51 protein-coding genes (1 of these 51 running past the window's edge) are annotated in these 57,671 nt (G+C 35.5%); 27 read left to right on the forward strand and 24 right to left on the reverse strand.

The window, feature by feature from the left end; all coding sequences use genetic code 11:
- Positions 1-104: 104 nt before the first annotated feature.
- The 5 genes from QNJ66_RS01115 to QNJ66_RS01135 all read right to left on the reverse strand — a co-directional run bounded on the left by QNJ66_RS01115 (position 105) and on the right by QNJ66_RS01135 (position 4,525).
- The gene (locus tag QNJ66_RS01115) at positions 105-2,429 is read right to left on the reverse strand and encodes a trypsin-like peptidase domain-containing protein (protein WP_300502214.1); all 2,325 of its coding nucleotides are present in this window, start codon (positions 2,427-2,429) and stop codon (positions 105-107) included.
- Positions 2,430-2,442: 13 nt separating this feature from the next.
- Positions 2,443-2,772 (reverse strand): CU044_2847 family protein, encoded by a 330-nt coding sequence (locus tag QNJ66_RS01120; RefSeq protein WP_300502216.1) that lies wholly within the window; start codon positions 2,770-2,772, stop codon positions 2,443-2,445.
- Positions 2,773-2,999: 227 nt separating this feature from the next.
- A complete protein-coding gene (locus QNJ66_RS01125) occupies positions 3,000-3,152 on the reverse strand; it encodes a hypothetical protein (RefSeq protein WP_300502217.1) in 153 nt (50 codons plus the stop codon).
- 78 nt (positions 3,153-3,230) lie between these two features.
- Positions 3,231-3,794 carry a TIGR04376 family protein gene (locus tag QNJ66_RS01130; protein ID WP_300502219.1) on the reverse strand — a complete coding sequence of 188 codons (564 nt, stop codon included), beginning with the start codon at positions 3,792-3,794 and terminating at the stop codon, positions 3,231-3,233.
- Positions 3,795-3,823: 29 nt separating this feature from the next.
- Positions 3,824-4,525, reverse strand: coding sequence for a hypothetical protein (locus tag QNJ66_RS01135; protein ID WP_300502221.1), 702 nt, complete (start codon positions 4,523-4,525; stop codon positions 3,824-3,826).
- Between the two features lie 171 nt (positions 4,526-4,696).
- Between QNJ66_RS01135 and QNJ66_RS01140 the strand changes: the two genes are divergently transcribed.
- From QNJ66_RS01140 to QNJ66_RS01150, 3 genes are read left to right on the forward strand one after another with little or no spacing between them, the layout of a single operon-like run.
- Complete coding sequence (locus QNJ66_RS01140; RefSeq protein ID WP_300502222.1) at positions 4,697-7,282, forward strand: EAL domain-containing protein; 2,586 nt, start codon at positions 4,697-4,699, stop codon at positions 7,280-7,282.
- Between the two features lie 49 nt (positions 7,283-7,331).
- The gene (locus QNJ66_RS01145; RefSeq protein WP_300502224.1) at positions 7,332-9,437 is read left to right on the forward strand and encodes an EAL domain-containing protein; all 2,106 of its coding nucleotides are present in this window, start codon (positions 7,332-7,334) and stop codon (positions 9,435-9,437) included.
- Between the two features lie 8 nt (positions 9,438-9,445).
- Entirely contained in the window at positions 9,446-11,287 is a 1,842-nt protein-coding gene (locus QNJ66_RS01150; protein WP_300502226.1) for an EAL domain-containing protein, read from the forward strand.
- Here the strand turns inward: QNJ66_RS01150 and QNJ66_RS01155 are convergent.
- The 3 genes from QNJ66_RS01155 to QNJ66_RS01165 form a co-directional block, all read right to left on the reverse strand.
- Positions 11,279-11,866, reverse strand: coding sequence for a ParA family protein (locus QNJ66_RS01155; protein WP_300502228.1), 588 nt, complete (start codon positions 11,864-11,866; stop codon positions 11,279-11,281). The two genes, QNJ66_RS01150 and QNJ66_RS01155, sit on opposite strands and share 9 nt — an antisense overlap.
- 222 nt (positions 11,867-12,088) lie before the next feature.
- Positions 12,089-12,235, reverse strand: a complete 147-nt coding sequence (locus tag QNJ66_RS01160) for a hypothetical protein (RefSeq protein ID WP_366146267.1) — start codon at positions 12,233-12,235, stop codon at positions 12,089-12,091.
- Between the two features lie 206 nt (positions 12,236-12,441).
- Positions 12,442-13,458 carry an ABC transporter permease gene (locus QNJ66_RS01165; protein WP_300502230.1) on the reverse strand — a complete coding sequence of 339 codons (1,017 nt, stop codon included), beginning with the start codon at positions 13,456-13,458 and terminating at the stop codon, positions 12,442-12,444.
- 211 nt (positions 13,459-13,669) lie between these two features.
- On the opposite strand from QNJ66_RS01165, the gene thrC reads away from it, so the two are divergent.
- Both thrC and QNJ66_RS01175 read left to right on the forward strand, forming a co-directional pair.
- On the forward strand, positions 13,670-14,977 hold the full coding sequence (gene thrC, locus QNJ66_RS01170; RefSeq protein WP_300502232.1) for a threonine synthase: 1,308 nt from the start codon (positions 13,670-13,672) through the stop codon (positions 14,975-14,977).
- 105 nt (positions 14,978-15,082) lie between these two features.
- Positions 15,083-15,358, forward strand: a complete 276-nt coding sequence (locus QNJ66_RS01175; RefSeq protein WP_300502234.1) for a MoaD/ThiS family protein — start codon at positions 15,083-15,085, stop codon at positions 15,356-15,358.
- Positions 15,359-15,469: 111 nt separating this feature from the next.
- On the opposite strand, the gene QNJ66_RS01180 is transcribed toward QNJ66_RS01175, so the two are convergent.
- Both QNJ66_RS01180 and QNJ66_RS01185 read right to left on the reverse strand, forming a co-directional pair.
- Positions 15,470-17,149: a calcium-binding protein gene (locus QNJ66_RS01180; protein ID WP_300502236.1), complete on the reverse strand. Its 1,680-nt coding sequence runs from the start codon at positions 17,147-17,149 to the stop codon at positions 15,470-15,472.
- A gap of 606 nt (positions 17,150-17,755) precedes the next feature.
- Positions 17,756-18,997, reverse strand: a complete 1,242-nt coding sequence (locus QNJ66_RS01185) for a bifunctional oligoribonuclease/PAP phosphatase NrnA (RefSeq protein WP_300502238.1) — start codon at positions 18,995-18,997, stop codon at positions 17,756-17,758.
- A 383-nt stretch (positions 18,998-19,380) separates the two neighbouring features.
- Here QNJ66_RS01185 and QNJ66_RS01190 point away from each other — a divergent pair, with 383 nt between their 5' ends.
- From QNJ66_RS01190 to nblB, 6 genes are all read left to right on the forward strand, one after another.
- Positions 19,381-20,169, forward strand: coding sequence for an ABC-2 family transporter protein (locus QNJ66_RS01190; protein WP_300502240.1), 789 nt, complete (start codon positions 19,381-19,383; stop codon positions 20,167-20,169).
- Between the two features lie 55 nt (positions 20,170-20,224).
- Complete coding sequence (locus QNJ66_RS01195; protein WP_300502242.1) at positions 20,225-22,306, forward strand: acylase; 2,082 nt, start codon at positions 20,225-20,227, stop codon at positions 22,304-22,306.
- A gap of 106 nt (positions 22,307-22,412) precedes the next feature.
- Positions 22,413-22,979 carry a peptide deformylase gene (gene def, locus QNJ66_RS01200; RefSeq protein ID WP_300502244.1) on the forward strand — a complete coding sequence of 189 codons (567 nt, stop codon included), beginning with the start codon at positions 22,413-22,415 and terminating at the stop codon, positions 22,977-22,979.
- A gap of 44 nt (positions 22,980-23,023) precedes the next feature.
- The gene (locus tag QNJ66_RS01205; RefSeq protein ID WP_300502246.1) at positions 23,024-23,221 is read left to right on the forward strand and encodes a hypothetical protein; all 198 of its coding nucleotides are present in this window, start codon (positions 23,024-23,026) and stop codon (positions 23,219-23,221) included.
- Between the two features lie 51 nt (positions 23,222-23,272).
- A complete protein-coding gene (locus QNJ66_RS01210) occupies positions 23,273-23,488 on the forward strand; it encodes a hypothetical protein (protein WP_300502248.1) in 216 nt (71 codons plus the stop codon).
- A gap of 23 nt (positions 23,489-23,511) precedes the next feature.
- A complete protein-coding gene (gene nblB / locus QNJ66_RS01215) occupies positions 23,512-24,171 on the forward strand; it encodes a phycobilisome degradation protein NblB (RefSeq protein WP_300502250.1) in 660 nt (219 codons plus the stop codon).
- A gap of 126 nt (positions 24,172-24,297) precedes the next feature.
- Here the strand turns inward: nblB and QNJ66_RS01220 are convergent, their stop codons facing one another.
- On the reverse strand, positions 24,298-25,239 hold the full coding sequence (locus tag QNJ66_RS01220) for a serine hydrolase (protein WP_300502252.1): 942 nt from the start codon (positions 25,237-25,239) through the stop codon (positions 24,298-24,300).
- Positions 25,240-25,583: 344 nt separating this feature from the next.
- On the opposite strand from QNJ66_RS01220, the gene QNJ66_RS01225 reads away from it, so the two are divergent.
- Positions 25,584-26,732: a glycosyltransferase family 4 protein gene (locus tag QNJ66_RS01225; protein WP_300502254.1), complete on the forward strand. Its 1,149-nt coding sequence runs from the start codon at positions 25,584-25,586 to the stop codon at positions 26,730-26,732.
- 25 nt (positions 26,733-26,757) lie between these two features.
- On the opposite strand, the gene QNJ66_RS01230 is transcribed toward QNJ66_RS01225, so the two are convergent.
- The 3 genes from QNJ66_RS01230 to QNJ66_RS01240 form a co-directional block, all read right to left on the reverse strand.
- Positions 26,758-27,324 carry a Uma2 family endonuclease gene (locus QNJ66_RS01230; RefSeq protein ID WP_300502256.1) on the reverse strand — a complete coding sequence of 189 codons (567 nt, stop codon included), beginning with the start codon at positions 27,322-27,324 and terminating at the stop codon, positions 26,758-26,760.
- A 178-nt stretch (positions 27,325-27,502) separates the two neighbouring features.
- On the reverse strand, positions 27,503-27,799 hold the full coding sequence (locus tag QNJ66_RS01235) for a helix-turn-helix domain-containing protein (protein WP_300502258.1): 297 nt from the start codon (positions 27,797-27,799) through the stop codon (positions 27,503-27,505).
- 361 nt (positions 27,800-28,160) lie between these two features.
- The gene (locus QNJ66_RS01240; RefSeq protein WP_300502260.1) at positions 28,161-29,651 is read right to left on the reverse strand and encodes a serine/threonine-protein kinase; all 1,491 of its coding nucleotides are present in this window, start codon (positions 29,649-29,651) and stop codon (positions 28,161-28,163) included.
- A 460-nt stretch (positions 29,652-30,111) separates the two neighbouring features.
- Between QNJ66_RS01240 and QNJ66_RS01245 the strand changes: the two genes are divergently transcribed.
- The 8 genes from QNJ66_RS01245 (at position 30,112) to QNJ66_RS01280 (ending at position 39,177) form a co-directional block, all read left to right on the forward strand.
- Positions 30,112-31,095 (forward strand): alpha-ketoacid dehydrogenase subunit beta, encoded by a 984-nt coding sequence (locus tag QNJ66_RS01245; RefSeq protein ID WP_300502262.1) that lies wholly within the window; start codon positions 30,112-30,114, stop codon positions 31,093-31,095.
- Between the two features lie 126 nt (positions 31,096-31,221).
- Positions 31,222-32,640, forward strand: a complete 1,419-nt coding sequence (gene secD / locus QNJ66_RS01250; protein WP_300502264.1) for a protein translocase subunit SecD — start codon at positions 31,222-31,224, stop codon at positions 32,638-32,640.
- A gap of 54 nt (positions 32,641-32,694) precedes the next feature.
- Complete coding sequence (secF, locus tag QNJ66_RS01255; protein WP_300502266.1) at positions 32,695-33,621, forward strand: protein translocase subunit SecF; 927 nt, start codon at positions 32,695-32,697, stop codon at positions 33,619-33,621.
- A 260-nt stretch (positions 33,622-33,881) separates the two neighbouring features.
- Positions 33,882-35,174, forward strand: a complete 1,293-nt coding sequence (locus QNJ66_RS01260; protein ID WP_300502268.1) for a glutamyl-tRNA reductase — start codon at positions 33,882-33,884, stop codon at positions 35,172-35,174.
- 65 nt (positions 35,175-35,239) lie between these two features.
- The gene (gene dpdA / locus QNJ66_RS01265) at positions 35,240-37,396 is read left to right on the forward strand and encodes a tRNA-guanine transglycosylase DpdA (RefSeq protein ID WP_300502270.1); all 2,157 of its coding nucleotides are present in this window, start codon (positions 35,240-35,242) and stop codon (positions 37,394-37,396) included.
- Between the two features lie 62 nt (positions 37,397-37,458).
- On the forward strand, positions 37,459-38,328 hold the full coding sequence (locus QNJ66_RS01270; RefSeq protein ID WP_300502272.1) for a hypothetical protein: 870 nt from the start codon (positions 37,459-37,461) through the stop codon (positions 38,326-38,328).
- A gap of 147 nt (positions 38,329-38,475) precedes the next feature.
- The gene (locus tag QNJ66_RS01275) at positions 38,476-38,736 is read left to right on the forward strand and encodes a hypothetical protein (protein ID WP_300502274.1); all 261 of its coding nucleotides are present in this window, start codon (positions 38,476-38,478) and stop codon (positions 38,734-38,736) included.
- Positions 38,737-39,177 (forward strand): PIN domain-containing protein, encoded by a 441-nt coding sequence (locus QNJ66_RS01280; RefSeq protein WP_300502276.1) that lies wholly within the window; start codon positions 38,737-38,739, stop codon positions 39,175-39,177.
- On the opposite strand, the gene QNJ66_RS01285 is transcribed toward QNJ66_RS01280, so the two are convergent.
- Positions 39,174-40,265 carry a DNA sulfur modification protein DndB gene (locus QNJ66_RS01285; protein WP_300502278.1) on the reverse strand — a complete coding sequence of 364 codons (1,092 nt, stop codon included), beginning with the start codon at positions 40,263-40,265 and terminating at the stop codon, positions 39,174-39,176. The two genes, QNJ66_RS01280 and QNJ66_RS01285, sit on opposite strands and share 4 nt — an antisense overlap.
- A gap of 89 nt (positions 40,266-40,354) precedes the next feature.
- Here QNJ66_RS01285 and QNJ66_RS01290 point away from each other — a divergent pair, with 89 nt between their 5' ends.
- From QNJ66_RS01290 to QNJ66_RS01300, 3 genes are read left to right on the forward strand one after another with little or no spacing between them, the layout of a single operon-like run.
- Positions 40,355-40,609, forward strand: coding sequence for a hypothetical protein (locus QNJ66_RS01290; RefSeq protein WP_300502280.1), 255 nt, complete (start codon positions 40,355-40,357; stop codon positions 40,607-40,609).
- Entirely contained in the window at positions 40,609-42,849 is a 2,241-nt protein-coding gene (locus QNJ66_RS01295; protein WP_300502282.1) for an ATP-dependent helicase, read from the forward strand. The genes QNJ66_RS01290 and QNJ66_RS01295 overlap by 1 nt, the downstream gene beginning before the upstream one ends.
- Before the next feature lie 15 nt (positions 42,850-42,864).
- The gene (locus QNJ66_RS01300) at positions 42,865-43,884 is read left to right on the forward strand and encodes a PD-(D/E)XK nuclease family protein (protein WP_300502284.1); all 1,020 of its coding nucleotides are present in this window, start codon (positions 42,865-42,867) and stop codon (positions 43,882-43,884) included.
- Positions 43,885-44,156: 272 nt separating this feature from the next.
- Here the strand turns inward: QNJ66_RS01300 and QNJ66_RS01305 are convergent, their stop codons facing one another.
- From QNJ66_RS01305 to QNJ66_RS01320, 4 genes are all read right to left on the reverse strand, one after another.
- Positions 44,157-44,573: a phosphomannose isomerase type II C-terminal cupin domain gene (locus QNJ66_RS01305; RefSeq protein ID WP_300502286.1), complete on the reverse strand. Its 417-nt coding sequence runs from the start codon at positions 44,571-44,573 to the stop codon at positions 44,157-44,159.
- Between the two features lie 128 nt (positions 44,574-44,701).
- Positions 44,702-45,910 (reverse strand): NupC/NupG family nucleoside CNT transporter, encoded by a 1,209-nt coding sequence (locus QNJ66_RS01310; RefSeq protein WP_300502288.1) that lies wholly within the window; start codon positions 45,908-45,910, stop codon positions 44,702-44,704.
- Between the two features lie 14 nt (positions 45,911-45,924).
- Positions 45,925-46,281, reverse strand: coding sequence for a DUF952 domain-containing protein (locus QNJ66_RS01315; protein ID WP_300502290.1), 357 nt, complete (start codon positions 46,279-46,281; stop codon positions 45,925-45,927).
- A gap of 15 nt (positions 46,282-46,296) precedes the next feature.
- Positions 46,297-48,342 carry a mechanosensitive ion channel family protein gene (locus QNJ66_RS01320; RefSeq protein ID WP_300502292.1) on the reverse strand — a complete coding sequence of 682 codons (2,046 nt, stop codon included), beginning with the start codon at positions 48,340-48,342 and terminating at the stop codon, positions 46,297-46,299.
- A gap of 252 nt (positions 48,343-48,594) precedes the next feature.
- Here QNJ66_RS01320 and QNJ66_RS01325 point away from each other — a divergent pair, with 252 nt between their 5' ends.
- Together QNJ66_RS01325 and QNJ66_RS01330 are read left to right on the forward strand one after the other, a co-directional pair.
- On the forward strand, positions 48,595-50,883 hold the full coding sequence (locus QNJ66_RS01325) for a putative PEP-binding protein (RefSeq protein WP_300502294.1): 2,289 nt from the start codon (positions 48,595-48,597) through the stop codon (positions 50,881-50,883).
- 79 nt (positions 50,884-50,962) lie between these two features.
- Entirely contained in the window at positions 50,963-51,586 is a 624-nt protein-coding gene (locus QNJ66_RS01330) for a class I SAM-dependent methyltransferase (protein WP_300502296.1), read from the forward strand.
- A 163-nt stretch (positions 51,587-51,749) separates the two neighbouring features.
- Here the strand turns inward: QNJ66_RS01330 and QNJ66_RS01335 are convergent, their stop codons facing one another.
- Entirely contained in the window at positions 51,750-53,429 is a 1,680-nt protein-coding gene (locus tag QNJ66_RS01335; protein WP_300502298.1) for an iron ABC transporter permease, read from the reverse strand.
- 263 nt (positions 53,430-53,692) lie between these two features.
- Here QNJ66_RS01335 and QNJ66_RS01340 point away from each other — a divergent pair, with 263 nt between their 5' ends.
- Positions 53,693-54,058, forward strand: coding sequence for a DUF1823 family protein (locus QNJ66_RS01340; RefSeq protein ID WP_300502300.1), 366 nt, complete (start codon positions 53,693-53,695; stop codon positions 54,056-54,058).
- A 166-nt stretch (positions 54,059-54,224) separates the two neighbouring features.
- Here QNJ66_RS01340 and QNJ66_RS01345 read toward each other — a convergent pair whose 3' ends face one another.
- The 4 genes from QNJ66_RS01345 to QNJ66_RS01360 form a co-directional block, all read right to left on the reverse strand.
- A complete protein-coding gene (locus QNJ66_RS01345; protein ID WP_300502302.1) occupies positions 54,225-54,986 on the reverse strand; it encodes a TIGR00297 family protein in 762 nt (253 codons plus the stop codon).
- 28 nt (positions 54,987-55,014) lie between these two features.
- A complete protein-coding gene (locus tag QNJ66_RS01350) occupies positions 55,015-56,268 on the reverse strand; it encodes an FGGY-family carbohydrate kinase (protein ID WP_300502304.1) in 1,254 nt (417 codons plus the stop codon).
- A 2-nt stretch (positions 56,269-56,270) separates the two neighbouring features.
- A complete protein-coding gene (locus QNJ66_RS01355; protein WP_300502306.1) occupies positions 56,271-56,702 on the reverse strand; it encodes an NUDIX hydrolase in 432 nt (143 codons plus the stop codon).
- Positions 56,703-56,785: 83 nt separating this feature from the next.
- Positions 56,786-57,079 carry a transposase gene (locus QNJ66_RS01360; protein ID WP_366146268.1) on the reverse strand — a complete coding sequence of 98 codons (294 nt, stop codon included), beginning with the start codon at positions 57,077-57,079 and terminating at the stop codon, positions 56,786-56,788.
- 395 nt (positions 57,080-57,474) lie between these two features.
- Here QNJ66_RS01360 and QNJ66_RS01365 point away from each other — a divergent pair, with 395 nt between their 5' ends.
- Positions 57,475-57,671, forward strand: partial view of a nucleoside recognition domain-containing protein gene (locus tag QNJ66_RS01365; RefSeq protein ID WP_300502308.1) — the 5' end (the start) only. The gene runs 1,177 nt beyond the window's last position; only the first 197 of its 1,374 coding nucleotides appear in the window; its start codon is at positions 57,475-57,477; its stop codon lies off the right edge, out of view.

A 57,671-nucleotide genomic window follows, 5' to 3' on the forward strand; every position in this document is an offset into this window, starting at 1 on the left:
ATATATCTGACGGATAAGAACGTCTCTTCATAAAACTGTCATAAAAACTTATTCCATAGTTTTATAACCACAAATCTGTGCCGCCTAATTTCTTTATCTTTTCTTTACAAACAGTCTCTAACTCTTTCTGATTTTAGAGATAAAAGATTTCTGATTTCGATGGCTTTTTGCCTCAAGGTTACAATAGTCGTTTTTCTCTCCGCTTCTTGTCGCTGAAAATTAGCAAAAATACCAAATGCACCCACCACCAACGTTGACATCAATGCCACTATAGTGCGAGTTTGAGCTGCCTTGCGAGCCTTTTTTTCTTGTTCTAATTCACGATTACGGCGCGCTTTTTCTTCTTGTTGTTTCCTATCACGCAATTCTAAACTTAACTCAATATAATTTCGCTGAGATTTGCTCAAATTGTCCGAAGATTCTTGCAACCAAACTTCTGCTTCTCCTAAAGGGACATTCTGTAATAATGCTCCATCATTTCTTTCACTCGTCTCCCATTCCTGTATTCTTACCTTAAGTCTTTCCTGCCAAGTACGAAACTCCCGATTTTTCTCTATCCAATCTCGTAGCGTTCCCCATTCTCGAATCAATGCTTCATGAATAATCTCAACGATTTCTTGTTCAGTTTCCTCTTTTTCATCAGTTTTCTCGATTTTATTCGTTACCACCAAACGAGCGGAAGCCAACTTTGTCACTAAATCCCAATTATCTTCTCTCACCTCATCACGAGTTGCTGATCTTCGAGTATCTTCTGTTCCTTCTCCTGGACGTACCAACTGAATAAACACCTGTTGCGCTTTTTCTTTATCCTCCTCACTCAAATCTTCATATTGTTCTTGTGCATATTTAGCCAGTGCCTTTTCCACACCCCCAATGTCTTCATAAGCTTGATGGGTTAACTGACCATTTTGCTGTTTTGCCCACATTTTTTCCAACGCAAACTCTAGCAATGGCAAGTTTCCTGGTTCCTTCTCCACTGCTTTTAAAATACGCTCTGTTAACCCAGATTCCAGTCTTACTCCCAGTAGTTGGGCTGGTTTTTCAATGGCCTCTTGGAGTTCTTCATGATTCATCGGACCCAGTTTTCGGTCAGCATCCTGTAAAGCATCAGCAAAGGGACGATAAGAAAGAGCATAGCCAAAAAAGTCAGCCCTTAAGGTAAGAACAAGCTTGAAATTCTCTGTCTGATTGACTGTTTCCAATAATTGATCTAGAAATAACTGGCGTTCTGAATTATCTTGACAAAGGGTGTAGAGTTCCTCAAATTGGTCTGCTATGAGCAATATCTGGGTACATTTGTTCCTTTCGAGAACATCCTCGATGACATCTCGTAACTTTCTTTTTCCCTGCTCAATCTTTTCTAGGGTTTCTTCCATTTGAGTTAGAGGATCTATTTCCTTGATTTTCCGCAAAGAAACTAACTTCTTGATCAAATTATATAAAGGGCGATTACCTGGACGAAATGACTCAATTAACCAACCTTCTTGGGAACGTAACTGAGGAATTAACCCTGCAAACACCACCGAAGACTTTCCACTCCCAGATGCTCCAATTACCGGCACTAGAGACTGTTTCTGCACCGCTTTATAGCAGTCGCCAAAGCTATTAGGACATTTTTCTGTTCCCTGTTCCCTGTTCCCTGTTCCCTTAAAATATAATTTATGTGTCCTAACTAGCCTGTCTATTGCTATAACTAATTCTTCAGTAAAAGTTTTTCGTCCAAAGAAATATTGAGCATCCTGCTCTCTAAAAGCAAACAAACCCCGATAGGGACAAGGGGGAATCGCTTGCTCTGCTAATTCTGGACAAGCATTAATAAGCTGAGTGGTGGGAATAATAAAAGCTGCCCTATTTTCTGGTCGCCCACTATCAATGGCCACAGTCATTCCTGCTACCCCATCTAGCTGCTCATCCCAGACGGGAGAACCGCTAAACCCAGGCTCAATACGATAAGCAGAAGAGGGTAAGACATCTATTTGCACTCGACCATTTCCCTGTTTCTCCCTGATGATGCCATCGGTATAGACTCCTGATGATTGCCCTTTGGGAAAGCCAAAAACTCGAAAGGGATGTTTCCAGAGGTTTTCTGCTGTAATCAATCGTATGGGTTGGATTCCTTCTGGCAGAGGGCTTTCCAGTTCTAATAAAGCCATATCTGCTCCCGTTTCTGGCAGAATAGAAGAACTTGGTTGAACAGGTATCCAGCGAACAACTTTCCCCTTAAGAATTTTTCCCGATGCTACTAAGGGAAAATCTAAACAGATTTCTTTATCGGGTTCATCGATCGCATTTAAAGGTTTTCCCAATGCTGCATTAACCACATGAGCGCAGGTGAGAATGTGCTTATCAGATACCAGGAAACCAGCACCAACCACCTTGTCATTGGCTCGACGAATTCTGGCGATCGCTTCTAGTCGTTGAAAGGTCATGATTCACTACATCTCACTTCTTCCACTTTAAGGTAATTTCATAGTTGCCTTCCACATTAGCAGAAGCAATAATCGCACCCATCTCAGCCGTCATCTTTACCCCGAATTTTACCTCTATTTCATCAGGAGAGTCTTTCAATTCACGGACTTTACCGATAATATTAGCAGCTACAGGCTTAATTTTATCCATCGCATCGGCAAAGGAAGTTTGAGCTTGAACAACCACTTGTTGCCCAGGGTAATTTGCTACCAGTCCTTCATCGACCTCGGATGTCGGCAACTCCTCTACTTCTACTAGAATCGAGTCATCGCCATCGAGAGAATATTTTATCAAGGGTTTCACTGTTTTTATCTGCTCGCTTATTGCAGTTTCTATCTTTTGTTATAGAAAGTATATACGAAAAATTGTTGACTGGATAAACTAAATAAAAAAGAGTCAGAAACTTGATAATTTTCATGACTCTTTCTTAATTCTATATAATTTAATCTTGTGGTTAATATCGGTTCTGGTATTTTTTCAATGCGGTGAATAATGTCTTGTTTTGTAATCATAATCAATATCCCAACTCTTTAATTACCACAATTATTGCTATCAGAATTTTTGAGATCCTGTTTTAATTGTTTATTGCGTTTTTTAAGCTGTCTTAATCTAGCAGATGCTAGACGACCCTTATCATTACGCCGATTCATTTTACGGGGAGATTCCCATGATTTGATGCGCATAATTTTTCTGTTCTTCTTTCATATACTACATTCTACTATAACATACTACATATAATTGTCCATTGTCCATTATTCAACTTACATATTACGTTTTAATTGATCTAACTCATCATCTAATTCCCACTTTTGAAACTCTACTTCTAGGGGGTCATTAGCCTTATTGTAGGTATTATAATTAATTTTCTCATTCCATCCCTTTGTATCATAATCAGTTTTAGCTTGATTGGCTTGAGCTTGCCTTGCTTTAGCTTGTAATTCCTCCTTTCTCTTTCTAATTTGAGTTAATAAGGTTTTTCCATTAGCAAGTTGTTGTTTAGCTGCTTCCATTTGGCCCCATAATTGATTACCTTGACGCAAGAGAGTTGCCTCTCTTTCTTGGGCCCTTTGAGCTAAATCTAAACGTCCGGCAGCTTTAGCTTTAGCTACTCGTTTATGCCAAGCTTGAATATCTTCAGCTAAAGATAAAATATCAGCTTCTAGACGTTTTTTTTGACCTTCCTTTTCAACAATTAATTTTAGGGCTTCTTCTTCCTGTTCTCTTAATTGTTCCAAAAGAGCTTGTAATTCCAAATGGGGATTATTTTTCAGGAATTCTTCTAAGCGTGTTTCTAGAAAGCGACTGAAATCATCAAAAATACTCATAACAGCAATAATAAATTCTAATATTTCAATTAAAAACCCTGTCCAACTTCCACATATTTAGTCTGACCATTGTGATAAATAATGGCTTGTTGATTTTGCACTCCCATCAGAATACCACCACTACTACCCACAGCTTCCCCAATCTCAAAGCGTCGACTGATTCCATTGAAGGTAAAAATAGCAGTTGATTGTTCTCCCGATTCCAAAACCCCTACCAACTGGTGGCCAGTATTTTGGGGTAGTTGGTTATTAATAGCAATTTCTGGGGGGATAGAAACGGTATTTTGCTCAGGGTTTAAGACAGCAGTAGGGGGACGTAAAGGAGGGGCAGGAGAAATGTTATTACTAGGTGGAGAAGGAGGTTGTAGAGAAGGAGGAGTGAAGTTTGACTGATTGGGGGGATACATTGGCACATAAATCCGTTCTATTACCTTTTCTGGGGTAGGAGGTGAAGGGGGTTGGATAGGCAGGGTTGAGGATTTTTTATCTTCAGGGTTGACTAAAGTTTTTGCGGTTGACGTTTGGTTAATAACGTTCAAAGACTGTTGTAAATAAGCGATGAACTCAGCATTATCAGGATTAGGGTTAGATTGTTCCGTTTTTTGTTCTTTTTGCTCAGATAAATAATACAATGCCCACATTAAAGCCAATAAAAAGTAAACACAGGCAGCCCCGAAAAAGACTTTATCAAGATGTTTGGGTATTTTCCGATCGCTTTGAGTTGGATGCACAGGATTTTCTCCTCACCGATATAGCTTAATTATCATTATTATCTTAACTTTAGCAGCCTTAAAGATTGCCAAAGTAAGGGAACCAAAAAAAAGACGCTTAAGGATGATGTTAGTTTCAGTCAGGTTTTCGGGAATGTTATAAGTATATGTCCTTGCTCTCGATAAACCGTGATGAGTAATGTTTCAGAAGTCCGACATTTGTTAGTAATCGCCGATCAACAATCTCGACGTATTGTCCCTTTAACAGATAATACTTATTCCATTGGTCGCGATCCCAATAGTAATATTTTGTTATACGATCGCCAAGTTTCTCGTCATCATGCGACTTTATTAAAGATTGATGATAACACTACCAAGAATGATCAACCCTGTTATCGGATTATTGACGGTAATTTAGAGGGAAAAAAAAGTACCAATGGCATAGCTGTCAATGGGAAAAATTGTCTATCTCATGATTTAGCCCCAGGAGATTTAATTCGTTTTGGCAGTCAATGTCAAGCCAACTATCATATAATTGCTGATTCTTCTGAACTAGCTTTATTACAAGATTCAGATCCTAGTAAAGAGCTTAATAGTTCTTTACCTTTAGAAGATTTACTCTGTGAAAATCCAGTTGCTTCTCTTGATGAAATTTTCTTAGAAGATGAGGAAGATCAGGAAGATCAGGAAGAACAACCTGAAACAATGGCATTGAAGAATAAGGAGAAAAAAAACGCTTCAGAACATTTTCAAAATCAAGTATCTTTAGCTGATTCTAATCCCAATCCCATTATAGAAGTTGATTTTAAAGGGCAGATTGTCTATGTCAATGCAGCTGCAAAGATAAAGTTTCCTGACTTGAATAAATTACAAGCATTACATCCGATTTTACAAAATCTTATTGGTAATAGAACTCCAACAGAAGGAACTTCTTTTGTTAGAGAAATACAAGTTGAGCAAAGTTTTTTTGAACAGCATATTCATTATTTAAAAGAAAGTGAATGTTTAAGAAGTTATTTATTTGAGATTACAAAGTATCGTAAAAGAGAAATTCAGTTAGTCACCGGAAAAGACCGCTATCGTTTCTTTTTTGAGCAAAGTACAGAAGGAATTTTAGTGATTAATCCAGATACAAAGCATATTGTTGAAGCAAATCAAGCTTATTGTAAATTATTAGGCTATAGTAGTGCTGAAATTATTGGTTGTAATCTTTATCAATTATTAGAAACAAAAAAAGATACTTTTAACAAAATATTAAAACAAATCACTCCAGAAAATCCTTACATAATTAGAGAAGCTTTTCACCGTCATCAAAATGGTTCATTGTTAGCAGTTGCTGGCAAAATTAACCTAACTAACTATCAAGGACAAGAGATTTTGTGTTTAATTGTGCGCGATATTCGTGACCGAAAACAAGCAGAAGAAGAATTACAATATCAACTCCTCCATGACCCTCTAACCAATTTACCCAATCGACAACTATTTAAGCAGCAATTAGAAACAGCTTTAGCCCATGCCCAACGCCATGAACATTTACTGGCAGTTATGTTTATTGATCTTGATTCTTTTATCCACATTAATAATACTTTAGGTCATTCTTTGGGGGATCAAGTATTAAAAAGTTTTGCGGAAAGATTAAGTTCTTGTATTCGTGCAGGAGATATGGTGAGTCGTTGGGGAAGTGATGAATTTGTTTTATTATTACCTCAAATTAAAAACACAGAAGACACCGTTAAATTAGCCCAACGTATTTTTGATAACCTACAACTTCCCTTTATTTTGGATGAACATCGTCTGCAAATTAAATGTAGTATTGGTATTGCTATTTATCCCCAAGATGGAGACAATGTAGAGAAATTATTAAAAAATGCAGATACGGCTTTATATCAGACAAAAGAACAAGGAAAAAATCACTATCAATTTTACAGTCCCCATCTCACCGCAGAAGCAGAAATGTTATTGCGTTTAGAGAGTCTTCTACATCAAGCTTTAGAGAAGAAACAATTCTTCCTTGAGTATCAACCTCAACTGCAATATAAAACTGGAAAAATTGTTGGGATGGAAGCATTGTTGCGCTGGGAAAACCCTGCTTTTGGGGTCATTATGCCTCAAAAATTCTTACCATTAGCGGCTAAAACTAACCTAATTTTACATTTGAGTAAATGGGTTTTAAAAACAGCTTGTGAACAAAATTTGTCTTGGCAAAAAGATAATTTACCCCCAGTTCCTGTAACAGTCAATTTATCGGCAAAGGAATTTCAACAACCCCATTTAGCCACAGTGGTAGCCAGTATTCTCGATAAAACCGGTCTAGATCCTCAATGGTTAGAATTAGAAATCACCGAGTCAACCTTACGGCAAAATTTACAATTGGCTCGTAAAACAATACAGGATCTACAAAATTTAGGAGTTCGTATTGCCTTGGATGATTTTGGACGGGGTTTTTCTTCTTTAGGATACCTCAAACAATTTTCATTCCGTACTTTAAAACTTGATCAAAACTTCATCCGAGACTTACGAGGAACCTCGGAAGAATTAGGGTTAATTGCTGCGGTTTTAGCAATTGGAAAAGGTTTTAATATGCGTGTTGTTGCGGAAGGAGTGGAAACTTCTGAACAATTAAAAATATTAGAAAATCTCGATTGTACCGAGATTCAAGGCTATTGGTTTAGTCGTCCTTTAGTTACCAAAGAAGCAACAGAACTACTAAGTAAAATTGCGAGAAACGATTATATAGATTCTGCAAATTCTATGTCTTTACCGATGATAGATAGTTAGTTTCTAGACGGTTCTGGGAACAATAGGAATAGCCTTTGTTTGTGTATCTATGATGGACAATCTATCATCCTTTCGTCATATTCTTGTTATTGAGGATCAAAAAGCGCGACGTATCGTTGCTTTAGAGGAGGCCACCTATAGTGTTGGCCGAGAATCAAGTAATGATATTGTTATCTATGAAGAAGTTGTTTCCCGTCGCCATGCTACGATTGTCCGAGTTAGACTCAGTCCCCGATTAGATAGTTATTCTTATCGGATTATTGATGGAGATTTAGAAGGTAATCGCAGTACCAATGGTTTATTAATTAATGGGAAGCTAGAACTATCTCATAATTTAAAACATGGTAATATGGTTATTTTTGGTCCGAAGGCTAAGGTCAGTTATTATATTATTTCTACGGCTTTAGATATTGATTTATTTAATCCTCTTGATCCCAAACAATTAGAAGTAGAGGAAGAAACAGTCATGGAAACCATGATTGCTGATGACAATCATCAGCCAACTTTAATTAATGAGGAGAGTTTACAAGGACGAGATCGGAATGATTTGATTCGACTGGCTTCTTTTCCTGAATTAAGTCCTAATCCTATTGTTGAAATTGATTTTACAGGTCATTTAACTTATCTTAATCCTGCCGCTAATATCAAGTTTCAAAGTATTGAACAAGAAAAGTTAAAACATCCTGTTTTAGCCGGTTTACTTTCAGAAGTTCATAACATACAAGGGAATTTATTGTTAAGAGAGGTTATCATTGGGTCAGAGGTTTTTGAACAGTATGTCCATTATTTATCAGAACATCAACTGATTAGGAGTTATTTATTTGATATTACTGCTAGAAAACAGGCGGAAAAAAAATTAGAATATCGGGCTTTTTATGATACTTTGACTGATTTACCTAATCGTAATTATTTTGATAAAAAATTGGAAATTGCGTTGGTTAAAGCCAAGAATAATAAGGACTTAATGGCCTTGCTTTTTCTTGATTTAGATTGTTTTAAAAATATTAATGATACTCTAGGTCATAAAGTTGGAGATCAATTACTAAAAAGTTTTGCTCAAAGGTTAAGTTCTTGTGTAAGAACTAATGATGTTGTATCCCGTTGGGGAGGGGATGAATTTACTTTATTATTACCTAAAATTAATACGCCAGAAGATACTATTAATTTAGCACAACGTATTCTAGATGATCTCAAGCAACCTTTTGAAATTGCAGGTCATCAACTACATATTAAAACCAGTATCGGTATTGCTATTTATCCTCAAGATGGTCATGATGCAGAAACCCTCCTAAAAAATGCAGATGCTGCACTATATAGGGCTAAAGAACGAGGGAGAAATCATTATCGTTGTTATAGTTATAGTTCTACGATGACCTCTAAAGCCTCTTTATTATTAAAATTAGAAAACCTTTTATATCAAGCCTTGGAAGAAGAAAGCTTATCTTTACATTACCAACCTCAATTAAATTTGACCAACAATAAAGTTAGTGGAATGGAGGCACTTTTACGGTGGTATCATCCAGAACTAGGTCATGTATCTCCTCTTAAACTAATTCCTTTAGCAGAAAAAACAGACCTAATTATTCCTATTAGTATCTGGGTTCTAAAAACAGCTTGTCTGCAAAATAAAGCTTGGCAAAAACAAGGTTTCTCTCCTATTCCTATCGCTGTTAATTTATCTACAATACAATTTCAACAGCCAAATTTAGTTGATATTGTGGCCCAGGTTTTAGAAGATACTGGTTTAGAACCTCATCTTTTAGATTTAGAAATTACTGAAACAGCAATGATAAAAAATATAGATTTTTCTCACAAAAATTTACAGAAACTAAGGGAATTAGGAGTACAAATTTCTTTAGATGATTTTGGGACAGGTTATTCTTCTTTGGGGTATTTACAAAAGTTTCCTATTACGACTCTGAAAATTGATCAATCTTTCATCCAAACTTTATCAGATAAGCCTCAAAATACGGCGATTGTTTCTGCTATAATTGCTTTAGGGCAAAGCTTTGATCTTAGGGTCATCGCTGAAGGGGTAGAAACTTTAAAACAGTTAGAACTTTTACAAGGACTCAACTGTAGAGAGATTCAAGGATTTTGGTTTAGTCGTCCCCTCAAACCTAACGATGTGACGACACTTTTAAGTCAGGTGTGAAAATCAAGATGAATCAAAACAAAAAAAATGTCGAGAATCGTTATATCTTGGTTCTTGAAGATAGTAACTGTCGTCGAAGTATTTCCTTAGAAGAGTCGCAATATTCTCTGGGCCGACATTCAAGTAATTCTATTATTATTTATTCTAAACAAGTTTCTCGAAAACACGCTACTTTAATTAAAAAATTTAACCGCAAAACAAATGAAGAGTGTTTTTGGATTTTAGATGGAGATTTAGATGGGGTAAAAAGCAGAAATGGTATTTTTGTAAATGGAGAAAAATGTTCATTTCATGAACTCAAAGATGGGGATTTAATTAATTTTGGTTGTGAAGTAAATGCGAGTTACCACACAGTTTCTATTTCTAAAGTTTCCTCTGGTTTTACTGATAAGGATACAGCGAAGGAATTAGAGAAATCGGTACTTAGACCTATTAAACAAGCAGCAAAACCAAATTTAGAAGATACTGCTGAACAATCGACTTTTATCTTAGTAGATTCCAATTCTTCTCTTAAAGATTTAAGTAATGATGATACTTTTCAAGAGGACTCTTATCTTGATCCTGTCACTGAATTACCTAACCGTATTCTATTCAATGAATATGTATCTATCGCAGTCACTAATGCTAAGCGGAATAAAAATTGTATAGCAATTTTTTTGATAGATATTAAAGGTTTTAGTAAAATTAATGATGCTTTTGGTTATACCATTGGAGACTATTTTTTACAAGCAATTGCTAAACGATTAAAAGATTGTGTAAGAACTGGGGATATCGTCTCTCGTTGGGGAGGGGATGAGTTTGCTATTTTATTACCTCATATTAAAGAAGAGGATAATTTATATAAAATTACTCAACGGATTATTAAAGAACTAAAATATCCTTTTACTGTTGAAAATAATACTCAATCTTTGGTAACTCATTTGGGAATGGCTATTTATCCTAAAAATGGACAAGTTTCTCAAGATCTTTTTAATTATGCAGAAACTCAACTAAGTTATCATAAAAAAACAGGTGATTGTAACCTTATTAAAGAGAATTCAAGGAAAAAGAATGCCTCATTATCACAGATTGAAAAGCGACTTTATGAAGCATTAAACCAAGAAGAATTATGTTTATATTACCAACCTCAATTAAATACCTATAGCAAAACAACGGAAGCAGTGGAAGCTTTTATCCGTTGGCAACATCCAAAATATGGTTTAGTTCCTCCTAAACAATTTTTACCTTGGGTGGATAAAACAGAATTAGTTGTCCCCTTAACTCGCTGGATTTTAGAAAAGGCCTGTACACAAAATAAAGCATGGCAAACTAATCAGTTACCTTCTATTTTAGTCTCGGTTAATTTGTCTATGGCCCAATTTTATCATCCCCAATTAGTTGATATCATTGATGGAATATTAACTTCTACAGGTCTCGATCCCCAATGGTTAGAATTGGAAATTACGGAGGCAGTTATTTTAAAAGATATCAAACTAACTTATCAAGTTTTAAGAGAATTAAAAAGCTTAGGAGTTAGGGTTTGCTTAGATGATTTTGGCATTGGTTATGCTGCTGTTAGTCATCTACATCGACTACCATTTGATACGATTAAAATTGATGTCTCTTTAATCAAAGAAATGGATGATAACCCTAATAACACTACTTTAGTTTCTGCCTTGATTTCTTTGGGAGAAAGTTTTAATATGAGGGTGATTGCTGAAGGAGTAGAAACCCAACAACAACTGAATACTTTACATAATTTACAATGTCAAACCATGCAAGGTTATTATTTTAGTAAACCCCTTTCGGTTGAAGAAACTAGCCAATTTTTAACCCTTAATCATGCAGAATTTTTTGACAATTTAGGGTAAAATTTCTCTACCCACTGCTTCGTAAGCATACCAAGCAGCTTTAGAAGTAGGACTGGAATAATCTCTAGTAATAACACCCTTTTGAGAAGCCTTTTCAAAGACAACTAAAAGAGGAATAGAGGTCTTAAAGCGAGGTAAGTTCGCTTCTTTTAATCTTTTTTTCGCTTCCTGTGCGCTTTTGGTACGAGCATCTACTTTGGTTAACAATACTTTAAAATTAGCATTAAGAGCCTCTAACTGTTCTACGGCCTTAAAGGTTGCGTCTAAATCTAAATGATTGGGGGTTGTGGGGATAATTAATAAGTCACTGCCATCAGCGAGATCCTTAAATTCTTCTGGTTCCGGTCTAGCCCTCGTATCAACGATAATATGGGGATATTTACGGATAATACTGGTTGAGCCTGCCTGGGATGCCACATGAAACGGCAGTTTATCCTCCCTAGACCAAATTAGCGCGGAACGGTTGCGATCGGCATCGATCAGCAAAGTAGGTGCCTTTCCTTGTAAATAAGCAGCGAGATGGATCGAAGTGGTGGTTTTGCCGACACCCCCTTTTAAAGCAGTGATAGAAATGATCATGATCTAGTTTACTGATTGACCGAATTTATATATTTCTTCCCGTTCCTAGATTACACTACCTTGACCCCCTTTTTTCTAATGACAGTTAAAAAATGGTCACCTATAAGAAACTTATTTTGTTGGCTTTGCGTCTCAACTAGAGTGTGTGTGAGGAGTAAGAACGAAAGACAAAAGCCTTTGAGGTCGAAACATGGCCAGACTCTTAAAGGCTTTTTTTCTTGCTTAGATTTCCGTTTCTCCCACATTTACTCCTTCATAAACATCTCTGATATTTATTTTTATAGGAACAGTTGTTAATTGAATTATTGGTTTTTCATCTTCGTATTCTTGTATTAACCAATTACTTTCTGCTGTTTTGGTATAGTGCATAATTAATTGTTTATCTTGTGCGATTAAAATATATTCTTGAAAAGTAGGAAGAGAACTATAGAAACGAAACTTATCTCCTTGATCCTAGTTTTGTGTAGATAAGGGCTAAATATTCTTGTGGTGTGTAATATTGGTTTTTAGTTTGAGTAACCATTGATGACTTAAGAGATATGTTTATTTAATTCTAACTGATAATTTTCAGTGTATTAATTCTGATTTTTTTGTATTTGGCTACTAATGCCAATAAGTAATAACGTTAATCCTTGAATTACTGTTACAATAGTCACAGGAACCTCCACACTTCTTTGCATAATATTCGCCCCACTTAATAAAGCACCAAAGAATAAGGAAGTAAGCAAAACACCAAAGACATTACCCCGACTTAAAAAAGCGATCGCCACGGCATTAAATCCATAACCTGGAGAAAAGTTTTCAAATAAACGGTACTTTAAACCCATAACTTCAGTTCCTCCTGCTAATCCACATAATCCCCCTGATAATGCCATAACTAAAATAATTATTTTGCTAACAGAAATCCCTCCATAGGTAGCTGCTTTAGGGTTGATTCCAACCACTTCTATTTCATAGCCTAAAATTGTTTTTTGTAGCAAAATACCAACAATAATCATAGCAATAATGCCCACAAAAATTCCAGCATGAGCTAAAGTTTTAGGTAATATAATTGGCAATTTAGCAGACTCAGAAATTAAGGGAGAATAAGCACTGGGTGCATTAGCTTCAGCTAAAGAATGATTGACTAAATAACTAATAAAATCAATGGCAATATAGTTAAGTAATAAAGTAGTAATAACTTCATTTATTCCTCGATAAGCTTTCAAAAAACCAGGAATAAGTCCCCACAATGCACCGAGAACAAATCCAAACATTAAGGTTAAAATAATATGTAAAAAACTAGGTATATCTTTAATAAATAATCCAACTAAAGTGCTACCCAATGCCCCTAAATAAATTTGTCCTTCTCCGCCAATATTAAACTGTCCCCCTTTCAAAGCAATTAAAATCCCTAAACTGGATAAAAGTAAGGGGCTAGTTTTGCTTAAAGTATTAGCAAAACCATAATAATTAAATAAAGATTCTTGAAATAAAATACTGTATGCTTCTAAGGGATTTTTGCCAATTAATATAATTAAAATTGCCCCAACTATTAGGGACATTATAATAGCTAAAATTGCATAAATTAGATTATTAATTTTATCTAACAAAATTAAGATTTTCCTCAATTTAAGGACTGGATTTAAACTTCAACGCTTATTAATATACATCTTCTGCACTTAAACCCCCCACACTCCCCCATCCAACCGTAGAAACCCTGAAAAATTTAATCCCGACTAAAACAGTCGGGTATGTTTGACTGAGATTTTTACCCGTGTTAGTATCCAAAAAGATTGACAAAGTGTTACTCAGTACCCAACTATGACCCAGGCAACTCAAACCCAAACAAAACCAGGCTTTGCGCCTACTTTCACCCACCTAGTTTCTAAAGAAGGTGGAGTTAAATACCCTCTCAAAGCCCTTCATGTTTGTGAAGAAACCTTTTCTCCGTTAGAAGTCGCCTACGATTATGAGGCCATTCGCAATCAAGTGAGTCGCGCGACCATCGAAGCTGGTCCTAACTCTATTTGGCGTTATAAAGCGTTTTTGCCTGTAGAAAGCCAAAATCCCATCGATGTTGGCACAGGAATGACTCCTCTTGTTAAATCTCACCGTCTCGCTCGTCGCCTGGGTCTAAAAAATCTTTACATCAAAAACGATGCGGTGAATATGCCCACCCTTAGCTTTAAAGATCGGGTGGTTTCTGTGGCATTAACTCGTGCCAAAGAATTAGGGTTTACCACCGTTTCTTGTGCTAGTACTGGGAATTTAGCCAATTCTACCGCAGCGATCGCGGCTCATGCAGGATTAGATTGTTGTGTGTTCATTCCCTCCGATTTAGAAGCAGGGAAAGTCTTAGGAACCCTCGTCTACAATCCTACCGTGATGGCAGTTAAGGGTAACTACGACCAAGTTAACCGCCTTTGTTGCGAAGTCGGTAACACCTACGGTTGGGGCTTTGTCAATATTAATTTACGTCCCTACTATTCCGAAGGATCTAAAACATTAGGCTTTGAAGTTGCCGAACAGTTGGGCTGGAAATTACCGGATCATGTGGTTGCACCCTTAGCCTCTGGTTCTCTTTATACCAAGATTTACAAAGGTTTCCAAGAATTCATCAAAACCGGCTTAGTAGAAGATAAAGCCGTACGTTTCAGTGGCGCACAAGCGGAAGGATGTTCCCCTATTGCCTCTGCATTTAAGGAAGGACGGGACTTTGTGACCCCCGTTAAACCCAATACCATCGCTAAGTCTATTGCCATCGGCAACCCAGCAGACGGTTACTACGCTTTAGATATTGCCCGTAAGACCAACGGTAATATTGAAAGTGTCACCGATCCTGAGATTGTCGAAGGTATTAAATTATTAGCCGAAACCGAAGGTATCTTCACCGAAACCGCCGGCGGAACAACCGTTGCAGTCCTCAAGAAGTTGGTAGAAGCAGGAAAAATTGATCCTGAAGAAACCACCGTCATTTACATCACTGGTAACGGACTGAAAACCCAAGAAGCGGTACAAGAATACATTGGTGAACCCTTAACCATTGAGCCAAAATTAGACAGTTTTGAGCGTGCATTGGAACGTTCTCGCACCTTAGAGCGTCTAGATTGGCAACAAGTCCTCGTTTAGTTCCCTTTATAGCCGTCAGGGTTTCCTTTATTGTATCCTTGGCGGCTGTTTTTTTTGGCAATTTTTCGCCATCATTATTGATCATTGGTTCATTTTTGGATAACTATGGCTGTTAAAGTATTGATTCCCACTCCTCTGCAAAAATTCACTAACAACCAAGCTACTTTAGAATGTAGCGCAGGAAATGTAGGTGCGTTAATTGAAAAGTTGGAAAGCGATTTTCCTGGTATTAAAGATCGTTTATGCGATGAGAGTGGAACACCCCGTCGCTTCTTAAATTTTTATGTCAATAGCGAAGATATTCGCTTTTTGGACAATACAGAAACGAAATTGGAAGATGGCGATGAAGTTAGTATTGTTCCTGCTGTTGCAGGAGGTTAAATATAATACTGCTCGGTTAAGCTAGAAAACCCTTAATTTCAGAGGGTTAGAGGTGGTAGGGGGAGTCAAAAGAAAGAATTTTCCTTAACCGAGTAGTATTTCACCACCATCTTACAAACTGAGGGTCTCAATTTTAGAATTTGTCGAGTGTTCTTGTTGAATCACCTCGGCATTTTTTGCTTTTTCAGCAGATAGTTGTTTCATCACTTCTTCTACAATCAATTGATGCTCAGCTTCACTAATCTCAAGCTCTAAACGGATCTGGATGAGAACATCTGAATCTTTCTTGATAGCAAAAGAATCCTCGCTAATTGACTCTTTGACCACTCCTTTATAAGCTTTTAGGCGTTTTTGTTTATCAAATCCAGGCAAAATTTTAGCTAAAACATAAACTTCATCTGCATCGAGATCATTGAGGGATCTTCCGTCTAAAAATTCAGGAATATTTACGTTCAGTTTACTGAGTTGTTTGCGAAGACGAACAGCTGAGTTTTCCCTCTGATAAATATAGGGATTTCTTGGCCAAGTTTTATATAACCAGATACCACTAGACAGGGCAATTATTATGGGGAAAAGATATTGTATTTGAACAGGTAACATACGAACAAAATTACGACCTGCGAAAATGAAGAAGAAATTGAAAATAACGAAAGTTACTAGGGTAAACATACGATGACGAACAACTTCGTCGTTAACCAATTTGTTGTTACGAAATAGATAAGCTTTATAACGTTTTTCCAGTTTCTTACCTAACCAATAACTAATTAAACCAAAGGAGCCAATTGTCAAAGGAGCAGCAACTAATTTAGGGATTGCAATGGGATGGTTAAAGAGATAAAAACCTGGATTGAGTAAATTGCTTAACTGGTTTTCTTCATGGGCCCAAACACCAGACATATAATATTCCCAGTTACCTGCATAAAGGTAATAATAAACAAAGTAACCGATCACAAAACCAAAATAAGCATAATAGAGCCATTGTTGTTCGGGTTTGGTAATATTTGCCCAGTAGCCTTTCTCTGCATCAATATCCATGCAAGTCGCTTTACAACCAACACAGTTGCTAGATTCTTGTCCTTGAGAATCTATTGTGCGACACATGGATTGTGTTATTTTTTGACCTTCTCCTTCATGAGCAGCACTATTGAATAATCCTCTCGGTTCTCCGTAAATTTTTTGGACAGGAGCCATAGGACAAAAATATTGACACCAAGATTTACCTTCATACAGATAACCTACTAAAATTGATGCTAAAATAGTGCCAATCAAGAATAAACCTAAAATAGTCCGTTCTGAATTGATAAACAAGATTCTCGCATTAATTCCCAAGTAAAAAAGTCCTAATTGCAAATATAAATGATTACGACCTAACCAAGAATTCTTATGAACTTTTATCCGTTCATAACGAGTTTTTCCTGTTTTAGAATCAACTCGTTTATATCTTTGCAAACCTAAGGCACGGGGAATTTGAGACATAAAAGATAAAGGACAAATACGCCGCCATACCTCATGACCTCCAATCATTAAAATGAAGATGGCTGCTGGCACAATCATACCCCAAAATAAAGCTGCTCCCATACCAAAAGGTTCTTCATTTAAGCAGGTTCCTTGTACTTTAACACATTCAAACTGTGTGATTTTATTAATGTTAAAGGGACTCCAGTTTGTTTCTGGTTGAGTCAACCAGAGAGAGATTGGATCGTAGAATAAAGATGCAATGAGGAATAACCAACTCACGGTTAAAATCCACCTGACTAGGTGCATTGATTTTTCAGAAAGTTTAGCAAACATGGTTTTCAAATACTATAAACAGGTTACAACAAAAGTCAATTCAATTTGGGTACTAAGATTAAAATTAAAATACTCCCCACAGTTTCTGCACTTCTCACATTGACTGAATTGACAACAGCCAAGTTAGTTAGAAACATTTAAAGCGAACTATTAGGTAAGGGAAAAATAAATGGGTTATAGGGAACAGTTAATGTAGAAGGTATAAACCTTTTTTTTATATACTCACATCTTGCGCCCTCTGTCAAACTAGCTAGTTTAGGGAGGGAACAGGGAACGGGGAACAGAGTTTATTTTGACGGTAACTGCTTAATAATTGATTTTTTTTCTTTGGTTATTGAGTTTACCTGTACTGCTGCAAGATATAATTATAGCTTTATAAAGCTAACTATTAGGTAAGGGAAAAATAAATGTGTAATAGGGAACAGTTAATATAGAAGGTGTCAAACTTTCCTTTGTATACCTTTATACAATGTATACTACTTGATCTCTTGTGGAAACACAACCTAACTTTAGGATCTTAAGATCAGAAGATAAGATAGTTCTTGAATAAACTACGAACTGTTTCTATTCTAATATTGTCTGCTATGCTGTTCAATTTGGGGTAGTCTAGGCATGAACTACCTTATTTTTAGGATTAACTAACTTTAAGAGTTTGTGCTTGATTTGTTTATCCGCTAATTCCCATTTCAATTTAGTGTAGTTGCTATCATCGTTACTACCTCCAAAAAATCCCATGGGAATCTCAAAACCACCAGCCATTTCTCGTCCACCTCCATAGTAACGGCCTTGAGGATTTTTCCCTAACGCTTCTTTAATAAATTCATCAGGGTCAAGGGTTAATTTATTGGTGCGTAAAGAACCGATCACAACTTCAAGTTCGTGGGTCTCATCATGAATAATGCCATAAACAACCGCCGTGTGTATATTGTCTTCTGTTACTAAAAAATCTGCTGCTTGGGGAATAGCATCTCGATCTTCGTAACGTAAATAACCCACACCAGCAATGGAAAAACTGTTTTTAATTAGGCGATTTTTCAGCGATCGCTCGATAACATCCATGACATGATGCGATCGCGCCGACTGTAAAACAGCGTTAAGTAACTGGGGATCATAAACACGGGATAAATAAGCGGCCGCTAGTAAATCTTCTTCTTGGGCCTGTCGTAACCCATTGGTATCAGATCGAAGACCGTGCATTAAGGCTGTAGCGCATTTAACATGAGTAACATTACTGCTGTTGAGATCCAGTAACCCTGCTTGTATATACTGAGTGAGAATAGTTGCCGTTGCGCGAATTTTCGGCCTGAGATCCACAAATTCCGCTTGGATACCTCCTTGTTCACTATGATGATCAACGACAATCAAAACAGGAATTCTTGCCTGCTTAACATAAGGCATCAGTTGACTGGTATTACCCTGAGAGTCCACTAAAACACACCCTTGATAAATAGAAAGATCCCGATCTTTGAGAGTGTTTGTACTCCATTTCGTTGCTGGTAAACCAGTTAGTTTAACCAGGGCAATGTTTTCCTGATGGGAAAGAGTCCCTGCATAGACAATATCACATTCTATATCGTAGGGTTGAGCAATTAATTGATAAGCCCAAGCACTGGAAAGAGCATCAGGATCAGGAAAATCTTGAATGACGACAATATGACGCTCACCACGATGATTTTCTAGGGTTTGCTCTAGTTTCTGCGCTAACTTTCCTGTTGACAGATATTGACTCCCTTTTTCTCTTTCTAATGCTATATCTGCCCCTATGTTACCGTCAATTTGACCAAAAGCCGATGGTAAGCAATTTTGTTCATTGTTATTATTTGTAGGGGGAAGTAGGTATGATTTCATTTGTTAAGGTGTGTTTAAGGGATAATCTAAAAGGATTCATAAAGATAACTTCCGGGTTAAGTTTACTACTTTTTGACTATTCTTAGAAATTTGCTATCTTTGTTCAATACAAAGGTGAGCAGCCATAGTAAACTGTATATTTGACTACTTTATTATTTGATTTACTTGTCATTATTGTATCCGATTTGTGCTTCTAATTCAAGGAAATTAATAAAATATTCTCTTACCAAGAAATTAGCAAAAATTATGAAGACTTTAACGATATTTAATATCTAATTGAGATTCCACAATCAAGGTGTACCTGATTAGTCCGACAAACGCTATAGATTTTTGAGGTGTCTTGCTGCTAAATTAAATAAGAATAATTCAGTTGTTGTATATTGATGCGTTGGTTAATTAACAAAGTTGCCTCTTTTCTTTCTGTGTATTATGCTCATATGTTAGAGTATCGAGCAGAAATATTTTTTTGGATTTTGTCTGGTTCCCTGCCAATTATTTTAATGGGGGTGTGGATAAAAGCTTCTCAAGGAGGAGATTTTGCTTTAAGTTCTGTAGAATTTGCTCGTTATTTTTTCTGTGTTTTTCAAGTTCGTCAATTTAGTAATGTTTGGGTAATTTGGGAGTTTGAAAAAGAAGTTATTGAAGGTCAATTATCTTTTAAATTATTATATCCTGTCGATCCTGCTTGGTATCATGTAGCTAGACATATTGCTGAAAAAATGACCCGCTTTCCTATTGCTATTTTAATTACTTTATTGTTCTTTTGGTTGTACCCTGAAGCTATTTTTATTCCTAAGTTGCTCAATATTATCTTAGGATTAATAGCCATTGTTTTAGCTTTTACATTAAGATTCATTATTCAATATACTTTGGCTATGTTTTGTTTTTGGATAGAAAGAGCTAGTTCTATTCAACAATTTTGGTTCTTATTTGATATATTTTTATCAGGAATAACTGCACCTTTAGATGTTTTTCCTTCCGGCATTAAAGAGATTATTTTACTAACTCCTTTTCCTTACACCGTGTATTTCCCTGCATCTTTATTTATTAATCGTCCTGTCAATGTTACTTTGAGTTTCATTATTATGTTAACCTGGATTATTATCTTTTTTATACTCAATCGTTGGTTATGGAGAAAAGGATTAAAACAATATTCAGGAATGGGAGCTTAAATTGAATCATAAATTTCTCTAATATTATGTTAATTAAGTAAGTGATGTGGAAAAAATGAAAAAAATTATTTCTATTTTTTTAATGACAATTTTAGGAACATTATTGATATTTACTGTTCCTACTTTAAGTAAAAATTCTCCAGAAATTCTCTGGGATACTTGGGGAGTGCCTCATATTTATGCTGAAAATAATACGAGTTTATTTAAAGCATTTGGTTGGTCACAAACAAAAAGTCATGGTAATTTACTCTTAAAATTATATGCACAAGCAAGAGGAAAAGCAGCAGAATATTGGGGAATTAATTATTTAGAATCAGATCAATATGTGAGAACAATGGGCATTCCCAAAAGAGCTAAAATATGGTATGAAGAACAAACACCAGAAATGCAGCAATATTTAGATAGTTTTGCCCAGGGAATTAATGATTATGTTAAACAACATCCTGATGAAATAGCAGAAGAATTAAAAATAGTTTTACCCATCACAGGAACCGATATTTTAGCCCATTTTCAACGGGTTATTTATTTTCATTTTTTAACCAACCCCAGGAATATTAAAGCATTACAAAATCTTCCTTCTAAAGCAGGATCAAATGCTTGGGCGATCGCAGGAGAAAAAACAGTAAATAATAATTCAATTTTATTAGCTAATCCTCACTTACCTTGGTCAGATTTTTATCTCTGGTACGAAGCACAATTAACCGCCCCTGGAACCAATTTATATGGTGCAACTCTAGTAGGAATGCCAGTTTTAGCCATTGCCTTTAATGATCATTTAGGCTGGACTTTAACGGTTAATCCTATCGATGGATCAGACATTTATCAGCTAAAATTACAAGAAGATAATTATCTCTTTGATGAACAATTAAAACCCTTAGAGCAAGAAATAGAAAACATCAAAATTCGCCAAAGCAATGGAAGTTTTACAGAGTTACAAATAGGGATAAAAAAATCAATTCATGGTGTAATAATTGAACAACAAAAAGACATTGGTTATGCTTTGAGATTAGCAGGTTTAGAGCATCCCCAAAGTTTAGAACAATTGTGGAAGATGGGACAAGCCAAAAACTTCCAGGAATTTGAAACAAGTTTACAACAATTACAATTGCCATTATTTAACATAATTTATGCCGACAAACAAGATAATATTATGTATCTTTTTAACGGATTAATTCCCCTCCGTTCACAAGGAAATTGGCAAGATTGGCAAGGTATTATAGCAGGAGATAGAGCAGAAACACTCTGGAAAGATTATCATAAATACGAAGAATTACCCCGTCTAATTAATCCTGAAACTGGCTGGTTACAAAACACAAACGATCCCCCTTGGACTAGCACAAATCCTCCTGATTTAAAAGCAGAAGACTTTCCCCCTTATTTTGGTCCCCAAGACTTAGGAAAAGTAACAGATATTTTGCGATCGCAGCGTTCCATTCAGTTATTAAACGAGTCAGATAAACTCAGTTTAGAAGACGTAATTAATAAAAAATTATCATCTAAACTATTAATTACAGATCGCATTTTAGATATCCTTATTTCTACTGCCAAAGCATTAGCAAACCCCATCGGAATAGAAGCAGCACAAGTCCTAGAAAAATGGGATCGTCAAACTAATCCCGACAGTAGAGGTGCCGTATTATTTATGTTATGGGCCACTACCCTAGAATCAAAAAAACTGTTTTCCAAACCCTGGAACCCCCAAACCCCTCTAGAAACACCCACAGGATTAGCCGATATTAACACAGCAGTCGCTGTGTTAGAAGGGATAGCAGCACAAGTTAAACTCTTATATGGTTCTTTGGACATTGCCTGGGGAGACGTGGTAAGAATGCGTTTTGGTGAGCAAGACGTACCTGCTAGGGGTGCGCCAGGAAAATTAGGTACTTTTCAAGTATTAGGAATACAAGCGACCCCAGATAAGAAATTTCAAGTCGTCTCTGGAGATAGTTTTATGATGGCCGTAGAATTCTCTGACCCCATTCAAGCTCAAGGATTAATGGTTTATGGTAACGCAACTCAACCTAACTCACCCCATCCAGGCGATCAATTATCCTTGTATGGACAAGGGAAAATGCGCCCTATTTGGCGCGATCGCAGTATAGTTGAGCAGCATCTAGAATCAAAAGAAAGACTCTGACTGTTTAATGATAACTGTTCACTGTTCACTGTTAAAACAATGGCGATATTTTTGTTAAGATATAAATAATCAGTAAAATTATCCCTATTTTTCGTCTTCAAGTTCTATGGCGAGTTCAATTACAGTTGAAAAAGAAAAATTAGAAAATCCCCCTTTAGATATTCATTTTTTGGGCGATCGCGCACTCCGTCAACCTGCCAAGCGTATCGCCAAAGTGGATGACTCCATTCGCAAACTGGCCACAGAAATGCTCCAAACTATGTATAGTTCTCAAGGTATTGGTTTAGCTGCGCCACAAGTTGGCATTCATAAGCAATTAATTGTCGTTGACTGTGAACCGGATAATCCAGCCAACTCCCCTTTAATTTTAATCAATCCCAAAATAACCAGTTCCTCCAAAGAACTATGCGTGGTAGAAGAGGGATGTCTCAGTATTCCTGGGGTTTATCTAGACGTAACCAGACCTAAAACCATTGAAGTGTCTTTTAAAGATGAACAAGGGAAACCACGAAAAATTAAAGCCACTGAGTTACTATCAAGAGTTATTCAACACGAAATGGACCATCTCAATGGGGTGATGTTTGTTGATAGGGTAGACAATGACTTAGCTTTAACAGAAAAATTACAAGAAAAAGGATTTTCCAGAGGGGCCGTTAAACCTGTAAAATCTTAAGCAATTGATCTATTAATATTTGACAAAACTTAGGAGTAAAAATTGTGACCCCAAAAAGTGGTGTATTTTTGTTAGGATCTTGCATTGCAGCCATTGCTGGTGTAGGTTCTGTATTTGAACTATCATCAGGAACTCCCGATTTAGGAACCTTAAACACCAGTGTCATTTTAGCCTTAAGTATTCCTTTGACCGTCCTATTCTTTGTAGTAGCTGTTAAAGATACTCGAGCTAATATGAAATGAACTGAACAATTATCAGGAAGCTATTGGTATGCAAGGTGAGAGGTGATTGGTATGCAAGTGTGGATTAGTGCGGTTTTCGTCTTATTTGTCTTAGTGCAGTTTTATCAATGGGTGAAAGGCTTTATTTTACCCTTACCTATCTACGTTTTAGCAGGGGCTTTTTTAGCTATTGCCTCTAACTATGATAAAGGAATGGCTATGATCATTTCTTCTTCTAGCAAACAAACTTTAACCCCTTCGGAGAATCAAACCGAAGAAAATGGATAAAAATTAATCTTAAAATTATTGTTATGAGTCTTACCCCTGCTGATGTGCAACCCCTTTTAGTATCGGAAAACCTTGGCGATCGCCTCAAAGGTGTTAACCTCTTACGTGAAATCGATCCTGCCATCGCCTTTAAACTGATTCAACCCTTGATAACAGATACTAATGAACGAGTTCGTTATGCTGCCGTCAGTCAACTCGATCCTTTAGGGAAACAAGATCCAGAGACTGCCCTAAGTTTACTCCGCGATCGCATACAAAATGACACGGAACTAGATGTTAAAGCAGCGGCCGCCGATGTCATTGGTGGACTACAATTAACTGAAGCTTATGATGATTTACAACAACTTTATCATCAAACGTCTGATTGGTTATTACAGTTAAGTATTATCGCCACTTTAGGAGAATTAGGAGAACCCAAAGCTATTGAATTATTAGAAGTTGCCCTACAATCTGATAATGAATTATTGAGAGTTTCTGCGGTGAGTGCTTTAGGAGAATTAGGTAGTAGTGAGGCCATTCCTTTATTGGTTCAATTAGTCAAAGATGAAGACTGGCAAGTTCGTTATCGATTGGTTCAAGCGTTAGTTAGATTAGGAGGAGAAGAAGCTCAACAAACCATTAAAATTTTGGCAGAAGATCCTATAGAACAAGTAGCAAAAGAAGCAAAGGAAAATCTAGCTTAAGGTAATAAGAGAGGCTTAAAAAATAATAGTAATTAGTACTAATTGAATTTGAGAAAGTTATGGTGTGATATTTAATAATTGGTTGACGTTTTTTATGGGAAAGTTGTTCGTTAATTGATTGATATTTTATATGATTTCAACTCCTAAAGATTCGAGAAGCAATTGCGAAATAAAAGGTAATATCTCTTTATTTTGACTATTGTTTCTACCCTCTGTAAAGACAACCAATAAAAGTGGCGGTAGGTTTGGTATTTCAATATAAGCTGCATCATGACGAACTTGAGATGTCCAACCTGCTTTTGACCATAATTTTGCGTTTTTAGGTAAACTTTGCCCTAAAAATCCTCTAATTTGATTTTCTTCTTGACTTTCTTCAATATGTATGGTTGCATCTCTGTTTAATAAAGCCATCATTTGTTGTGATCGCTCTACAGAAACCGCCATTTCTGTCACAATGGCATGAAATAATCTAGCTACAGCATTAGTGGTTAAACGGTTTCGATGTTGCAAATTTTCTCCTACAAATTGCTTTTCTCTGCCATAATAACCATCACACCAAGTTTTTTGATTGACATTAATTTGGTTAAATTCTTGCCACCCAAAGCCCTGAAAATAGCGGTTAATGGCATTACGTTTATCTTTCCAGGTTTCTATGGCTTCAGGATCTAATTCTGGTCCACTGGTGGTATTTGTTAACATATCCACCACCAGACTAGTTGCATCGTTACTGGAGTCTACTATCATATCAGCGATCGCACGATTGAGTTCAGTTGACAGTTTAATTTTGCCCGTTTCCAACCATTGATGTACTGCCACTAGATAAAACAGTTTCACCACACTCGCAGGATATATAAGCTCATCTCCTCGATAAGCGAAACCTTTGATGGGGTGTTGCCAAAATTCTAAGGGAAAGATAATTTCTTCTTTTTCAACCACAACAGGCGTATCATAGATCAATAATGTCAAAGCGCATTGATTGCGGTTTAATTGAGGAAATTTATCCCATGTTTTTATTAATAGTTGTTTACCCAAACTATTTAAAGTTTCATCAGGTGTGAAAAAATTCATATTTTTAATGTGGTAAATAATAGTAAAATCAAAAACTCAAAAAGAAAAATTATCATCAAGATAACACATTTATGAGGCAAATAGGTAAAATATGGCAGTATTTTTTATCAACTATTTCAAAACTTTCACCGTTGATTTTTAAATTTATTGAATCTTTCTGAAGATAATAATTAATCTTCTAGGATACAGTAAAAAACCCTCTCGAACTAATAATTATCTTCCCATAATATCTAAGCTATCCAAACTTTCCCCTTGTAGTTCTGGGTAGCTTATGCTTATAATCCATACAATTACAACAAATTCTCTCTTATCAGTTCGCTATAACTATCTGTCTTTATATTTGAATGCACATCGCTTGGCTTGGGAAAAAATCCCCTTTCTGTGGAAATGTAACTTATGGTCGGGAAGTAACAAACGCCCTTCTAGGCCGAGGTTATCAGGTTAGTTTTCTTCATTTTTCGCAAGAAGAGACAGATTCGACTCATTGGCCACACTGTAAGGAAGTTACCTTACCTTTTCTCTATAAATCGCAAATTTACACTATCCCTACCCCAAAATCTAGTAAGATTTTGATGGATGCTTTGGCAAAACTGAAACCGGATGCGGTTCATGCTTCCCTTACCTTATCTCCTCTGGACTTTCGACTACCGGAAATCTGTCAGGCGTTAAATTTACCCCTCATAGCCACGTTTCACCCCCCTTTTGACAGTAAATTACGTAATTTTAAGTCCAGTACCCAATTTTTAACTTATCAGCTTTATGCGCCATTTTTAGCCCACTACGATAAAGTGATTGTTTTCTCCCGACTACAACAGGAGTTATTAATGAAATTGGGGGTTAATAAAGATAAACTAGCGATTATTCCTAACGGCGTTGATACAGTTAAATATTCCCCAGGTGTTTCCTGTCTTAAGTCTCAAATCAAAGCTAAAAGGTTGTTTGTCTATGTGGGACGTATTGCCACAGAGAAGAACGTAGAAGCCTTGCTAAAGGCTTGGAAACAGGTTGATATGGGAGAGCAGAGTAAATTATTGATTGTGGGTGATGGACACCTTAAACCCTCCTTAGAAGACTTTTATGGTAAAGAACATAATATCTACTGGTTGGGGTTTGTGGCAGATGAACAAAAGCGTATTGATATTTTACGGGCTGCTGATGTCTTTATTTTGCCTTCTTTGGTGGAAGGGTTATCCTTGTCTTTATTAGAGGCCATGGCTTGTAGTGTCGCTTGTATTGCTACGGATGCAGGGGCCGATGGGGAAGTATTAGAAAATGGTGCCGGCGTAGTGTTAGATACTCATGGTGTTACCACACAGTTAAAAACCCTGTTACCTTTGTTTCGAGACCATAGCGAAATTACTCAATTATTAGGGCAAAAGGCCAGACAAAGGGTATTAGATAAATATTCTTTAACCAGTAATATTTCTCAGGTTGAAAAAGTTTATCAAGAGGTTCTAGGTGGCAAAAAATTTTCAATGATGAGTCATTTATAGTTTTGGTTTCGATTAGATTATTTACTTAAATAATTAGCCAATCAAACAATTCTTGAACAGTTAATTGCCAATTTTCTAAATTACTCAAGGCAGGTAAACTAGCTGATTCTGATAAAATTTCTGGTAATTTATTAGGAGAAAATATCATTACTGATTGATCTTGCGAATCGATTAACCAACCTAACTCTGTACCATGTTTTAAACAAAATAGAATCTTTTTAATGACTTGGTTGGCTGATTGTTCTGGAGATAAAATTTCTATAATCCAGTCAGGATAAATATCAAATTTATTCACAATTTTTCCTTCAGGTGTTCTGGGAATTCTAGAATAATAAAAAACCGCTAAATCAGGGACAATAGAGCGTCCAGAAAAACTACAACGTAACTCAGGAAAAGCATAGGCTAATTTATTAGGTAAACTAATATTATTAATGGCTGTTCCTAGACGCATTTGTAAGATACTATGTTCACCTTGAGGCATAGGTTTTTGATAAATAATTCCTTCAACATATTCTTTGGCCGGTTTAGTTTCTGGTTGCTTTAAAAATTCTTTAAGGGTGAAAATTGACTGAATATTTTTACTAATGACCATTAATTTAATATTTGTATTTATAACTTAGTTCATGTAAATTGTTTATGCTCCCCAAAAACACCCCCTTGATTATACTCTAATTACCAAAAATTAATTAACACCGTAGGGGCATAATAATATTATGCCCACATTATAAGGGTTTAAACAGTTCATTTTTAATCGGTGTCATATTTTATATTTATTTGAATTCTACTAAATCGATTTTAACTTCACGATTAAGAGCAAAAGCAATACGGTTTAACATAGAGAGAGAATTTCCTTCATAATCAGCATCTTCAAGACGAGAAATAACAGATTGACTTGTTCCAATCTTGTTAGCTAGTTCTGCCTGACTTAAACCTGATTGTATTCTAGCATCATAAATAAGTTGTGCAACATGGGCATTAATTGTAGCCTGTTGACACATTTGTTGAAGTTGAGAATCATCTCCAATCATGTTATCAATAATTTTGAGAGCGTCAGTAGTTTTAGGCATTATTCTGATATATCTTCTTGATATGTATGTTGTTGTGGGTTGTTCTCAAAGCGTTTTTTACGTTTGATAGCTATGTCAATATCTTTGTTAGGTACTGCCGAAGTTTTCTTAATAATTGCGATCGATAATAATTCTCTTCTTCAGGGTATCGTAATATTGAAATAAAAGCCAGTAATCCAGTAGGGTGGGTTAGACGGCGATAATTTAGGTTATAACAAGAAGATAATAATCCGTCGTAACCCACCAATTTACTTGCAATTATGCTATAAGATTTATAGCATTTAATGGGGTGAAATTGGTTTATAGGTTTTAATAGGGTGCAAGACGATGCAATGGGTTTAATAATATTAAACCCCTACAATTAAACCAAATATTGCCATAACCACACCACCAATACACCTAAACCTAGTCCCCCGAAAGAAGTTGTAGTTACAATAAAAAATGTCTGTACTTTTGAGAAATATCTGTTAAGTTTAGGAGCAGAATTCAAATCATTGAACAGGAACATACCGAACATCAAGGGAGGAAGTAAGAAAACATAAGGGAAATTCTGAGGTTCAATAACTGCACAGAATACCAAGATACTCCAGATAATAAGTAAAGTGATTGTATTAAAATTAGAATCAAGTTCTCTATCTGATTCAAAGGATAAACAGCTAAAAAACATAGTTATTATACCAACTATAATCCAACCCCATAAAGGACTAGAAACCATTAATAAAGCGATAGCAATACAAATAAAATTGAGTGACAAAGGAAGTAATGACAACCAAGGATTGCTATTTATTAATTCACAAAATATTCTTATCTTTGATTTTGGTTTAGAAACTGGAGACGATTTACGCTTCTTATTCAAAGATTTACGTCTAGGAGATATCTGCTTAGGAGGAGTTTGAATAACCGTTGGTTTTGTTGTAACTTTAGGAGGATATAATTTTCTTTCAATCTTCTCTAATTCTTGTAAAATAACTGTTGTATTTGCTGGTCTATTTTTCACTAAACGCTGCATTAATTGATCAATAAAATTCTTTAATAATGGATCAATATTCGGTGCTGCATACTGCCAGTTTAAAGTATCGGTATGAGCATCATAAAATTCCCCAAGAGGTTGCTTAGTTAATAAATGAACAAAAGTTCTTCCCAGTGCAAAAAAGTCTGATTGAGGCACAGGACAACCATTTTGCTGTTCCGTTGGGGTATAGTTTGTGGAATCAATACCAATCGTTCCTGGTTTTCCTGCTTCAGCTTTTGCCATGTAAGTAACAGTTGCTTCCTTAACCGTTCCAAAATCAATTAAAGCTAACCTACCATTAGGTTTTAGCATAATATTAGAGGGTTTAATATCTCGGTGAAAAAACTGCTCTTGATGCACAACTTGTAATATTTCTGTTAATTCCTTGAGCCAGTTTAAAGCAACTCTTTGATTAATGGGTTGTTGCCGTTTATTTAACCAAGTTTCTAAATCTTCTCCCTCTATTTTCTCCATAATTAAACAATGGATAGGTTTTTGACTATCTCTAGCAAAATAGCTAAAATAACCATCACTTTCTACGTGAGGAATCCCAGGATGATTCAGTTTTTTTAATACCTCTGCTTCTTGCTCAAACAATCTTAAAGCATCGGGATCTTCTAACTTTAAAATCTTCAGGACTTTTTCAAAATTTTGGTGGTTATCTCTAACAAGATAAGTAACCCCAAAACCCCCTTCTCCTAGTTTCTTGGAAGCACGATACAAACCTTCTAATAGTAATTCTGAGCCACAATTTCGACACTCTAAATTATGGTCAGAGTTTTCGGGTTGAGTGCATTTAGGATTAATACATAAAGTCATGACAGCATCAATATCAAACAAAAATTTACCTTAATATTAGAATAATTTTTCTGAAATTGCTATAAAAATATCTGTTACAATTCCTTGCTTTTCTTGACTTGACATGATATTATAAGGACAGTGGAAAAGGCGCGCGCTTATCACCTCAGTTCTCAACTATGGGATGCTCTGTTTTGTTTTTCCAGACAATTTGTCAAAAATTGATTGTATTCTATATTGATGTAGTGCAAGCATCTTGCTTGCTGTTGTTAACTGTTGTTAAGGAGATTCCTGGTACATCGAAATGACATTTAACAGCAGTTTTCTTATATATAGATTAAACATTTACATTTCAAAACTCCCCACACTTCCCATCCCTCCCACACTCCTCACACTCACTCAACCCAAATATTAATACACTCAATTGAAAACTGCTATAAGGGCTTTGTTTGCAGAACTCTGTGATGATAGGATAACAAAGGCAAGGAATTAGTATAAATATATGGCAGAAACTTTATTATTTAATGCGCTACGTCAGGCCATTGATGAAGAAATGGGACGAGACGACACAGTATTTGTCTTAGGGGAAGATGTAGGACATTATGGCGGTTCCTATAAAGTAACCAAGGATCTTGCCAAAAAATACGGAGACCTGCGAGTTCTTGATACCCCGATCGCAGAAAATAGCTTTACGGGAATGGCTGTAGGTGCCGCAATGACAGGGTTACGACCGATCATTGAAGGGATGAATATGGGCTTTTTATTATTGGCCTTCAACCAAATTGCCAATAATGCAGGAATGTTGCGCTATACTTCTGGGGGAAACTTTAAGATCCCTATGGTCATACGTGGACCAGGAGGAGTTGGCAGACAGTTAGGGGCCGAACATTCCCAACGCTTAGAAGCTTATTTTCACGCCGTTCCTGGCTTAAAAATTGTCGCCTGTTCTACCCCTTATAACGCCAAAGGACTACTCAAAGCAGCCATTCGCGATGAAAACCCCGTCCTCTTCTTTGAACACGTTTTACTCTACAACCTCAAAGAAACCCTTCCCGATAATGAATATATTGTCCCCTTAGACAAAGCAGAAATAGTCAGAAAAGGGAAAGATGTCACCATTCTCACCTATTCAAGAATGCGTCATCATTGCTTACAGGCCCTCAAAGAAATGGAAGCACAAGGGTACGATCCCGAAATTATTGATTTAATTTCCCTAAAACCCTTCGACTTACAAACCATTGGGGACTCTATTCGCAAAACCCACCGAGTGATCATTGTTGAAGAATGTATGAAAACCGGCGGTATTGCTGCCGAATTAATTGCTTTAATTAATGATAACTTTTTCGACGAATTAGATGCACCGGTCATTCGTTTATCCTCCCAAGACATTCCCACCCCTTACAATGGAATGTTAGAAAGATTAACCATTGTACAGCCTCCCCAAATAGCTGAAGCAGTAGATAAGTTGATGACACTGCATATTTAGTTAGATGAGATGAATAGGGGATAATGGGGTGTGATCAGTTATCAGTGACCAGTTATCAGTTATCTAGTTCCCCAGTCCCCTTGTCTCCCAGTCTCCCTGTCCTAACCCCTTACATAAGCGAATAGTATGAAACAACAAGAACGACGTTTGTTGATCGGTTTTATTATTGCCTTGGTTATCGGTGCGATCGCCCTTCTCAATGTTATTCCCTTACAACTCGGTTTAGATTTGAGGGGTGGGGCCCAGTTAACCATTCAACTCCAACCCACCGAAGAAGTTACAACCATCTCCCAAGAAGACTTAGAAGCAGCGAAAACCGTTCTCGAAAATAGGGTTAATGGGTTAGGAGTTGCTGAACCCGTTGTGCAAACCTTGGGACAAGATAAAATTGTGGTACAGTTGCCCGGTGTTACCGATCCCGAACAAGCAGAACGGGTATTGGGGGGAACTGCACAATTAGAATTTCGTCAACAAAGACAAGGGACAGAAGGACAACTACCTGTTGAATTTGGACTCAGACGAGAAAAACAACGAGAATTAAACGATCTGAGACTGGGAGATACCACCCCTGAAGAAGAAGAACGTATTGCAGAGTTAACCGAGTCTATCAAAGAATCTGACCAAATAATTTTAGACTTATTTGAGTCCGTCGGGTTATCCGGTAAAAATTTGGATAATGCTCGTTATGGGCCAACCCAGGGAACAGAATGGGAGGTTATTATCGACTTTGACAACGAAGGAGGCACAAAGTTCGCTGAACTAACCAAAAACATTGCTGGAACCGGTCGCAGTATCGGGATCTTCTTAGATGATGTTTTGATTAGTGCGCCTGTAGTCGGCGCTCAATTTGCTGCTACTGGTATTACTGGAGGCAGTGCAGTCATCACAGGTGGTTTTACCGTAGACACTGCCAACGAATTGGCCGTACAGTTACGAGGTGGTTCTTTACCTTTCCCTGTGGAAGTAGTGGAAAATCGCACCGTTGGGGCAACTTTGGGACGGGATAGTATCCAACGCAGTATCTATGCTGCGGTGGCTGGTTTAGTGTTAGTTTTAATCTTTATGGGGGTTTATTATCGCTTACCTGGGTTAATTGCTGATTTAGCTCTCGCTGTCTATACTCTCTTAACTTTAGCTTGTTATTCTTTGATTGGCGTTACTTTAACTCTTCCTGGTATTGCCGGGTTTATCCTCAGTATTGGTATGGCAGTGGATGCGAATGTGTTGATTTTTGAACGCACCCGTGAAGAGTTACGGGGTGGCAAAACTTTGTATAGTGGGGTAGAATCGGGCTTTTATCGAGCTTTTTCTAGTATTTTAGATAGTAATGTCACCACGTTGATTGCTTGTGGTGCTTTATTTGGTCTAGGATCTGGGTTAGTTAAAGGCTTTGCTTTAACTTTAGCCATAGGTGTTTTGGTGAGTATGTTTACGGCCTTAACTTGTACTCGAACTTTCTTATTAGCGACGGTGTTGGGACTGCCTACAGTTCGCAAAAAACCACAATTATTCTGTCCTAATTTACCCAAAGTTAGTAAGACTTAGACACAAGACTATTTCTTATTATTGTTCAATTATTGATGTTATTTAACCGAAAAAATGCCCTTAAATCTTATTAAATTAGAACGGTTATGGTGGTCAATTTCTGCCTTAATTATTTTGGGTGGAATCATTGCTATGATCATTTCTTATTCTACCTTTCAAGCCCCATTAAGACCCGGTTTAGATTTTATTGGGGGAACTCGTTTACAGTTACAATTAGCTTGTGGGGTTGAAGACAGTTGCGAGCAAGAGATCGATGTGGGAGAAGTCCGAAATATTCTCACAGAAAAAGAGTTAGGAAACAGCACTATTCAAGTATTAGAAGGAACTATTCTTTCCATTCGCACTAAAAATTTAGATGTGGATGAAAGGACTCAATTGCAACAAGAATTAAACGAAAAGATAGGTGATTTTGATCCCGAGACTATTCAAATTGATACCGTTGGTCCAACAATTGGGAAAGAATTATTTGAGTCAGGAGTTTTAGCGTTATTAGTTTCTTTTTTCGGGATTATTGTCTATCTTAGTGTTCGCTTTAAGTTCGATTATGCTTTATTTGCGATTATTGCTTTAGTCCACGATGTCTTAATTACAGCAGGATTTTTTGCTGTTTTAGGATTAGTTGCTGGAGTGGAAGTGGATAGTTTATTTTTGGTTGCTTTATTAACTATTATTGGCTTTTCTGTTAACGATACTGTGGTTATTTACGATCGCATTCGAGAAAATACAGATAAATATATTGAAGAACTTTCTATTAACGAGATTGTTGAAAATTCTGTTAATCAAAGTTTGACTCGTTCTATTAATACTACTATCACCACTTTATTACCTCTGATTGGTATTTTCTTATTCGGTGGAGAAACCTTGAAATATTTTTCCCTAGCTTTAATTTTAGGGTTCATAGCAGGTTCTTATTCTAGTATTTTTATTGCTAGTACCTTGCTCGCTTGGTGGCGTAACCGTCAGGTGTTGGCTAACAGTTAAGGTTAAGTGTGGGGAGTGTGGGGTGACGGGGAGAGTAAAAAACTGATAACTGATAACTGATAACTGTTATTATTGACAACGGACAAGCATATGTCCGAGTGTTACTTTCTCAACATTAACTCACTTTTTTGAAGTTTTATAAAGATTCTTATCAAAGTCTTTGTGATTGGGACAAATTGGGTCTAAATTGCAGAAATTAGAAACAGTAGCACTTATTCCATTTTCGATTAACGTAAGCTGACACCCTTGTAGGAGAACTCATGAACATTGCAGTGGTGGGCCTCAGTCACAAAACTGCCCCAGTTGAAGTCCGAGAAAAATTAAGTATTCAAGAGGCTAAAATAGAAGAAGCCTTACACCATTTAAAGGGTTATCCTCATATTGAGGAAGTCGCTGTCATTAGCACCTGTAACCGTTTAGAAATTTATGCGGTGGTGACAGACACAGAAAAGGGTGTGGTAGAAATTACTCAATTTTTATCGGAAACCGGTCACATTTCCCTAACCTATCTCCGTCGCTATTTATTTACCCTGCTTCATCAAGACGCAGTACGTCATCTGTTAAGGGTGGCCGCTGGTTTGGAAAGTTTAGTCTTAGGGGAAGGGCAAATTTTAGCCCAGGTGAAAACCACCCATAAATTATCCCAAAAGTACAAAAGTATTAGCAGATTACTAGATCGCCTCTTTAAACAAGCAATCACAGCAGGAAAACGGGTGCGCAGTGAAACTAATATTGGCACCGGTGCGGTATCCATTAGTTCGGCTGCGGTAGAATTAGCTGTAACCAAAGTGGATGACCTAGCTTCCCGTAACATTAGTATTATTGGTGCAGGGAAAATGGCTTGTTTACTGGTGAAGCATCTTGTGGCCAAAGGAGCGACTTCTATCACCGTTGTTAACCGTTCCCAGCGTCGTGCCGAGGAGTTAGCCAAAAAATTCCCTCAAGCTGAGTTAACCCTGGTTTCTTTGGATGAGATGATGACGGTTGTGGGTAACTCTCATATGGTGTTTACTAGCACGGGAGCAACCCAACCTATCTTACATCAAGACAACCTTAAAGAAGTGGTATCCGTTGAACAAGGGTTAATGTTATTTGATATCTCTGTGCCTCGAAATGTGGCTACAAACGTCCAAGATATGGAAATGGTAGAAGCTTATAATGTGGATGATTTAAAGGCTGTGGTGGCGCAAAATCATGCTAGTCGTCGTCAGATGGCTTTAGAGGCGGAAGGGTTACTAGAAGAGGAAGTGGAAGCGTTTGAGTTGTGGTGGCGTTCTTTGGAGACGGTTCCTACTATTAGCTGTTTGAGAACGAAAGTAGAGGGTATTCGTGAACAAGAATTAGAAAAAGCCTTATCCCGTTTAGGAACGGAATTTGCTGAGAAACACCAAGAGGTGATTGAAGCTTTAACCAGAGGTATTGTTAACAAAATATTACACGAACCGATGGTACAACTACGGGCCCAACAAGATATAGAGGCAAGACAGAAATGTTTACAGTCTTTACAAATGTTGTTTGACCTTGAAATTGAAATTGAAAAACAATTTGGTTAAAATAATCTGACCCCTCAACTCCAGAAGTTGGGGGGTCAGCATTTCTGAGTCAAACATCAAAATTTATGTCCTATCCGCGCGTTTTAGTGGTAACAAACTGTACAGGAGAAAAGCGATTTAAACCCAAAAATAAGCTTCAACTGTCAGATTTTCAGGATTCTCAATTATTAATATCTCGTTCAAAACAGTTGAGTGAGTTTGCTTGTTGTGCAGGGGAAATGTACACAGGTGCGCAACATTTACGTTTGATGGAAGGGCTTAATTTGTTGCGTGAAGTAGGAAAGGAAAAGAATAATAATTGTGATATTACAATAGATTTAGCCATTATTTCGGCTGGATATGGCTTAATTGATGAGTATAAAATGATTGTCCCTTATGAAGCTACTTTTAACACAATGAAGGGACAAGAGTTGGATGAATGGGCGCAATTTTTAGGGATTCATGACGCTTTTGAGCAGCTAATTGCTGATTATGATTTGATTTTTATCTTATTAAGTGAAAATTATTTACGTGCGCTTAACTTACCTGTTAAAACCAACTCTAATCAGACGTTTATTTTCTTAGCAAGTTGGGGAAGTAGTGAGTATATTAAAATCAATTTTAGTCAACATTTTGTCCTTCCTTTGTCTAATGCAGAAGCCAAACATTATGGTTACGGATTAGTGGGTTTAAAAGGATTTTTGTTTAAACAATTTGCTCAAACCGTAACACAAGATATTCAATTAATTATTAAACTTTTCAAAAGTCCTGAATTATTTAAAGAAGTAATTAATAGATTAGTTGAACAGAAAGAAAGTTATTCAGTGCCATTAAACTTACCTTTTATTGATGGTAACAATAAACTAAAAAAGCAACGATCTGAGCTATCGGAGGTTATTCCTCTTCCTTCAATTCCTCCTGCAGCTAATTATCATCATGGAATGAAGTATTTTATTCCAGAATGGGACGATTATGTTGACCCCAATTTTGATTTTATTCAAGATCAATTTACACCTAATAGAATTCCTCACAAAGATGATTTTTATGCTCATCAACTGTTTGAATCTCCTAATTACGATGGGATTCTAGTGTCTAAAGTCGTTTTTGACAAAAGCAAAAAAAAACAAAAAGCAATACTACAACAAGGAATTCATGATTATATTCGTTTCTCTGGAGAAATTATAGGAGATTGTGGGGCTTTTGGATACATTAAACAAGAATTTCCTCCTTATACCACCGAAGAAATTTTAGACTATTATCAACAATGTGGGTTTAATTATGGGGTTAGTATTGATCATTTAATTGTTGGTAAATTTGCTGAAAAGGGTATTAGAGAAAAACGCTATGACTTAACAATAAAAAATGCTGAAGAATTCTTGACAAAACACTCACAATATGGGTATAAATTTACCCCAGTAGGGGCAATTCAAGGGTGGAACCCTCAAACTTATGCTGAAGCTGCAAAAGCTTATATAAAAATGGGTTATACTTATTTAGCTGTGGGAGGAGTAGCGAGAGAAAAAATAGAGAAAATTATTGATATTTTACTGGCGATTTATCCTTATTTAACACCAGATATCAAACTTCATTTATTTGGGGTAGGAAGACTAAATGCAGTTCCGATTTTTCGTCATTTAGGTGTTACTAGCTTTGATTCTGCTAGTCCTTTAAGAAAAGCTTGGTTAAGTCCAGAAGCCAACTATCATGGAGTTAATCATAATGTTTATGCAGCTATTAGAATTCCTCAAGCGAATCATAGGAATAAAAAGATTAAAGAGTTAATTCAATTTGATTGCAAAAGTTATCTAAGCAATTCTATTATTTATTTATTTATTATCACTAGCTTTTGGAAGTGGGAAATCATTCAAATTCTTGAACAAGAAGCTTTAAAAGTGTTAAGAGATTTTGATGAAAATCAAGCTTATATTGATCTGACTCTAGAAACAGTTTTAACTTATAATCAGTTATTTGTAAAAGATAGATTATTGCCTAAGTATAGATTCATGTATAAAATACTTTTAGAAGATAAACCTTGGAAAGACTGTGATTGTGTAATTTGTCAAAGTTTAGGCGTTGATACTTTAATCTTTAGAGGAAATGACCGTAACCGTCGCCGAGGTTTTCATAATACTTATATGTTTTATAAACGATTTAAAGCTTTACTTGAAGAAATGGACTTAAGAGAATTCAATCATAAAAAAATTAGTAATAAGAGTCAAGAAGAAATGATAAAAATAGCTTAATTTTTTGATAAGGTTTAATTTATTCGTCTTTTTTCTATTTGATAGTATTATTTTTTATCAACATGAATAATCATTTTCTTCCTGTCTTTTCTCTAGATTGGATAAAACGCCTAGAACAACTAAATACTCTTGAAGGAGATTATGGCATACTTGCTCCTTTTTCTTGTTATGATAAGCTGTTGGATAAAATTAGGAATTTTGATCAACCTTTTTTGATAGATAGTGGAGTTTTTGAGAAGCATAATAAGTCTTTATATTATCAACTGAATTGTGAGTTTAAGCATGAACAATGGATCCGAAAATTTAACTTAGCTAGTGAAAATAAATTACGCAAAATTATACACAACTATTTGAAACGATGTAACTCTTTTTCTCCTGATTTTGTTTTTGCTCCTGATATTATAGGAGAACCTTTGATTTCCCTCTATTTAGCAAGACTAAGTTGGGATGAATATTGGAAAGAACATAGGAACTATCATTTAATTGGTGTTGTTCAAATGGGAGCAATACTTTATAATTGGAAAGAAAAATCTGTTCCTTCTCAAGATTCTTTCTTGCCTTATTATAACTCACCTAAAAGTTATCTTTCATCTTTAATTAGTGAGTATAAAAATATTGGTTATAAATATCTTGCTTTGGGTGGGTTACTCAAACTAGATAAAAGAAAGAGAACTCACTTAAAATTTGGGTTATCAGTTCAAGAATTAGATAACTTATTAGCTTGGAGTCGACCCGATTTTGTTTTAGGAGGATTGGCTTTGAGTCGTTTAGAGGTGTTAAAAAAGCATAAAGTTTGGGCTGATTCTGCGGGGTGGTTTTGGTGGAATAGTTGCTATGAAAAAAGATTCAAAAACCGTAACGTCTTACAAGAAATCATCAATTTTGCCTCTCATTCGTCTTCAATAAAACAAAACTCAACTTTTTTACTTTGACTTTAACTAACAAAAAAGTTGTTTCTTTCTCATATATTATAAATCTATGTCAGGAAAACTGATGAGATTTGCATTAGGTACGGGTATGTTAAAATAAAGTATACTATTAGTAAATAGTTGATTTTAAACTGTTTCAAGGATAACTTTATGAACACTCAATTAGTTGATTCAATTACCCAGATAATTGAATGCTTAACCCCTGAAGAAAAAGACCTTTTAAAAGAAAAAATTAAGCCTATTCTGCAAGATAAGCACATCAAAAAACCGTCTCATTTTCAAGAGAAAGCCTCTCCTCAAGAATGGAATAATGCTTTTCAAGAATGGATAGACAGTCATAGAAATAAGAATCTTCCGTGTCTTTCTGATGAAGCCATTAGTCGAGAAAATATTTATGGAGAAAGAGGATAATTGGCTTTTTTACTTGACACCAATATTCTATTACGAATGATTGATTTAGACCATCCGATGAATAAAGATGTTACTAATTCAATTAAAAGTTTGCGCTCACAAAATGAACAGCTTTTTATTATTTCTCAAAATCTGATTGAGTTTTGGAATGTTTGTACTCGCCCTCTAGAAAAAAATGGTTTAGGAATGACTGTTTCTGAAACTGAAGGAGAAGTTTCTCGAATAGAAAATATTTTTATTGTTCTTCCTGATACCTCGAAAATTTATCTTCAATGGCGAAATTTAGTCAAAAAATATCAAGTTAAAGGGGTGAAAGTTCATGATACACGCCTAGTTGCTGCTATGTTAGTTTATGAAATTGATAAAATTTTAACGTTTAATGTTAATGATTTTAGACGTTTTTCAGAAATTACAGCCATTCACCCAACAGATATAAGTTAAACCATAATTTCCATTATTCCCACAAATTCCCGAAGCACTTTATGACAAGCTTTAACTGTAGTTTTTGTATTAGAAATAATCGGTTCTTCTGTTGCTCCTATCTGTATTACTCCTCGTTCTAACCAAAATTTATTATCTCTTCGCCAATCCAATTTTTTTAAGTTTTTTAACCACTTTTCTAACTGTTCTGCTGGTACATCTTCTTGATATAAATCATGGGCTAATAGTCCCAATGCTTGTAAAAAAACCGCACTAACTAATAAAGTTTCTTGTCTTTGTTGACTTCGTTCTTCTTTAGTCATCACTCGCCAAGGATTATTATCAAAAATGTTAGCCGATGCTATCCAAAAGCTTCTAGCCCAATTTATTTTTGCTTCTAAATTTTCCTGAGATTTGAGACTAGGAAACATATATTTTGTTGTTGTTACTAAGGTAGAAAGGGTCATTAATTTAGGATTATAATGACCTAAACCTGTTTCTATCATTTCAATATTATCTATAAATTGAGGAACCGTTTCTAGTAAATTCTTAGCCATTAAAACTGCCGGAGAACGTTGGTCAAAATAGTGAGATAAAGAAATACTCGGACGTTGAACTAATAAGTTTTGGTCACGAAATGCTTGACGTTCCTCTTCTAAAGATAATCCTGAATATAACAATACACCGATTTCTAATTGAGACAAATGCTTAAATTTTATTGAATCTTTTTCTTGAATTTCTTTTAAAACTTGATAAATTCCAAAACAGCGATGCTGTCCATCGGTTAAACGTAAACTAACAGAATGATAGGGTAAAAAAAGTTTGCCTTCTTCATACCTTGGTTTTGGTTGAACATTAACACAAATGGGAGGAAAAAATATCATCCCCGTTTGATAATTTTCCAGAATATAAACAGCAATTTGTTTAACCCGTACTTTGTTAAGTTTCCGTTGGGCAAAATCTGGTAACTCAGGCTGATTAGGCACATATAAACGGTTATCATCGATTAATCGGGCAATATCTCCTAAAAAAAGGCTTCCCAAATAGCTTATATGTTTATCTTGAGGACTACGACGCACAGAGACAGCATTAATAATAAGTTCCATCATTAAAATATCTTGTAATCATGTATACATGGTAGCAGGTGTTAGGGGAAGCAGATTAGAATTACTAATGTTTTAGATTAAGTATTTTTATTTTGACCCCGACTATTCGAGTTCCCACTGAACTTTATCAAACCTTGCAAGAAATCAAGGTTTCTTTGGAAAGTGAGCATTTTTCCGCAGCACCCACCATGCAAGACTTAGTAAGCGTGTCTGTCAAGCGTTTTATCCGAGATTGGAATAACCCAAAGCAGCAGAAAGAGATTATTGAGGAATTATTAAAGAATCGTCAAGATTCTCGCTCAAAAATGGGGAGACCGAAAAGTGATAATAGTGAGAAGGGAAGATAATGATAGATATTCAGACTTTTCATAGTTGTTTAGCTCAAACTACTGCACGAGGCTATGACTTAGACGATAATCAAAAAAAAGCAGTAGAATATGGAGATGGTCAATTGTGGCTTTTAGCTGGCCCTGGCTCTGGAAAAAGTGAAGTCCTGGTAACACGAACCTTAAAGTTACTTTGTGTAGATAATATTGAGCCTAAATCAATTTTTCTGACAACTTTTACAGAAAAAGCAGCAAGAAACCTTGAGGATCGTTTAGCAACATATCTTGCAGTCTTACAAAACACGGATTCTGACATCAAAGATGTTGATATAGCTGATATTAGAATAGGAACACTACATAGTTTATGCAATGATATTCTACAAGAATACCGCTATCCAAATTACCAAAATGTTCGTCTTTTAGACAAAGTCGAACAAGATTTATTCACTTATCGTTATTCTGATATTTCAAAACATGAAGATTTAGATTTTTGGATACATTTTGATTATGTCGTAAAAACATGGAAAAAGCCAAAGAATCAAAAACCAAAGTATCCACCAAATAAATGGCAACGAGCTAAAGCAGGAGTTACACTTTTTAATCATATTGTAGAAGATTATCTTGATATAGATAGAATGCTTAATGCAGGTGAACATTGGGAAACTTTAGCAGAACTATATCAACAATATTCTCAAGCATTAAAAGATAATTACCGTTGCGACTTTGCTCATCTTCAAGCTTACTTTCTTGAATTTCTTAAGTCTCCTGCTAGTCGACAGTTTTTAGAAGGAGATTACCAAAATCCTCCTTTAAAGTATATATTAGTCGATGAATATCAAGATACTAATCCAATTCAAGAACGTATTTATTTAGCTCTCGCTCATCAAAAACCCCATAATATTACTGTAGTTGGAGATGATGACCAAGCACTATATCGTTTTCGAGGTGGCAATGTTACTTGTATGGTTAATTTTGATAAAGCCTGTCAAGAGATATTTAATCAAACTCCTCATCAACTTCAGCTAGAAAATAACTACCGTTCTCATCCTGATATTGTTAACTTTTTCAATCACTATATCACTTCATTTGCAGAAATGAATGTTTCAGGAGTTCGTGCGCCGAACAAGCAACCAATTATCGCTGCTTCATCTATTTCTGGTAATTATCCTGCTGTTTCTTGGATTCAAACCAAAAACGTAGGAGATTTAGCTAATTCCGTTGCTCAATTTATTCATAATCATTTGATAAGTGATGGTATTATCAAGGATCTCAGTCAATGTGTTTTATTACTACGAAGTGCTAAAGATTCACCTAGAAATGCTGGCCCATTTATTCAAGCATTTCAGAACTTAGGAATCCCTATTTATAATCCTCGTTCTAAGTCTTTTATGGATAGTGGAGAAGTTAAGTGTTTACTAGCAGCACTAATTCAAGTGATTGATAAAAATCATAGTTTTCAATCAAAAAAAGATCCAAAAGGAAAGCCTTTATCTTGGGTTACACCTATTCAAGAATGGTTTGCTACTTTAGATCACATAAGAAATGACTCTAATATATCTACTAATTCTCTAGATGACTACTTAAAAAAGAGCAACACAAAACTATCAGAAGTATGTAAAAATAGCTCATCCCAAGATAATCCAGGACGATTTCTTAAACTAAACTTACTAGAAATTATCTATCGGATTCTAGCACAAGAGCCATTTTTAACATGGAGACAAGATCCTGTTAGGAACTTACGTCTTTCTAAAGTCACTCGTTTATTTGAAGGCTACAATAGTTTTAATTTAGATTCTTTGCGAGCCAATTATACAGGTACTGAAATTGATTCAAGCTTTCTTAATCGTTTTTATAATATGTTTGTTAGCTACTTAATTGAAGCAGGAATTGATGAAGATGAAGATGATGAGGTTATTGTTCCTGAAGGTTCTCTGCCAATTATGACAATTCATCAATCAAAAGGATTAGAGTTTCCTTTCGTATTCGTTGTAACTAAGTTAGGTAGAGAAGGACAAGTCGGAGCAGCACAACAACTTGAGCAAACTTTAGCTCCATTTAGACAGAATCTTTATCCAAGAGTGACTAGAACTCCTGAAGATTTAGCCATAGAAGATGATATTCGCTTGCTTTATGTAGCTTATTCTCGCGCACAGTATGGTCTAATTTTAATAGGAACAAAGACGCAGATTAAAAGCCATATTGCTGTTCCTAATCGAGATCATTTAGAATTTCAACGAAACACAGATGCTCTTATTATATAAATAAAGGTAAAATTAATGACAATAAATAAAAGAAAACCTTTTGAAAATATTTCAATTCCTTCACCTAATATTCCTAATATTAAACGGCGTTACAGTGTGACTCAAGATATTGTCTCATTTAGACGTTGCCCTCGTCAATACGGAACTTTTAATGTCCATAAATATGCACCTGCTTATCAAAATCAGACTTATTTTGGGACTATTCTTCACCAAGTTTTAGATCGTTGTCATACTCATTTTCATGGAAAAATAGATCCTTCAACAAAAGGTTCTCTACCGGATAATAGGAAAATTCTCAGTGATCAAGAAATTCTTGAATATTTTAATGATTTGCAAAAGGCTGAAACAGAAAAAAACAAAAAACCAATTCCTCCCAGTAAAATCATTCAATATTTTATTGAAGTTGACAATGGATTAAAAAGTCAAGGTATTAGAAATATCCCACAAGAGACAAGATTAAAAGCAGTTAGACTACTTCAATATTTTAATGCTCTTGAAGGATCAACACTGTATCCAAGGGTTAAAGATACAGAACATAGATTACAAGCAGATCGTACTGATCATATTCTTCATGGAGTAGTTGATCTTCTTGTTGATTCAGAAAATTTAGAAGCTAATCCTGCTGATTGTGAAATGTGGGACTACAAAGGTAGTAGCTTGTTAGGTGTTAATACTAAAGACCTAGAAAACTATGAATTTCAAATGCGAGTTTATGCAAAACTGTATGAACTAAAACATGGTGTTTTCCCTCGAAAAGCTATTTTATATTTTTTGAATGAACTTGATGGTTCAACTTGTCCATCTCAACGACCAAAAAATGCTCTCTTAGAAGTTAGTATTACTTCTAATGAAATTGATGATGCTGTTAAGGAATTTGCAACAACTGTATTAAAAATTGAAGAAGCGCGTTTGAATGATCAATGGAATCCAGCAACTCCTGGAGATATTAGTGAAAAAGATTGTACTATTTGTGATCTTCGTTGGGATTGTAAAACTCCCAATAATGGACAAGGAGTCAAACTACGATATCCGTAATTTAATTTCATCTAAAGCTTAATTTTTAGTTATTCTTATACGGTTTCAGCAACCCTCAGCAGTTAGTCATCTGGTTGCTGAAGCGTTAATGAAAGAGTTAGGGGACACACTATAGCACTACACATTTCTGTTAGGAAGTTTTTCAAGAGTATACTTAAAATCAAGGAAGGACGAATCACCTAGAAATAATTAAATGCAGTTTATAGATAAACAACCAAAAAACTGCCTAATTAATTCTAGCTAACTAGGCAGTTTTTCAATTATTTATTTACCTATTTATGACGAGAATAATCATCTTGGAAACGAATAATATCATCTTCTCCTAAATATTCGCCATTTTGAACTTCAATCAGGATAAGCTTAATCACCCCGGGGTTTTCTAGACGATGGGAGGTACACTGAGGAACGTAGGTAGATTGATTAGCTCCCAAAATCTCTTCTTTGCCCCCACAAGTCACCTTAGCAGTACCAGAAACAACAATCCAGTGTTCACTGCGGTGGTGGTGCATTTGTAAGCTGAGACGATGACCAGGATTAACTTCAATACGTTTGATCTTATAGCCAGGTCCTTCTTCTAGGGTAGTAAAGGAACCCCAGGGACGCGTTTCAGTAGATGTAATACCTGCATGAGCTACAGAGAAGGGCAAAGTAGCAACTTCACTTTTTTTATTTTCTTTAGCTTGAACCATAATACTTTTTAACTATACAAACGTTAAAATCTAAAAATTTAAACCAACTTGCCAGTATGATAACATAAATTATCAAAAATGACTGTTACCTGAGAAAGTTTAGATTATCTTAAAATTTCAAAGAAATGTTACAATAAAAGTCCAGCAATACAAGCGGTTAGAAAACAAGCCAAAGAACCAGCTATCATGGTTCTCAAACCTAACTTAGCTAAATCTTGTTGACGGTTGGGAGCGATCGCACTTATTCCTCCTATTTGAATACCGATAGTTCCTAAGTTAGAAAAGCCACATAAGGCGTAAGTTGCGATGATTTGACTGCGTGGGGAAATCGTATTTTCTGTTATCAAATTTTTCAGATCAAGATAAGCAATAAATTCGTTTAAAATTGTTTTTTTGCCCAGTAAAATTCCTACTTGTAAACAATCTTGCCACGGAACTCCCATTAACCAAGCAACTGGGGCAAGTAAATAAGAAAAAATCAATTCTAAGGATAGATTAGGTAATCCTAATGGTTGACCAATGGTCCCTAAAATACCATTAATTAAGGCAACTAATCCTAAAATTGCGATTAACATAGCTCCCACATTTAAGGCTAGTTTTAGTCCTTCTAATGCCCCATTTGTGGCTGCATCAATCGCGTTAGTATAAGGGCTTTTAAGTTCAAGAATAACCTCATCCTTAGTTTCAGATTTATTGGTTTCAGGATACATAATTTTAGAGATAGCGAGGGCTGCTGGTGCAGACATTACGGAGGCAGAAATTAAATGAGTTGGAGAAATTCCTATAGCAATATAAGCGGCCATTACACCACCAGCAATAGTGGCAAAACCTCCTGTCATAATAGCGTGTAGTTCTGACAAAGTTAGGGTTTTTATATAAGGTTTAATCATTAAAGGGGCTTCAGTACAACCCACAAAAATATTGGATGCACAACTTAGTGTTTCTGCGCCGGATGTTTTCATAGTACGTATCATTATCCAGCTAATTATATTAACTATACAGGGTAAAATTCCGTAATGGTATAAAATAGCAATAAATGAGGCAAAAAATATAATAGTAGGTAATACTTTAAAAGCAATAAAATGGTCTTGAAAAGTTTCCCCAAAAACAAATTTTGCTCCTACATCAGAATAATCTAAAAAAATTCTAATTGTATTACCCAACCACTCAAAAATCGCTAAGCCAAAGGGAGTTTTTAAGATAAAAATACCAAGAATAAATTGTAATCCTAATCCCCAAGCAACTGTATTCCACCGAATAGCTAAACGGTTGTAAGATACTAAATAAGCGAATCCTAAAAAAACAATTATACCCAATAAAGATATTAAACGTTCCATAATTTTCTCGAATTTTAAACGGTTTTAAATAAACCTTGATCATCTTTACATAAATAGATTATTTTTTCAACAGCATCTAAATTAATTGTTCCATAGACATGAGGAAATTTTTCAGTATCATTGATATTGTGATCGAGATTAGGATTAGGATGTACAGGAGATTCCCATTTGACTTCTGCTAATAATTTATTCGGATTAATTTCTAAGACAATTAATTGCTCATAATCACGATAAAATGTATTAGCAATAGTTATGATTTGAGATTGGGTTGAACAATGAATAAACCTTTCTTTTTCTAGAGAAGTAGATTTATATTCATTTTCAAGTTGTGCTTTCTGCCAATTTTCAAGAGTAGTAATGTGAAAAATCATAATTGTTTTCAAGGATTAATTATTCATTGATGGATTAGCTTGATATCTAACTTCTTGATGGGGAACCCCGAGTGCTATTCCTGCTGTTTCAAATGCTTCTTTAACTCTTAATCTAAACTCTCTTCCTACGGCCCATTGTTGCATTGCCTGAGTTTTAATCCAAACTTGAATTAAGATACCTTGATGAGAAATACTATCCACTCCTAAAATAGAAGCAGGTTCAATAATTTTATCTTTCCAAGTGGGATCATTTTGGATTTCTTGCCCCACTTCATTAATAATTTTTAAGGCTTTTCTGACATCAGCATCGTAAGCAATTTCTATTTTAAATTCAACCCTTGACCAGTCTTTTGTTAAATTTTCTACAATAAAAATTTTACCATTGGGAATAGTAACTAAACGTCCCCCTGAACCTCTAATTTGTGTAATGTAAATATTCATATTTTCCACAAAACCACTGATATTTCCTACCTGAATAACATCCCCAATAGCATAACGATCTGTCCATAAAATCAAAATCCCATTTAACATATCTTCGACCACATTTCGAGATAAAAAGGCAAAAACAAAAGCTACACCTCCCGCACTTGCTAAGACTGTTAAATTAATCCCTAAAAACACGATGGTTCCTACAGTAGCAAGAGTAATAAAAAGAAAACTTGTGCCACTTTTTAGGGCGTTAGAATAGGTACTGACTCGCAAAGTATAACGATTAGAATTAGGGTTAATTAGCTGTGCATTTTTTGCCCATCTATTTAGATAAAAATCAATAAATAGATTGCTCAACTTATCGGCAATATTAGCAGACATCCAAATTAAAGGAATTATAATAGCCTGTCCTAAAAAGAAATAAGTATAACGACGAGTTTCAGGAAAAATTAAAACAATTAAAGTTAAGGCTAATAATAGTAAAAATAATTGTAGCCAAAAAAACAAACCAAGAAATAATTGAATAATATTTTGTTGTCGTTTGATAATTCCCTGTTTCTTTAATGATAAATCAGGAAGGTTCTGAGTAATATTTTGTACTGTATGTTCAACTATAATTTTTGCTTTAGCTAGGGCTTTATCAGGCCGATCAATTACTTTCTGTAAACTAGCTATAATAGAAGACCTATTCAGTTGTACTCTTTGGGAATTTTCTTGATTTTTTTCTGTACTTTGATAGGCGTTATTTACAATAGGTGATTCATCGGAAGATAAAGCCTCTGCATCAACGGTTAAAGACTCTTTTAAAGCTCGTAATTGACCACGAATATGACGATTCCAAATTTTCAAAAAGTGTCTAATAATTCCTAAAATAAGTATAGGAACAGCAACAATAAACAGAATAGCAATAGCAACTCCAAATCTAGCAAAAGGATAATAATAATCGATTTCATAAGCCCAAAGTGCTTCATTAAGACTTTCAGAAATTAGAAAACGCCATTCCTTAGCAATATCTTCAATTAATTGACCTTGATGAAGACGATCCGCTCTATTTACTGTTACAATCGTCTGTGCAGATAAACCCAAGTCAAGTTGTCGTGGCACAAAGACCACAGTTTGATTATTTCTGATACCAATTTCAATTTTGGGTCTAGCAGGATGGTCTCCTAAATTATCGCGATCAAAGAACAAATTTTGCCAATTTGCGATGGCCCCAAATGGAGATTTGATAACATTATCTTGAAACATTAATTCCGACTGACGAACACGATCATAAATGGAATTATAGATACTTTCAACTTGTCTAGCTCTTTCTTCAACAGCAGAAGGTGCATCATTGGGATCATCAAGAGCATCCGGTGTAACCGCAACTTTAAAAACCTTATCTAAACCGCCAAATAAATGAACCTCGCTACACCACAGTCTACCACAACGCTGTGCTTTGTTAGGGTCCCACCAAGGAGTTTCCGATCTAATGGGTGTATTTGCTGAGGCAACCGTAAAAGGAAACTGCCCCACTGCTACAGGACTCCAGGTAACGGTTAAAATGAAAGTAGTTAACCCTAAAATCACGATACGTATTATCATCAATGGCCGAATGGACAACCAACCTGCTATAGCGTTTCTTTTCATAGAAAAAAGTCGTTAGTCTTGATACATAAAAGTCAATGATAAAAGCTATACTAGATTATAGACTTTTAGGTTTAGTTTAACCATTAATTGCAACCTGCTGGTCATACCCTATTGTGATCAGATTATTTGTTATGATACCATAACAATTAGATAAATACGAATTAAAAATAGTAAATTTGTTTTAACTGAGCATTATAATAAATCTTCTTAACGGGTTTAATTCTAGTTGGTAATTGAATTGTTGTTATTGCCGTGATCAAGCTTTATTGGCTTTCTGAAATTGATTTACGGGATCGTCCCGTTGTTGGGGAAAAAGCATGGCTATTGAGTCAACTTAAACAAAGTGGCTACAATGTTTTTCCTGGTTTTGTGATTAGTTCAAGTATATTTCGAGAATTTCTAGATAATTTGAACGATGTGAATTCATTATTAGCAGATTTTCCTGGCTCATCCCTTCATTTGGATGTAGATAATCCTCGAACATTACAGTTAGTTGCCCAACAAAGTCGTCAATCTATTTTAAGTTTATCCTTCCCCTCCCAATGGCGAGAAATCTTAATGGAAGGGGCAACAAAGTTAGGCAGCGAAGCGTTAATTTTACGTAATTCTTTAGGGGGAAGTTTTCCTCTTAATCAAGATATTTCTGGTTTAACTCCTGGACAAGTTTGTTGGAATTTTGCCGATAATTTAGAAATAGCGATTAAGGAAATGTGGGCGCAAATATTGAGCGCAAAAAGTTTATTTTATTGGCAACGTTTAGGGATGAGAATTGACCAACTAAATTTAGGTATTTTGATACAACCGATGGTTAATTCAGTTGCATCTGGGAGAATGATAACTCAATCTAAATATTTTGAAATTGAAGGAAATTGGGGATTAGGAAATAGTTTACTTCAAGGAGATATTTTACCAGATTACTGGAAAGTTGAAGGAGAATCAGGAAAAATTTTAGCAAAAAGATTGGGGAATAAAGCCCGTGCTTATCGTTTGAAAAACAAACCAGAATTGAACCAATCAACAACAGAAAAATGCTTAGAAACTTATTGTCTTAGTGATCAAGAACAGTCACAATATTGTTTGAAATCTGAAGAAATCATGAGAACATTTCAACTTTTTAATGATTTGCATGATTCCTCGATTTCTTGCAATTCTTTAGAATGGATATTGTATAATAATGGTGATAATTCATACTCTGAATTGGCCATAACTCAATTAATTCCATTACCTTATAACCAATTAATTAAAGATACAAAATCAGAGATAATAAACCAAGCATCTCAACATCAACTAATGGGTATTGGTGCTGCCCCAGGACAAATGAAAGGGACTGTTTATTTACTAAATGAAGATAATTTATCTAATATAGTTGCTTCAACACATCCTATTATTGTTACTCAAAAAATTCATCCTTTTCAACTATCTTCTATTAAACAAGCAGCAGGGGTTGTCACTGAAGAGGGAGGAATAACAAGTCATGCAGCTATTTTAGCTAGAGAATTAGGAATTCCTGCGGTTGTGGGTGTTCCTGGGGCAACAACTTGGCTACAAACAGGAGATTCTATCCTTATTGATGGAGATAACGGCAGCATTGTTTTGAATACATCAGATCACAAAGAAATTACTCTTCAAGCATTTCAAGTTAAGCCTGAAAAAACACCTTCTTTAGATTATCCCATAGGCACTAAATTAATGGTTAATTTAACCCAGCCTAGTTCTTTAAGTAAGATGGAAGGTTTACCTTGTGATGGTTTAGGTTTAATTCGTTCAGAATTGATGTTATTAGATTTATGTCCGCCTCATTCTTTAAGAGAATGGTTAGACAATTCTCAAGAGGTTCAAATTATTGAAAAGATTCAGGAAAGAATAACTCAATTTGCTGAATTTTTCCATCCTCAACCAATTTTTTACAGAACCTTTGATGACAAATTTTCGGCCGATAAAAACTGTCGAGGAACCTCTGGTTATAATCTTGATTCAACTTTATTTCGCTTAGAACTACAAGCTTTATCAGCAGTTCAAAAGCAAGGATATGATAATCTTAATATTATTCTACCCTTTGTGAGAACGGTAGATGAATTCCGTTTTTGTCTTGATTTAATTGAAGAGTTTGAATTATCTTTTTCAGAATCATTTCAAGTTTGGATTATGGCAGAAGTACCTTCCATTATTTTTCAACTAGCTGATTATGTTAAAGCTGGTGTACAAGGAATTGCCATTGGTACTAACGATTTAATTCCTTTATTGTTAGGTATAGAACGAAATAAGTTATCCTGGAGTGATATTCCTTCCTCTTATAAATCTTCTATTTCGGGTGCTTTTAAACAGTTAATTGAAGAAGCCAATAGATTAGAAATTCCCTCTTCTGTGTGTGGTCAAATTGTTGTTAATTCTTCTAAAATCATTGAAGATTTGATTAATTGGGGTATTAGCAATATTTCCGTAGAACCGGAAGCAATTGAAAAAACTTATCGAGCGATCGCCAGAACAGAACAAAGATTACTATTAGCATTAGCTAGAGAAAAAAGGAATAATTTAGAATAATTCACCTTGTATTTGTGTTATTATATTTGTGTATGATATCCTGTCTTTAAGGACGGGTTTTCGATTATATTTTTTTCAAATGGCAACTTTTTTAAGACCTTTAAGTTATCAATATCCTTGGTTATATAATACCATTTCTTGTTTAAGTTCCTTAGCGGTAGGTGGAGAAAAGCGGTTTCGTAGTTTATCTCTTGAAGGTATTAGGATTAACTCAGATAGTCAAATTTTAGACCTTTGTTGTGGCAGTGGTCAAACCACTCAATTTTTAGTCGAAAAATCTTCACAAGTTATGGGACTTGATGCTTCTCCTAACGCAATTGAACGGGCTAAAAAACGGGTTCCTCAAGCTAATTATGTTAACGCTTTAGCCGAAAAAATACCCTTTTCTGAGCAAGAATTTGACATAGTTCATAGTAGTGTTGCCTTGCATGAAATGGAAACCGAACAATTAAGGGAAATTATTAAAGAAGTTTATCGAGTTCTCAAACCTGGTGGAATTTTTGCGTTTATTGATTTACATAAACCTACTAATCTTTTATTTTGGCCATCTTTAGCAACATTTATGTGGTTATTTGAAACAGAAACCGCTTGGAAACTATTAGAAACAAATTTGATTAATGAGTTACAATCTTTTGGTTTTAATGACTGTAAACAAAAATTATATGCAGGAGGTAGTTTACAGGTAATTCAAGCAAGAAAGTAATCTCTAGCAATTGTATTTTTTTGGGCTTAATATTATTAAGCCCTTACATAATATACCACTTCTCATACTAGTTGTGAGGTAAATAGTTTTTTGTAGAGACGTTATATGCAAAGTCTCTACGGGGGTTTAGGGTGTACCTCATAAGTCTAAGAAATGCTATAGCTTATCTACGTCGTGATTGAGTGATTTGCCAACTGAGAAAAATAACAGGAATCATCCCCACTAAAACAATGGCTAAAGCAGGGGCTGCGGCATCAGGTAATCGTTCATCGGAAGCATATTGATATACCCTAATGGCTAAGGTATCAAAATTAAAGGGACGAATCACTAAAGTAGCTGGTAATTCTTTCATGACATCGACAAAAACTAACATAATTCCTGTTAGTATGCCTCCAGTCATTAACGGGGTATGAATCTTAATTAAAATCTTGCTAGGAGTTTCTCCTAAACTTCTAGCAGCATCGTCTAAGCTAGGTCTAATTTTCCCTAAACTGGATTCAACCGCACCAAAAGCAACGGGCAGAAATCGCACTAGATAAGCATAAATTAAAGCCAAAATTGTGCCACTAATTAATAACCCTATTTTAACATTAAAAGCCTCTTCTATCATATTAGCGATCGCATTATCTAACCGTGCTACTGGTATCAAAATTCCCACAGCAATCACTGAACCTGGAATCGCATAACCTAAAGCAGCAATTCTCACACTGCTATTCATAAAAAAGCCATCTTTTAGTCTTTTGCCGTAAGCCATAATCAAGGATAAAATCAACGCTGCGATCGCAGTAATTACTGAAACTTTTAAACTATGAACAGCCAATGTGAAAAAGTTATTTTGAAAAGCTGTTTTTGCATTATTAATAACTAAGTCTACTAAATAGATAGAAGGAGCTAAAAAACCTCCAAAAAAAGGAACAAAACAAAATAGAAAAGCTAAAAATGCTCGCCAAGATGTTAACTGATAACGATTAATATGGCTTTTAATACTACTATTTTGATAATAACGAGCTTGACGACGTGACCATAATTCTAAAATAATTAGTGTAAAAATAAATAGCATTAAAAAAGCTGCTAGTTGCGCTGCTGCTGACCTTTCACCTAAACCAAACCAGGTATCATAAATTCCAGTGGTAAAGGTATTTACCCCAAAATATTCAACCGTTCCGAAATCATTTAAAGCTTCCATTAAAGCTAGGGCTAAACCAGCAATAATTCCAGGACGAGCTAAAGGAAGAGCAACTTTAAAAAAGCTTTGCCAAGGACTACAACCTAGAGAACGGCTCGCTTCTAAGGTAGCAATTGACTGTTCTAAAAAAGCGGTTCTAGCTAATAAATAAACATAGGGATAAAGAACCAAAATTAACATCACAATTGCCCCCCATAAAGAACGAATATCAGGGAACCAATAATCATTAACACTTTGCCATCCAAACCAAGAACGAAGTGCCATTTGAACTGGTCCATAATATTCCAACATATTCGTATAAGTATAGGCTAATAAATAGGCAGGAGCAGAAAGAGGAAGCAACAATAACCATTCAAACCAATCACATCCCCAAAAGCGACAGATGGTTACTAACCATGCTGTTACAACCCCAATAATCAATACTCCTATTCCTACTCCAAACATTAGCAGTAAAGAGTTGACAATATAACCAGTTAATACAGTTTCAGCTAAGTGTTTCCATATGGTTCCAGCATCGATAAAAATACTACTAACTACGAATAAAATAGGTGTAGCAATTAAAACAGCTATCATAATAACAACGGTTACCCAACTTGTTGAGGATAGATAATTAATTAAGCTACGGGTGTTAGAAAACATCGGTTTAGAGTTATCCATAAATATTTTGTTCAAGGATTTACATTATATAAGTAACTATTTAATTTATATAGCATTTTAACCCTTAGATGTGAATCTGAATCGTAAAATACTCCTCTAGACTGTACATGTTTATCATTAGGATGTTAAAGATATTCCTCCTTACCCACCAATGACAGTTAAGGGTATAAAAATATCCTAACTATTTTCTGTACGACTATAGTTATTAACAAGGCTCATTCTGGGGTAAAATTGAATATAGTCCTAATTGATTAAAAAGAATTATGAAAGAGTTACCCCCTCTTAATACTGATACCATTAACGCCATTCTCAGTGAAGAAATAGACGATGAAACCGTCAATCAAATGGTGTGGTATTATTTAGGATATCGTTACGATGAAAGTAGCCAAACTTGGGATAATTCCGGGGTAGAAGAATCTTGGAAAGAAGAGTATCCCCAACCACCAAACTTCATTGAAAATCGTCCTCCTACAGTAAAATTAACCCGTTCTATTCCTAAAGAAAATAAACAGTTACTCAAAGAAAAATTGGGATTCAAAGGCTATAAAATAGGAACTTTTGAACCTAGAGATACTCGTCGTGCAACTATGGCTAATTGGTTATTAAGTTACTTGACGATACACTCATAATTATACTATAAAATCTAGCCCTAAATAAGCGAATAATACTAACTATTTCCTTGAGAATATATTTGATTTGTGTAGGGTGGGCAAAGCTATCTAACCAATCAATAGCGGAGAAAAATTTCTATTTTGCCCATCTTAATACGTTAATATTTTATTTTTTAACAGCCTCTTATATAGTAATAAAATTAATAACTAACCAACCTAATAAAATAGCAACTATAGCACCGATTAATGTGTTAATAATATTTACTATTTCATTGGTCATCCATTCTAAATTTTCTTGTAAAGTTGCCCCGATTACACTCTCTAAATTAGTGGCAATAAAAGCAGCGATAATACAATAAAAAATACCGATTAAATTAATTAATCCTACTAGATAACCCACCAAAGCAATGATAGCAGATGCAACAATTCCGGCTAGAGTTCCTTCTAAACTAATAGCCCCTTCTGTACCTGGAGAAACGGGTTTTAAAGTAGTAATTAAAAAAGTACGTTTTCCATAAGCTTTCCCAACCTCTGATGCGGTAGTATCTGATAATTTAGTGCTGAAACTAGCTACATAACCCAATATTAATAATTGTGTCCAAGGAGCGTCAACAAAAAGAGTTCCTAAAGCGCAAAAAGTTGCAATTAAGGCAGAACCCCAAACATTTTCTGGACCCCTTACTCCTGAGCGTTTTTCGGCGATTCCAGCAGCTTCTTTTTCTGCCATACCAATCTTAGTTACTCCCGAACCCACTAAGAAATAAAACATAACAACTGCGTAACCTTGCCAACTCAATGTCGCCCAAACAATTACCCCTAAAATCCAAGCATTAAAATAGCCTAAAGGGGTTAATAATTTTTTAGGAACAATGAAAGCAAAAACAAGCAAAATACTGTTAAGTATAAGTGCAATAATCCAAGAATTGTTTAAGTATAATTCCATCATAATTTTAAAGTTACTCCTGTTTAATAGACTAATTGTTGTGACTTCTTTTAGCTAATAAAGCAGTCCCGTAAGCTGCTTCAGTTTGGTTTGAAATATGTACGGGTATTTGCAGATAACTCTGCCTTATTTTAGTCCAATTTCTGTTTTTTGCTCCACCTCCAGCAGTATAAATTTTAGTAGCAGGAGTTGCCCCTAAAGTTTGTAATTTTTTGTATCCTAATGCTTCAATTTTTGCCATACTTTCTAGTAAACCTTGTAAAAATTCTACCTTATTATCAGGTATTGGCTCAAGTTTAGGTAGTAGTTTTGGATCATTAATGGGAAATCTTTCTCCAGGTTTTAATAAGGGATAATAATCTAATTTTGTCGGTTTAGCAAGATTTATTTTTTGACTCAATTGTTCTAACTCTTCATCCTTAAAAAAGTGTTTTAAGACTTTTCCCCCTGTATTAGATGCACCTCCAGTTAACCATAAATCACCTAAACGATGGCTATAAATCCCCGATGAAATATCTTCAACACGAGTCTTACTTAATAGTTTTAACACTAAAGTTGAACCCAGAGAAGTGACCCCTTCTCCTGGTTTTGTTACACCACTAGCCAAAAAAGCAGCAATACTATCAGTGGTTCCTGTGCAAACCAGACAATGTTTAGGAAAGTTAAACTTTTTAACTATATCGTTACTAACGGTATTTATAGGAGTTCCTGGAGGTAAAACTTCGGGCAAAATTGAGTTAATAGGTAATGCTTTTAACCAGTCAGGATAACATAAATTTTCGACATCATAACCAAGTTTTAAGGCATTATGATAATCACTAATTCCTAATTTTCCATGTAATAAAAATCCTAACCAGTCTGCTTGGTGTAAAAAATAATAATTGTTTTCTACTTTATTTGTTTGCTCCCACCACAAAAGTTTAACTAAACTAGATGTAGAACTATTAATAAGATGGTTTTCTGGAATAATGGTTTTAAACCCATTTAAAATAGTCAAGTCTCGTGACTCGTTATATAAAATAGGTTCTTTAATTGATTCACCTTGCTTATTACAAAATAAGACAGTAGAAGAAGTTCCATTAATAGAAATTGCTTGAATTTTATTTCTGATATCTATTGAAATATTTTCTAAAAGTAGATAAAGAGTATTTTCCCATGTTTGGCTTAAATTCTTAGTATCTTGGTGAGAAAAAGAAAAATTAACTTGACTAATAATTTCTTCCCCTTCATTAATAACAATCCCTCTTGCCCCTGATGTTCCAAAATCAATCCCTAGAAATAACATAATTAAATTAAATTAGGACGTAATTTATAATAGCGATAATTTGTATAATCTGCTAGAATTTTATCATGGTCAAAGCAAAGATTTTTAGGTAATTCCCAAAGATCAAAAACTCGTAAATTTTTAGCATCATCTGCTGCTTGAGCTTGTCCCGTTGCCGTGGCAATAAAAACAATACTCATGGTATGTTTACGTTCATCTCGATTGGGATTAGAATAAACATGGAACTGCTCAATTAAATTAACAGATAGACTAACTTCTTCTTGTGCCTCTCGATAGGCTGCATTTTCTACTGTTTCTCCATAGTCAACAAACCCTCCTGGTAAAGCCCATCCATAAGGAGTATTTTTGCGTTCAATTAAAATAATAGGTCGGTTAGGTTGATCTATTAATTCGATAATAATATCAACCGTAGGAATTGGGTTACGAAATGTCATAATTTTGATTTATTAAACTATAATTACTATACATTGAACCTTCCGTCGCGAGAGCCGCGAGGAATTCCCATATAGACTCTTAACTAGACCAAAGTCCCCGTCAGATCGCCATTACTGGGCTGTTTAACCACGGGCGCACCGACCGCAGTTTGTGCTAAACCTCTTTGTTTTATTACCAAAGAGGCTGCAACATCTCTATCTTGTTCATAGCCACATTCAGGACATTTATGAACTCTTACATCTAGCTCTTTTTTGCCTGTATGTATTCCACAATTAGGACAAATTTGCGAAGTGTAATCTTTATCAACCTTGGCAAAATAGGTATCTGTTTGACTACAAACATATTCTAATATAGTGAAAAATTGAGCTAAACCCATTTTATCTTTCTTCCAAAAGAAGACCCTCGGCTTTGCCGACGTGATGAATTTTGGGGAAGATATCTCGGCTCGTAGTATAATGGTATATAGCGGTAAAGGGCATGGGAATATTCAGGGGATTGGCTTTCCTTACCTCAGATCGTCGGGACAAATATCGCCCTAGAAATTGTAAAGGTGACGCGACTGGTAAATTAGGTTTAGCGGTGACGCACAGCCAAAAAATTAAATAGATTTTAGATCCGTTTGCGGTCGGTGCGCCCGTGAACGCGCTTATAAACAGCCCAGTAATGGCGGTCTGACGGGGACTATTTCGGTAGTCTAGTCAAGAGTCTATATGGGAATCCCTCGCGCCTCTCGCGACGGGAGGTTCAAAAGTAAAGGATAAGAATTAATTAATGTCATTTTTGCGTTCTGGTAGTGGAAAACCTAGTGCGATTAATCTGGTTTTTATTGGCTTGATGGTCATTTCTGTCCTATTAGCCAGTTATACAGGGAAAATGGAAGCTGTTACCCAAGCGAGTGTAGACGCTGCTAAGAGTGCAGTGCAATTAGCTATTGGGTTAATTGGAATTATGGCACTTTGGTTAGGGTT

This window comes from Crocosphaera sp., assembly GCF_030064895.1.
Lineage (GTDB): Bacteria > Cyanobacteriota > Cyanobacteriia > Cyanobacteriales > Microcystaceae > Crocosphaera.

Bases quoted from the DNA above. Each gene is read 5' to 3' on its own strand.
- QNJ66_RS01335 (WP_300502298.1), bottom strand. From the start codon at position 53,429: ATGGATAACTCTAAACCGATGTTTTCTAACACCCGTAGCTTAATTAAT.
- QNJ66_RS01160 (WP_366146267.1), bottom strand. From the start codon at position 12,235: ATGCACTATACCAAAACAGCAGAAAGTAATTGGTTAATACAAGAATAC.
- QNJ66_RS01190 (WP_300502240.1), top strand. From the start codon at position 19,381: ATGCGTTGGTTAATTAACAAAGTTGCCTCTTTTCTTTCTGTGTATTAT.
- QNJ66_RS01220 (WP_300502252.1), bottom strand. From the start codon at position 25,239: ATGAATTTTTTCACACCTGATGAAACTTTAAATAGTTTGGGTAAACAA.
- QNJ66_RS01210 (WP_300502248.1), top strand. From the start codon at position 23,273: ATGCAAGTGTGGATTAGTGCGGTTTTCGTCTTATTTGTCTTAGTGCAG.
- QNJ66_RS01140 (WP_300502222.1), top strand. From the start codon at position 4,697: ATGAGTAATGTTTCAGAAGTCCGACATTTGTTAGTAATCGCCGATCAA.
- QNJ66_RS01355 (WP_300502306.1), bottom strand. From the start codon at position 56,702: ATGACATTTCGTAACCCAATTCCTACGGTTGATATTATTATCGAATTA.
- QNJ66_RS01130 (WP_300502219.1), bottom strand. From the start codon at position 3,794: ATGAGTATTTTTGATGATTTCAGTCGCTTTCTAGAAACACGCTTAGAA.
- QNJ66_RS01245 (WP_300502262.1), top strand. From the start codon at position 30,112: ATGGCAGAAACTTTATTATTTAATGCGCTACGTCAGGCCATTGATGAA.
- QNJ66_RS01285 (WP_300502278.1), bottom strand. From the start codon at position 40,265: ATGATGGAACTTATTATTAATGCTGTCTCTGTGCGTCGTAGTCCTCAA.
- QNJ66_RS01175 (WP_300502234.1), top strand. From the start codon at position 15,083: ATGGCTGTTAAAGTATTGATTCCCACTCCTCTGCAAAAATTCACTAAC.
- QNJ66_RS01125 (WP_300502217.1), bottom strand. From the start codon at position 3,152: ATGCGCATCAAATCATGGGAATCTCCCCGTAAAATGAATCGGCGTAAT.
- secF (WP_300502266.1), top strand. From the start codon at position 32,695: ATGCCCTTAAATCTTATTAAATTAGAACGGTTATGGTGGTCAATTTCT.
- QNJ66_RS01295 (WP_300502282.1), top strand. From the start codon at position 40,609: ATGATAGATATTCAGACTTTTCATAGTTGTTTAGCTCAAACTACTGCA.
- QNJ66_RS01305 (WP_300502286.1), bottom strand. From the start codon at position 44,573: ATGGTTCAAGCTAAAGAAAATAAAAAAAGTGAAGTTGCTACTTTGCCC.
- QNJ66_RS01360 (WP_366146268.1), bottom strand. From the start codon at position 57,079: ATGGGTTTAGCTCAATTTTTCACTATATTAGAATATGTTTGTAGTCAA.
- QNJ66_RS01260 (WP_300502268.1), top strand. From the start codon at position 33,882: ATGAACATTGCAGTGGTGGGCCTCAGTCACAAAACTGCCCCAGTTGAA.
- QNJ66_RS01315 (WP_300502290.1), bottom strand. From the start codon at position 46,281: ATGATTTTTCACATTACTACTCTTGAAAATTGGCAGAAAGCACAACTT.
- nblB (WP_300502250.1), top strand. From the start codon at position 23,512: ATGAGTCTTACCCCTGCTGATGTGCAACCCCTTTTAGTATCGGAAAAC.
- QNJ66_RS01225 (WP_300502254.1), top strand. From the start codon at position 25,584: ATGCACATCGCTTGGCTTGGGAAAAAATCCCCTTTCTGTGGAAATGTA.
- QNJ66_RS01350 (WP_300502304.1), bottom strand. From the start codon at position 56,268: ATGTTATTTCTAGGGATTGATTTTGGAACATCAGGGGCAAGAGGGATT.
- QNJ66_RS01310 (WP_300502288.1), bottom strand. From the start codon at position 45,910: ATGGAACGTTTAATATCTTTATTGGGTATAATTGTTTTTTTAGGATTC.
- QNJ66_RS01340 (WP_300502300.1), top strand. From the start codon at position 53,693: ATGAAAGAGTTACCCCCTCTTAATACTGATACCATTAACGCCATTCTC.
- QNJ66_RS01235 (WP_300502258.1), bottom strand. From the start codon at position 27,799: ATGCCTAAAACTACTGACGCTCTCAAAATTATTGATAACATGATTGGA.
- QNJ66_RS01230 (WP_300502256.1), bottom strand. From the start codon at position 27,324: ATGGTCATTAGTAAAAATATTCAGTCAATTTTCACCCTTAAAGAATTT.
- QNJ66_RS01150 (WP_300502226.1), top strand. From the start codon at position 9,446: ATGAATCAAAACAAAAAAAATGTCGAGAATCGTTATATCTTGGTTCTT.
- QNJ66_RS01185 (WP_300502238.1), bottom strand. From the start codon at position 18,997: ATGAAATCATACCTACTTCCCCCTACAAATAATAACAATGAACAAAAT.
- secD (WP_300502264.1), top strand. From the start codon at position 31,222: ATGAAACAACAAGAACGACGTTTGTTGATCGGTTTTATTATTGCCTTG.
- QNJ66_RS01330 (WP_300502296.1), top strand. From the start codon at position 50,963: ATGGCAACTTTTTTAAGACCTTTAAGTTATCAATATCCTTGGTTATAT.
- dpdA (WP_300502270.1), top strand. From the start codon at position 35,240: ATGTCCTATCCGCGCGTTTTAGTGGTAACAAACTGTACAGGAGAAAAG.
- QNJ66_RS01320 (WP_300502292.1), bottom strand. From the start codon at position 48,342: ATGAAAAGAAACGCTATAGCAGGTTGGTTGTCCATTCGGCCATTGATG.
- QNJ66_RS01345 (WP_300502302.1), bottom strand. From the start codon at position 54,986: ATGATGGAATTATACTTAAACAATTCTTGGATTATTGCACTTATACTT.
- thrC (WP_300502232.1), top strand. From the start codon at position 13,670: ATGACCCAGGCAACTCAAACCCAAACAAAACCAGGCTTTGCGCCTACT.
- def (WP_300502244.1), top strand. From the start codon at position 22,413: ATGGCGAGTTCAATTACAGTTGAAAAAGAAAAATTAGAAAATCCCCCT.
- QNJ66_RS01300 (WP_300502284.1), top strand. From the start codon at position 42,865: ATGACAATAAATAAAAGAAAACCTTTTGAAAATATTTCAATTCCTTCA.
- QNJ66_RS01155 (WP_300502228.1), bottom strand. From the start codon at position 11,866: ATGATCATTTCTATCACTGCTTTAAAAGGGGGTGTCGGCAAAACCACC.
- QNJ66_RS01145 (WP_300502224.1), top strand. From the start codon at position 7,332: ATGATGGACAATCTATCATCCTTTCGTCATATTCTTGTTATTGAGGAT.
- QNJ66_RS01115 (WP_300502214.1), bottom strand. From the start codon at position 2,429: ATGACCTTTCAACGACTAGAAGCGATCGCCAGAATTCGTCGAGCCAAT.
- QNJ66_RS01195 (WP_300502242.1), top strand. From the start codon at position 20,225: ATGAAAAAAATTATTTCTATTTTTTTAATGACAATTTTAGGAACATTA.
- QNJ66_RS01275 (WP_300502274.1), top strand. From the start codon at position 38,476: ATGAACACTCAATTAGTTGATTCAATTACCCAGATAATTGAATGCTTA.
- QNJ66_RS01270 (WP_300502272.1), top strand. From the start codon at position 37,459: ATGAATAATCATTTTCTTCCTGTCTTTTCTCTAGATTGGATAAAACGC.
- QNJ66_RS01180 (WP_300502236.1), bottom strand. From the start codon at position 17,149: ATGTTTGCTAAACTTTCTGAAAAATCAATGCACCTAGTCAGGTGGATT.